The organism is Dongia mobilis, assembly GCF_004363235.1.
Taxonomy (GTDB): Bacteria; Pseudomonadota; Alphaproteobacteria; order Dongiales; family Dongiaceae; genus Dongia; species Dongia mobilis.
On the sequence record NZ_SNYW01000012.1, the window covers coordinates 7501 to 64278 of the forward strand.

At 63.8% G+C, this 56778-nt stretch carries 54 protein-coding genes and 1 tRNA gene (2 of these 55 cut by a window edge); 16 read left to right on the forward strand and 39 right to left on the reverse strand.

The features are described 5' to 3' along the window. Positions 1-372: the 3' portion of a M23 family metallopeptidase gene (locus tag A8950_RS15900; RefSeq protein ID WP_133614674.1), read on the forward strand. It extends 1275 nt beyond the left edge of the window; only the last 372 of its 1647 coding nucleotides appear in the window; its start codon lies off the left edge, out of view; the stop codon is at positions 370-372. A gap of 17 nt (positions 373-389) precedes the next feature. Here the strand turns inward: A8950_RS15900 and alkB are convergent, their stop codons facing one another. The 12 genes from alkB to A8950_RS15960 form a co-directional block, all read right to left on the reverse strand. Further along, a complete protein-coding gene (gene alkB / locus A8950_RS15905; RefSeq protein ID WP_133614675.1) occupies positions 390-1040 on the reverse strand; it encodes a DNA oxidative demethylase AlkB in 651 nt (216 codons plus the stop codon). 118 nt (positions 1041-1158) lie between these two features. Further along, positions 1159-3807, reverse strand: coding sequence for an ATP-dependent chaperone ClpB (clpB, locus tag A8950_RS15910; RefSeq protein ID WP_133614676.1), 2649 nt, complete (start codon positions 3805-3807; stop codon positions 1159-1161). Between the two features lie 260 nt (positions 3808-4067). Beyond that, positions 4068-4955: a DUF4167 domain-containing protein gene (locus A8950_RS15915; RefSeq protein ID WP_133614677.1), complete on the reverse strand. Its 888-nt coding sequence runs from the start codon at positions 4953-4955 to the stop codon at positions 4068-4070. Between the two features lie 323 nt (positions 4956-5278). Next, positions 5279-6142, reverse strand: a complete 864-nt coding sequence (prmC, locus tag A8950_RS15920) for a peptide chain release factor N(5)-glutamine methyltransferase (RefSeq protein WP_133614678.1) — start codon at positions 6140-6142, stop codon at positions 5279-5281. A 1-nt stretch (position 6143) separates the two neighbouring features. Beyond that, complete coding sequence (gene prfA / locus A8950_RS15925; RefSeq protein ID WP_133614679.1) at positions 6144-7220, reverse strand: peptide chain release factor 1; 1077 nt, start codon at positions 7218-7220, stop codon at positions 6144-6146. A 3-nt stretch (positions 7221-7223) separates the two neighbouring features. Then, positions 7224-8504, reverse strand: coding sequence for a glutamyl-tRNA reductase (gene hemA, locus A8950_RS15930; protein ID WP_166645225.1), 1281 nt, complete (start codon positions 8502-8504; stop codon positions 7224-7226). Next, entirely contained in the window at positions 8476-9720 is a 1245-nt protein-coding gene (gene hisS, locus A8950_RS15935; protein WP_133614681.1) for a histidine--tRNA ligase, read from the reverse strand. The genes hemA and hisS overlap by 29 nt, the downstream gene beginning before the upstream one ends. Positions 9721-9741: 21 nt before the next feature. Further along, on the reverse strand, positions 9742-10857 hold the full coding sequence (gene ispG, locus A8950_RS15940) for a flavodoxin-dependent (E)-4-hydroxy-3-methylbut-2-enyl-diphosphate synthase (protein WP_133614682.1): 1116 nt from the start codon (positions 10855-10857) through the stop codon (positions 9742-9744). Between the two features lie 197 nt (positions 10858-11054). Continuing rightward, entirely contained in the window at positions 11055-12218 is a 1164-nt protein-coding gene (locus A8950_RS15945; RefSeq protein WP_166645226.1) for a helix-turn-helix domain-containing protein, read from the reverse strand. 165 nt (positions 12219-12383) lie between these two features. Further along, positions 12384-14672: a phosphoenolpyruvate--protein phosphotransferase gene (gene ptsP, locus A8950_RS15950; protein WP_133614684.1), complete on the reverse strand. Its 2289-nt coding sequence runs from the start codon at positions 14670-14672 to the stop codon at positions 12384-12386. A 3-nt stretch (positions 14673-14675) separates the two neighbouring features. Continuing rightward, positions 14676-15710 carry an NAD(P)H-dependent flavin oxidoreductase gene (locus tag A8950_RS15955; protein ID WP_133614685.1) on the reverse strand — a complete coding sequence of 345 codons (1035 nt, stop codon included), beginning with the start codon at positions 15708-15710 and terminating at the stop codon, positions 14676-14678. Positions 15711-15730: 20 nt separating this feature from the next. Next, positions 15731-16936, reverse strand: a complete 1206-nt coding sequence (locus A8950_RS15960) for an aspartate kinase (protein WP_243735671.1) — start codon at positions 16934-16936, stop codon at positions 15731-15733. 343 nt (positions 16937-17279) lie between these two features. On the opposite strand from A8950_RS15960, the gene ubiG reads away from it, so the two are divergent. The 3 genes from ubiG to A8950_RS15975 all read left to right on the forward strand — a co-directional run bounded on the left by ubiG (position 17280) and on the right by A8950_RS15975 (position 20113). Further along, a complete protein-coding gene (gene ubiG, locus A8950_RS15965) occupies positions 17280-18110 on the forward strand; it encodes a bifunctional 2-polyprenyl-6-hydroxyphenol methylase/3-demethylubiquinol 3-O-methyltransferase UbiG (protein WP_133614687.1) in 831 nt (276 codons plus the stop codon). A gap of 194 nt (positions 18111-18304) precedes the next feature. Next, entirely contained in the window at positions 18305-18988 is a 684-nt protein-coding gene (locus tag A8950_RS15970; RefSeq protein WP_166645227.1) for a lipid-binding SYLF domain-containing protein, read from the forward strand. A gap of 30 nt (positions 18989-19018) precedes the next feature. After that, complete coding sequence (locus A8950_RS15975; RefSeq protein ID WP_133614689.1) at positions 19019-20113, forward strand: tetratricopeptide repeat protein; 1095 nt, start codon at positions 19019-19021, stop codon at positions 20111-20113. A gap of 76 nt (positions 20114-20189) precedes the next feature. Here A8950_RS15975 and polA read toward each other — a convergent pair whose 3' ends face one another. Both polA and A8950_RS15985 read right to left on the reverse strand, forming a co-directional pair. Next, positions 20190-23009 (reverse strand): DNA polymerase I, encoded by a 2820-nt coding sequence (gene polA / locus A8950_RS15980; RefSeq protein WP_133614690.1) that lies wholly within the window; start codon positions 23007-23009, stop codon positions 20190-20192. A 27-nt stretch (positions 23010-23036) separates the two neighbouring features. Continuing rightward, positions 23037-23213 (reverse strand): zinc-finger domain-containing protein, encoded by a 177-nt coding sequence (locus A8950_RS15985; RefSeq protein ID WP_133614691.1) that lies wholly within the window; start codon positions 23211-23213, stop codon positions 23037-23039. Between the two features lie 181 nt (positions 23214-23394). Here A8950_RS15985 and A8950_RS15990 point away from each other — a divergent pair, with 181 nt between their 5' ends. Together A8950_RS15990 and A8950_RS15995 are read left to right on the forward strand one after the other, a co-directional pair. Continuing rightward, the gene (locus tag A8950_RS15990) at positions 23395-24372 is read left to right on the forward strand and encodes an ABC transporter ATP-binding protein (protein ID WP_133614692.1); all 978 of its coding nucleotides are present in this window, start codon (positions 23395-23397) and stop codon (positions 24370-24372) included. Beyond that, positions 24372-25358, forward strand: coding sequence for an alpha/beta fold hydrolase (locus tag A8950_RS15995; RefSeq protein ID WP_133614693.1), 987 nt, complete (start codon positions 24372-24374; stop codon positions 25356-25358). The genes A8950_RS15990 and A8950_RS15995 overlap by 1 nt, the downstream gene beginning before the upstream one ends. A 1-nt stretch (position 25359) precedes the next feature. Here A8950_RS15995 and A8950_RS16000 read toward each other — a convergent pair whose 3' ends face one another. Then, entirely contained in the window at positions 25360-25656 is a 297-nt protein-coding gene (locus A8950_RS16000; protein WP_133614694.1) for a DUF3572 family protein, read from the reverse strand. Positions 25657-25738: 82 nt separating this feature from the next. Here A8950_RS16000 and A8950_RS16005 point away from each other — a divergent pair, with 82 nt between their 5' ends. The 4 genes from A8950_RS16005 (at position 25739) to A8950_RS16020 (ending at position 28254) form a co-directional block, all read left to right on the forward strand. Then, entirely contained in the window at positions 25739-26782 is a 1044-nt protein-coding gene (locus A8950_RS16005; protein WP_133614695.1) for a zinc-binding dehydrogenase, read from the forward strand. A gap of 86 nt (positions 26783-26868) precedes the next feature. Beyond that, positions 26869-27090 (forward strand): hypothetical protein, encoded by a 222-nt coding sequence (locus A8950_RS16010; RefSeq protein ID WP_133614696.1) that lies wholly within the window; start codon positions 26869-26871, stop codon positions 27088-27090. Positions 27091-27220: 130 nt separating this feature from the next. Further along, positions 27221-27297: transfer RNA gene (locus A8950_RS16015), tRNA-Arg, on the forward strand. An 84-nt stretch (positions 27298-27381) separates the two neighbouring features. Next, positions 27382-28254 carry an HNH endonuclease gene (locus A8950_RS16020; RefSeq protein WP_243735672.1) on the forward strand — a complete coding sequence of 291 codons (873 nt, stop codon included), beginning with the start codon at positions 27382-27384 and terminating at the stop codon, positions 28252-28254. 30 nt (positions 28255-28284) lie between these two features. Here the strand turns inward: A8950_RS16020 and A8950_RS16025 are convergent, their stop codons facing one another. Beyond that, positions 28285-28992 (reverse strand): SOS response-associated peptidase, encoded by a 708-nt coding sequence (locus A8950_RS16025; protein ID WP_133614698.1) that lies wholly within the window; start codon positions 28990-28992, stop codon positions 28285-28287. A gap of 71 nt (positions 28993-29063) precedes the next feature. Between A8950_RS16025 and A8950_RS16030 the strand changes: the two genes are divergently transcribed. Both A8950_RS16030 and A8950_RS16035 read left to right on the forward strand, forming a co-directional pair. Continuing rightward, the gene (locus A8950_RS16030) at positions 29064-29714 is read left to right on the forward strand and encodes a hypothetical protein (RefSeq protein WP_133614699.1); all 651 of its coding nucleotides are present in this window, start codon (positions 29064-29066) and stop codon (positions 29712-29714) included. 113 nt (positions 29715-29827) lie between these two features. Then, complete coding sequence (locus tag A8950_RS16035) at positions 29828-31849, forward strand: YgiQ family radical SAM protein (RefSeq protein WP_133614700.1); 2022 nt, start codon at positions 29828-29830, stop codon at positions 31847-31849. A gap of 6 nt (positions 31850-31855) precedes the next feature. On the opposite strand, the gene A8950_RS16040 is transcribed toward A8950_RS16035, so the two are convergent. Beyond that, entirely contained in the window at positions 31856-33844 is a 1989-nt protein-coding gene (locus A8950_RS16040) for a DEAD/DEAH box helicase (RefSeq protein ID WP_133614701.1), read from the reverse strand. A 210-nt stretch (positions 33845-34054) separates the two neighbouring features. Here A8950_RS16040 and A8950_RS16045 point away from each other — a divergent pair, with 210 nt between their 5' ends. Beyond that, positions 34055-36091, forward strand: coding sequence for an oxidoreductase (locus tag A8950_RS16045; protein ID WP_133614702.1), 2037 nt, complete (start codon positions 34055-34057; stop codon positions 36089-36091). Further along, on the forward strand, positions 36088-36537 hold the full coding sequence (locus A8950_RS16050; RefSeq protein WP_133614703.1) for a YaiI/YqxD family protein: 450 nt from the start codon (positions 36088-36090) through the stop codon (positions 36535-36537). The genes A8950_RS16045 and A8950_RS16050 overlap by 4 nt, the downstream gene beginning before the upstream one ends. Positions 36538-36555: 18 nt before the next feature. Here the strand turns inward: A8950_RS16050 and A8950_RS16055 are convergent, their stop codons facing one another. The 5 genes from A8950_RS16055 to A8950_RS16075 form a co-directional block, all read right to left on the reverse strand. Beyond that, positions 36556-36906 carry a nitrile hydratase accessory protein gene (locus A8950_RS16055; RefSeq protein WP_133614704.1) on the reverse strand — a complete coding sequence of 117 codons (351 nt, stop codon included), beginning with the start codon at positions 36904-36906 and terminating at the stop codon, positions 36556-36558. After that, on the reverse strand, positions 36893-37564 hold the full coding sequence (nthB, locus tag A8950_RS16060; RefSeq protein ID WP_133614705.1) for a nitrile hydratase subunit beta: 672 nt from the start codon (positions 37562-37564) through the stop codon (positions 36893-36895). The genes A8950_RS16055 and nthB overlap by 14 nt, the downstream gene beginning before the upstream one ends. A gap of 2 nt (positions 37565-37566) precedes the next feature. Next, positions 37567-38202, reverse strand: a complete 636-nt coding sequence (gene nthA, locus A8950_RS16065; protein ID WP_133614706.1) for a nitrile hydratase subunit alpha — start codon at positions 38200-38202, stop codon at positions 37567-37569. A 95-nt stretch (positions 38203-38297) separates the two neighbouring features. Then, complete coding sequence (locus A8950_RS16070) at positions 38298-39215, reverse strand: 3-hydroxyacyl-CoA dehydrogenase NAD-binding domain-containing protein (RefSeq protein WP_133614707.1); 918 nt, start codon at positions 39213-39215, stop codon at positions 38298-38300. An 8-nt stretch (positions 39216-39223) separates the two neighbouring features. Continuing rightward, entirely contained in the window at positions 39224-40012 is a 789-nt protein-coding gene (locus A8950_RS16075) for a substrate-binding periplasmic protein (protein WP_166645228.1), read from the reverse strand. Positions 40013-40212: 200 nt separating this feature from the next. Between A8950_RS16075 and A8950_RS16080 the strand changes: the two genes are divergently transcribed. Then, on the forward strand, positions 40213-40629 hold the full coding sequence (locus A8950_RS16080) for an META domain-containing protein (RefSeq protein WP_166645229.1): 417 nt from the start codon (positions 40213-40215) through the stop codon (positions 40627-40629). Between the two features lie 24 nt (positions 40630-40653). Here the strand turns inward: A8950_RS16080 and speB are convergent, their stop codons facing one another. The 7 genes from speB to hemP all read right to left on the reverse strand — a co-directional run bounded on the left by speB (position 40654) and on the right by hemP (position 46908). After that, entirely contained in the window at positions 40654-41616 is a 963-nt protein-coding gene (gene speB / locus A8950_RS16085) for an agmatinase (RefSeq protein ID WP_133614710.1), read from the reverse strand. 75 nt (positions 41617-41691) lie between these two features. Beyond that, positions 41692-42549: a dienelactone hydrolase family protein gene (locus A8950_RS16090; protein WP_133614711.1), complete on the reverse strand. Its 858-nt coding sequence runs from the start codon at positions 42547-42549 to the stop codon at positions 41692-41694. A 97-nt stretch (positions 42550-42646) separates the two neighbouring features. Then, positions 42647-43447: a heme ABC transporter ATP-binding protein gene (locus A8950_RS16095; protein ID WP_133614712.1), complete on the reverse strand. Its 801-nt coding sequence runs from the start codon at positions 43445-43447 to the stop codon at positions 42647-42649. Then, positions 43444-44517, reverse strand: a complete 1074-nt coding sequence (locus A8950_RS16100; RefSeq protein ID WP_133614713.1) for a FecCD family ABC transporter permease — start codon at positions 44515-44517, stop codon at positions 43444-43446. Before A8950_RS16100 ends, A8950_RS16095 begins: the two co-directional genes overlap by 4 nt. A gap of 15 nt (positions 44518-44532) precedes the next feature. After that, positions 44533-45441, reverse strand: coding sequence for a heme/hemin ABC transporter substrate-binding protein (locus A8950_RS16105; RefSeq protein WP_166645230.1), 909 nt, complete (start codon positions 45439-45441; stop codon positions 44533-44535). A 4-nt stretch (positions 45442-45445) separates the two neighbouring features. Then, on the reverse strand, positions 45446-46504 hold the full coding sequence (locus tag A8950_RS16110; RefSeq protein ID WP_133614715.1) for a hemin-degrading factor: 1059 nt from the start codon (positions 46502-46504) through the stop codon (positions 45446-45448). 119 nt (positions 46505-46623) lie between these two features. After that, positions 46624-46908 carry a hemin uptake protein HemP gene (gene hemP / locus A8950_RS19710; protein WP_208109897.1) on the reverse strand — a complete coding sequence of 95 codons (285 nt, stop codon included), beginning with the start codon at positions 46906-46908 and terminating at the stop codon, positions 46624-46626. 262 nt (positions 46909-47170) lie between these two features. On the opposite strand from hemP, the gene A8950_RS20025 reads away from it, so the two are divergent. Beyond that, entirely contained in the window at positions 47171-47383 is a 213-nt protein-coding gene (locus A8950_RS20025; protein ID WP_407644238.1) for a (2Fe-2S)-binding protein, read from the forward strand. Between the two features lie 3 nt (positions 47384-47386). Here the strand turns inward: A8950_RS20025 and A8950_RS16125 are convergent, their stop codons facing one another. The 10 genes from A8950_RS16125 to A8950_RS16170 all read right to left on the reverse strand — a co-directional run. Further along, a complete protein-coding gene (locus A8950_RS16125; RefSeq protein ID WP_166645231.1) occupies positions 47387-47818 on the reverse strand; it encodes a hypothetical protein in 432 nt (143 codons plus the stop codon). Then, a complete protein-coding gene (bfr, locus tag A8950_RS16130) occupies positions 47799-48287 on the reverse strand; it encodes a bacterioferritin (protein WP_133614718.1) in 489 nt (162 codons plus the stop codon). Before bfr ends, A8950_RS16125 begins: the two co-directional genes overlap by 20 nt. A 159-nt stretch (positions 48288-48446) precedes the next feature. Further along, a complete protein-coding gene (locus A8950_RS16135; RefSeq protein WP_133614719.1) occupies positions 48447-48740 on the reverse strand; it encodes a DUF2160 domain-containing protein in 294 nt (97 codons plus the stop codon). A gap of 18 nt (positions 48741-48758) precedes the next feature. Continuing rightward, positions 48759-49556 carry a carbohydrate ABC transporter permease gene (locus A8950_RS16140; RefSeq protein WP_133614720.1) on the reverse strand — a complete coding sequence of 266 codons (798 nt, stop codon included), beginning with the start codon at positions 49554-49556 and terminating at the stop codon, positions 48759-48761. Between the two features lies 1 nt (position 49557). After that, complete coding sequence (locus A8950_RS16145) at positions 49558-50421, reverse strand: carbohydrate ABC transporter permease (RefSeq protein ID WP_133614721.1); 864 nt, start codon at positions 50419-50421, stop codon at positions 49558-49560. Between the two features lie 11 nt (positions 50422-50432). Then, positions 50433-51506, reverse strand: coding sequence for an ABC transporter ATP-binding protein (locus A8950_RS16150; RefSeq protein WP_133614722.1), 1074 nt, complete (start codon positions 51504-51506; stop codon positions 50433-50435). Further along, positions 51506-52576 carry an ABC transporter ATP-binding protein gene (locus tag A8950_RS16155; RefSeq protein ID WP_133614723.1) on the reverse strand — a complete coding sequence of 357 codons (1071 nt, stop codon included), beginning with the start codon at positions 52574-52576 and terminating at the stop codon, positions 51506-51508. The genes A8950_RS16150 and A8950_RS16155 overlap by 1 nt, the downstream gene beginning before the upstream one ends. Before the next feature lie 81 nt (positions 52577-52657). Then, positions 52658-54427, reverse strand: coding sequence for an ABC transporter substrate-binding protein (locus A8950_RS16160; RefSeq protein ID WP_243735673.1), 1770 nt, complete (start codon positions 54425-54427; stop codon positions 52658-52660). Between the two features lie 49 nt (positions 54428-54476). Then, complete coding sequence (glpD, locus tag A8950_RS16165; protein WP_243735674.1) at positions 54477-56024, reverse strand: glycerol-3-phosphate dehydrogenase; 1548 nt, start codon at positions 56022-56024, stop codon at positions 54477-54479. Between the two features lie 294 nt (positions 56025-56318). Next, positions 56319-56778, reverse strand: the 3' portion of a protein-coding gene (locus A8950_RS16170; RefSeq protein WP_133614725.1) for a DeoR/GlpR family DNA-binding transcription regulator. Its footprint extends 338 nt past the window's final position; 460 of the gene's 798 nt are visible here — the last part of the coding sequence; its start codon lies off the right edge, out of view; the stop codon is at positions 56319-56321.

Here is a 56778-nt window from a genome sequence, read left to right on the forward strand (position 1 = left end):
GGCAATTACGTCCGCATCAAGCATAACGGCACCTATCAGACCGCCTATGCGCATGCCAGCAAGTTCGCCAAGGGGTTGAACAAGGGCGACAAGGTCAAGCAGGGCCAGGTCATCGCCTATGTCGGAACGACCGGCCGCTCCACCGGCCCGCACCTGCATTTCGAGGTTCTCGAGAACGGCAAGCAGGTGAACCCGAAGAAGATCAAGTCGACCGGCGGCGACAAGCTGAACGGGAAGGACCTGAAGGCCTTCAAGGCGCTTGTCGCCAGCGTCGATGCCGAACGGCAGAATCTGCGCAACGTGGTGGAGATCGCCGAGACACCCGGCTCCGTGCCGATCGACTGCGACAGCGACCGGGGTTGCGAGAACTGAAACGCGGCAGCCGGCCTTCAGCCGGCGCGGCGGAATGTCAGATTGATGCGCACCTGGCCGAAGACTCCTTCCTGACCCGGCTCGAGCGGAGCGACGCCATGATAATGGCGCCGCGCCACCCCACCCCATACCACGACATCGCCATGGTGGAGCGGCAGCTTTTCCACCCTGTCGCCGCGGGCCGGGCCACCGAAAAGAAAGTCCGCCGATGCGCCGAGGGAGAGCGAGACGATGGGATGCGCGAAGTCACGCTCGTCCCTGTCCTGATGCAGCGCCAATCGGTTGCCGGGCTCGTATCGGTTGATAAGGCAGACGTCCGGCGCAAAGCCGGAAAACCCGGCCGCTTGTGCCGCCCTTCTGGCAAAATCGCCAAGAACCCGCGGCATCGCCGGCCAGGGCCACCCCGTCGCCGGATCGACCGTTTCGTAGCGATAGCCGGCACGATCGGAAACCCAGCCGAGAGCGCCACAGTTGGTCATGGCAACCGACATCCGACGGCCACCGGGCGTGACCATGTGCCGGAACGGCGCCACGGCCAGAATCTCCGGCAAGGCCGCCAATAAGGTATCCGCATCGGGCAATGCAAAGCCGCCCAGCAGAACAGCGCCTGGCGCGATGGTGCGCGGGCTCCGGCTGGCCTCCGTCGGCGCGAAAAGTGACAGCGTCATCCTGGTCCGATCCGGTTGTCGGCGCGCCTAGCGTCCCAGCGCCGCCCATCAATCTACCTGCGGGCGCCGCGGCCGAACAGTTCCGCGGTCAACGGCGCCGGACCGGCGGGTGGAGTGGTCAGTGGAGGGCCGCAGAGCCGCGCCCGACTTCCGGGGTCACGCGCGGCAAAGCGCCCTCGGCCCCATCGACTCTTTCTCCGCCGACAGTCAGCGCCCCATCCGCAGCCGAAACGGCTATGATCTCGCCCGGCTTGAAGCGGCCCTCAAGGATCATGGTCGCCAGCGGATTCTGCAGCGCACGCTGGATGACGCGCTTCAGCGGCCGCGCGCCATAGACCGGGTCATAGCCGGCCTCCGCCAGCCATTCCTTCGCCTTCTCGTCGATCGCGAGAACCAATTTGCGGTCGGCCAGCAGGGCTTCAAGTCGCTGCAGCTGGATACCGACAATACCGGTCATGTGATGGCGGCTGAGGCGATGGAACAGGATCACCTCGTCGAGGCGGTTGAGGAATTCCGGCCGGAACGCCTGACGCACGACGCCCATCACCTGATCTCGTACGGCACCCGAATCCTGGCCTTCGCCGAGGCCCGCCAGGAACTCGCTGCCGAGATTCGACGTCAGGATGATGATCGTATTCTTGAAATCGACCGTGCGCCCCTGGCCATCGGTCAGGCGGCCGTCGTCCAGCACCTGCAACAGTACGTTGAACACGTCTGGATGCGCCTTCTCAACCTCGTCGAACAGCACCACCTGGTAGGGACGGCGCCGAACCGCCTCGGTCAGGACGCCACCCTCGTCATAGCCGACATAGCCCGGCGGCGCGCCGATCAGGCGGGAGACGGCGTGTTTTTCCATGAACTCGGACATGTCGATGCGGACCATGGCCTGATCGTCATCGAACAGGAAGCCAGCCAGCGCCTTGCACAGTTCGGTCTTGCCGACGCCGGTCGGGCCGAGCATCAGGAACGAGCCGATCGGCCGGTTCGGATCCTGCAATCCGGCGCGGGCGCGCCGCACGGCATTGGCGACAGCGACGACGGCTTCTTCCTGGCCGACGACGCGGGCACCAAGTGCTTCCTCCATGTGGAGGAGCTTGTCGCGCTCGCCGGTCAGCATCTTGTCGACTGGGATGCCGGTCCAGCGCGAGACGACACCGGCGATGTCCTCTTCCTTCACCACCTCGTTCAGCATGCGGTGCTCGGCCGCCTCCTCGGCCGCCTCGAGGCGACGCTGCAGATCCGGGATGATCGAATAGGTCAACTCGCCGGCCCGGGCGAAATCACCACGGCGTTGCACCTGCTCGACTTCGATCTTCGCCTGGTCGATCTGCTCCTTCAGCTTCTGCGCATCGTCAATCTTCTGCTTCTCGGCGCGCCACAGCGCGGTAAGGGAACGAGACTTGGCCTCCAGGGCCTCGATCTCCTCGATGAGATGCTGCAGCCGTTCCTTCGAGGCGGCATCGCTCTCCTTCTTGAGCGCTTCGCGCTCCACCTTGAGCTGGATCAGCTTCCGGTCGACCTCGTCGATCTCCTCCGGCTTGGACTCGACCTCCATGCGCAGGCGGGACGCCGCCTCGTCCACGAGATCGATCGCCTTGTCAGGAAGGAATCGATCGGTGATATAGCGATTGGACAGCGTCGCGGCCGCGACGATCGCCGCATCGGTAATGCGGACCCCGTGATGCATCTCGTACTTTTCCTTGAGGCCGCGCAGGATCGAGATCGTATCGGTGACGGTGGGTTCCGCCACAAAGACCGGCTGGAAGCGCCGCGCCAGCGCGGCATCCTTCTCGATATGCTTGCGATATTCGTCGAGCGTCGTGGCACCGACACAGTGCAACTCGCCGCGCGCGAGGGCTGGCTTCAGCATGTTGGAGGCGTCCATGGCGCCTTCCGCCTTGCCGGCCCCGACCAGAGTGTGGAGTTCGTCGATGAAGAGGATGATCTCGCCCGCCGCCGCGGAAATCTCCTGCAGCACCGACTTCAGGCGCTCCTCGAATTCGCCGCGATATTTGGCACCGGCAACCAGCGCGCCAAGATCGAGCGACAACAGCTTGCGGTTCTTCAGCCCCTCCGGCACGTCGCCATTGGCGATGCGGAGTGCAAGCCCTTCGATGATCGCTGTCTTGCCGACCCCGGGCTCGCCGATCAGGACGGGATTGTTCTTGGTCCGGCGCGAGAGCACCTGGATGGTGCGGCGAATTTCCTCGTCGCGGCCGATGACGGGATCGAGCTTGCCTTCGCGGGCCAGCGCCGTGAAGTCCCGCGCGTACTTCTTGAGCGCGTCATAGCCTTCTTCCGCGCTGGCGCTGTCGGCCTTGCGGCCCTTGCGCAGATCGTTGATGGCCTGGTTCAGCTTCTGCGGCACCAGACCGGCTTCCTTGAGTGCCTTGCCGGATGCCGTGTCGCTCGCCATGGCGAGCGCCAGCAGCATGCGTTCCACCGTCACGAAGCCGTCGCCGGATTTCTGAGCCAACTCCTCGGCCTGGCCGAGCACGCGGGCAAGTTCGGGGGACATGTAGACCTGACCGGCACCGCTTCCCTCGACTCGCGGCAGCCTTTCGACTTCGCGCTCGATCGCGGCCTGGGCACGCGCCGGCTCGGCACCGGCCGCCTTCATCAGATTGGCAGCCATGCCCTCCTTGTCGTCGAGGAGCGTCTTAAGCAGGTGTTCTGGCGTCAGGCGCTGGTGGCCGGAACGCAGAGCCAGCGTCTGCGCAGCCTGCAGGAAACCGCGCGACCGTTCGGTGAATTTTTCCAGATCCATATGTCAGCCCTCTCTCAATCGCGCCCTCTCGGAGGCCCGCGATCATGGATGCCATTGTCGTTTGAGGCGTCTGATCGGGCCACCAACCGAAGCCGGTCGGTCAGCCCGGAGACCCGTCCCACCTCAGACATATGGAAATCGTTAACATCAAAACAAGCCCCCGAATCGAAAGGGGCCGGCGCATTTAAGGCCGGCCCCCAATTCAGACTGTTTCTGTGCGCAATTGTCGCGGCAAAACGGCCGCATCCTGCCGCGCGTTCTCAGTCGCCGCCCTCGACACCGGGAAGGGCCGGTTCAGCCGAAGCCTCCGTCCCGGCCCCGTGGCGCGGTCGGCGCGACCGCAGGCGCCCGCGAGCGCGCGGGCTGCGACCGCCGCCTTCCTCCCGGCTGCCGTCCTCGCTGCTGCGCGCTTCCGCAGTGGCCGGCAGCAGGACTTCCGGATAGTCGGGTTGATCGTCGCCCGGGGGAGCCGATGCCGGCCTAGCAGCATTGCCATCCGGCTGCGCGTCCGGGGTCTGCCCCCCATCATCGCCGCGACTGCTGACGGCCTGGTCGCCGGCTGACTGGCCATTGGCGTATTGGCCATTGAACTGGCTGTTGCGACCGTCATGACGGTTCTGCTGGCGATTGCGCGGTCCGCGCCCTTGCGGGCGGCTGAAGCCGGCCTCGTCGTCGCCCTCGGCTCCAGAATCGCCGCCTTCCGCTGGCGCTGCATTGGCATTGCTGCCACTGCCCTGACCCGCACCGGCCGAACCGCCGCCGGCCCCGCTGCCCTCCGACATGTTGGCCTGCGGCGCCTGGCCGCCGGTGTAAAGTGCGGCGGAAAGCCCCTGGCTGACATTCTGCACGTTGAAATCAGCCACCGAGATGTCGCGACCGCCGACCCGCGGGCGCTGGCCGTCATTCATTGCCTGGATGACGCGATAATAGTGATCGGCGTGCTGCAGGTAGTTTTCCGCCGCGATGCGGTCGCCGGCGACGCCGGCGTCACGCGCCAGCTGCAGATATTTCTCGAGTATCTGGTAGACATTGCCGCGGACTCGCGTCTCGCCGCCGCCGTCGTAACTCTGGTTCTTGCTGGGTATGCCGCCGTGTTGCTTCCGCTGACCGCGATTGCGGCCGCGCCGATTATTATTGCCAGGTCTCATGCGTCGATCATTCGCTTCTGTTTGCGGCTCAGCTCCGGTCACCCGGTAGCGGGGTCGAACGGCCAACCACGACGCCCTCTTGCCAAAATGGCGGCAGGCGTTGCTGGCAGGTTCAGACTCCCCGGCTTAAACGCGATGTGCGGAGGCCCAGTGGGGGCGGTTCGGCCCAACGGCCATATCCCAATTACCTCGCCCCGATGCCGCGTGAAACGTATCCGCTTCGCGGCTGATTTCCAACAACTATTTTAGCCTTTCGCTGCTGTCCGCGGCGCAGCACCAGTCGTCTGTGGGCCCATCCAAGCCTTTGAAAGCGCTATTCTTTCCTAGGGCCGCCGAAACAGCAGGCAACGCTCGCGTCCGGCAAGGTCCCTGGCCCGCCCGGCAGGGACCAAACCAGCGGCCGTCATCAGTTCGGAAACGGATTCGGCCTGGCCGAGGCCGATCTCCAGCGCCACAAGTCCGTCGGGCGCCAGATGGCGCCACAACAGGGGAGCGAGCCCCCGGTAGGCCTCAAGCCCGTCCATGCCGCCGTCGAGGGCAAGGCGCGGCTCATGACGCGCGACCTCGGGGGCAAGGCCGGCAATATCGCCGCTCGGAATATAGGGCGGGTTGCTGACGATGAGGTCGAAGGTGGCCGGATCGGCTGCAGTCAATGCGGCGGTCCAGGCCCCTTCGCGAAACGCGACACGGTCGCCTAGGCCGAGGCGCGCGGCATTGCGCCCGGCAATCGCCAGGGCCGCCGCCGACAGGTCGATGGCCCAGCCAAGCGCGTTGGGAAGTTCGCGCAGCAGAGTGAGCAGCAGGCATCCCGAGCCGGTACCAAGATCAAGTATGCGCAGGTCGGCCCCACGGTCACCGACCTCGCCCAGCACCGCAGCGATCAGCGCTTCGCTGTCAGGCCGCGGATCGAGCACGTCGCGGCTGACGAAGAAGGGCAGCGACCAGAACTCGCGCTCGCCGGTGAGGTGCGAGACCGGCTCGCGGTCGGCACGGCGCCGCACCAGTTCGCGATAGCCGGCAACGCCGGAGTCGTCGACTGGACGTTCCGGAAAGCCGATCATCACAGCTGGCGGCACCTTTGCCGCAATTGCCAGCAGCAACCGCGCCTCGCGACCCGGGGCCTCGATGCCGGCAGCGCCCAGTACCTTCATGCCCTCGCTGAGGAGATCGGCGATCCGCGCGCTCATCTCAATCCACTTCGGCGAGGCGTTCCGCCTGGTCGTGCTGGATCAGCGCGTCGATCACCTCGTCCAGTGCCTCGCCCTCGATGATGCGGTCGACCTTGTAGAGCGTCAGGTTGATGCGATGATCGGTACAGCGACCCTGCGGGAAGTTGTATGTGCGGATGCGCTCCGAACGGTCGCCGGAACCGACCTGGCTCCGGCGATCGGCCGCACGGGCCGCATCCAGCTTGCCGCGCTCGAGATCATAGAGCCGCGCGCGCAGAACCTTCATGGCCTTCGCCTTGTTCTTGTGCTGCGACTTCTCGTCCTGCTGCTGCACGACAAGACCGGTCGGGATATGCGTGATGCGCACGGCCGAATCCGTCGTGTTGACCGACTGGCCACCGGGCCCGCTGGCCCGGAAGACGTCGATGCGCAGATCCTTGTCGTCGATCTTGACGTCGACTTCTTCAGCTTCGGGCAGAACCGCGACGGTCGCTGCCGAGGTATGAATGCGGCCGGAGGCTTCGGTCTCCGGCACACGCTGGACGCGGTGCACGCCGCTTTCGAACTTGAGGCGCTCGAACACATTTCGCCCGGTGATCGAGGCTGTCGCTTCCTTGTAGCCGCCAAGGCCGGTTTCGCTGATATCCATCGGCTCGAAGCGCCAGCCCTTCAGCGCGGCATATCGGGCGTACATGCGGAACAGGCTGGCGGCAAACAGGGCCGCCTCTTCGCCGCCGGTGCCGGCGCGCACTTCAAGGATCGCATTGCGCGCGTCCGCCTCGTCCTTCGGCAACAGCATCACCTTTACGTGCTGCTCCAGATCCGGCACCCGCGCCCTGAGGTCATGCAGTTCCGCTTCGGCCAATGCCTTCATCTCGGCATCGGCACCCGGATCGCCAGCCATCGTCGCCAGCTCGGCCAGCTCCTTGTCGGCCTTCTGTAGCTCGTTGATTGCGGCCACCAGCGGATCGAGATCGGCATATTCCTTGGATAGACGCGCAAATTCCTGCGCATCCTTGTGGCTGCCGGCCGCCAGCAGGGCGGACAATTCCTGATGCCGCTTGACGACGCGGCCGAGTTTCTCGCGGAAAGACATGACCTACTCTTTGTTGCGATCGAGGCCGAACAGACGGCGCGCGGCGCGCTCCAGTTCGGGATCGTTGGCATTGTCGCGGAGCGCATTGAGCGGCCGATGCAACAGGCGATTGACCAGGCGACGCGAGAGCTCCTCGGCATCCAGTCGCGGATTCTCCGAGAGAAGTGCCTGGCGCTCGCCCTCGAAATATTCGCGCAGGCCGGTCAGCGATGCGCTGATATCACGCACCTGCCGCGCCTTCTCGAACCGATCAAGCTCGGCATCGATGATTGCCGTAGCCGCCTGAACCGCGGCGGATCGTTCCTTGCGGCCGGCCCTGGCCAACCGCTCGAGATCATCGAAGGCATAGCGGAAGGCGTCGTCGACCGCATCTACCTTTGGATCCACATCGCCGGGGATGGCGAGGTCGACCAGCAGGATCGGCCGGTGCCGCCGCTTCCTGAGTGCCGTTGCCACAGCAGGCGCCTCCACGACGTAACGGGCGGCATCAAGGGCTGTCACCACGACATCCGCATCGACCAGCGCCTGTGGCAGCTCAGCGAACGCCCCGACATGGCCCTGGATGTGCTGTGCGATCTCCCTTGCCCTGGCGGGCTCGCCATGGATGACCGCCCAACGCTGCAAGCCGGCCTCGCGCAAATGCTCGAGGGCGAGCTGGCCGAGATCGCCGACCCCGAGCAGCAGGGCGGAAAGGGTGTCGAGGCTGCCGTGCACCTGGCGGGCGATCTTCACCACGCAGGCCGCCATCGACACCGATTGCGCGGCAATGTCGGTTTCGCTCCGCACCCGCTTGGCGGCGGCAAAGGCAGCCTGCAGCACGCGCTCCAGTTCCGTCCCCATGGTGCCGGCGCGCGCAGCGAACTGATAGGCCTCCTTGACCTGGCCCAGGACCTGCGGCTCGCCGACAACCTGGCTTTCCAGTGATGCCGCGACGGAGAAGCCGTAGCGAAGGGCGGCCCTGTCGGCGAGGTAGTGGAGCTTCGGTGCCACGTCCGCGACTTCACCCCCGGCAGCCTCGGCGATCAATGCCGTGATGTCGGATGCGGCGCGGGTCTCGTCGTCTACCACGGCCCAGATTTCGCAGCGATCGCATGTGGCCAGGACCATGGCCTGCTTCAGACCCTTCTCGCGGCAGCGCAAGAGCAGGCGCAAGGCATCGGCATCGTCACCCTGCAACTGCTCGCGCAGCAGGTCCGGCGCCCGCTTGTGTTCGGCCCCGACGATCAGGAATGTGCCCGGCGCTATCCCAAGCGGATCACCGACAGGGCGCCAGTGTTGCGGCAAGATCGCCGAGCGGCACGTTCTTCTGCTCGCCGGAATCGAGCAGTTTGACTGCCGCCTCGCCTCGCGCCAGCTCATCGTCGCCCAGGATGACGGCGGCAATTGCCGAAACCTTGTTGGCGCGCTTCATGCGCTTGCCCATGTTGCCGGTGAAGCCGAGATCAACCAGAAAGTCCTGCCGCCGCAGTTCGTCGGCAATCTGCAGGGCCCTGCGTTCGGCCGCCGCGCCCATCGGCACGATGGCGATCGGACGTGGCGCCGGGAGTTCCTGCTGCAGCACCATGGCGCAGCGCTCAACGCCACTCGCCCAGCCTACGCCCGGCGTCTCGGGGCCGCCCATCAGCGAGACGAGGCCGTCATAGCGGCCGCCGCCAAGCACGGTCTTCTGTGCACCCAGATCGGCGCAGGTGATCTCGAAGCAGGTATGGCAGTAATAGTCGAGGCCTCGCACCAGGCGCTGGTTGATCGTGTAGGAGATGCCGAGGAGATCCAGCCCCTCGCGAACAGCGGCGAAGAAATCGCGGGCTTCGTCGGTCAGATACTCGCTGGAGAGCGGCGCATTGGCGACGATCTTCTGATCGCCCTCATCCTTCGAATCCAGGACGCGCATCGGATTCTTCTCGAGGCGCTCCTGACTGTCCTTGGAAAGCCTGTCGCGAAAGCTGTTGAGATACTCGACCAGCACCTTGCGGTAGGCCTGGCGGCTTGCGGTGTCACCCAGGGTGTTGAGTTCCAACTCGCACCGATCCCAGGCGCCGAGCCGGCGCAGGAATTCGACACCGGTCGCGATCACTTCGATATCGCCGCCCGGCTCTTTCACACCGAGCAACTCGATTCCGGTCTGATGAAACTGGCGCAGGCGACCCTTCTGCGGGCGCTCGTAGCGGAACATCGGCCCGGCATAGAAGTATTTCAGCGGCAGGTGCTGGGTGAGCCCCTCGGAAATGAGGGCGCGCGCCACGCCCGCCGTGTTCTCCGGCCGCAAGGTTACCGTCTCTCCGCCCTTGTCGGTGAAGGTGTACATCTCCTTCGTCACGACGTCGGAAGTGTCGCCAAGGGTGCGCTTGAAAACCTCCGTGAATTCGAAGATCGGCGTCGCGACTTCCTGATAGCCGAAGCAGAGCGCCGCGCGCCGCGCGGTCTCCATGACGTGGCGATGGCGCCGCATGTCTTCAGGCAACAGGTCATGTGTGCCGCGAACCGGCTGCAAACCAGACATCTTCGAAATCCCCCGGAAATCCTATTCGGCAGCGGCCTTTTTCGCGGCCTCGATCTCCGCCGCCTTCTGTTCGATCAGTTCCGCCATGTGTTCGACGATGTCCTGGTCCTTGAGGCGATGGTGCTGATTGCCGGCGAGGTAGACCATATGCGTGTTGTTGCCGCCGCCAGTGAAGCCGATATCGGTCTCGCGCGCCTCGCCCGGGCCGTTGACGACGCAGCCGATGATGCTGACCGACATCGGCGTCGTAATGTGGGCAACCCTTTTCTCCAGCGCCTCGACCGTCTTGATGACGTCGAAATTCTGTCGCGCGCAGGACGGGCACGAGATGATGTTGACGCCACGATGGCGCAGATTGAGCGATTTCAGCAGATCAAAGCCGACCTTCACCTCCTCGACCGGATCAGCCGAGAGCGAAACGCGCAGTGTATCGCCGATGCCAGCCCAGAGCAGCGACCCCAGGCCGATCGCCGATTTCACCGTGCCGATGCGCAAGCCGCCGGCCTCGGTAATGCCGATATGGAGCGGATAGTCGCAGGCGTCGGCGAGGCCCTGATAGGCAGCGACGGCCAGAAAGACGTCGGACGCCTTGACGCTGATCTTGAACTCGAAGAAATCGTGATCCTCGAGGATCTTCGCGTGGTTGAGGCCACTCTCGACCATCGCTTCGGGGCAAGGTTCGCCATAGCGCTCGAGAAGCTCGCGCTCAAGCGAGCCGGCATTGACGCCGATGCGCATCGAGCAACCGTAATCCTTGGCCGCCTTCACCACCTCGCGCACGCGCTCGGCGCTGCCGATATTGCCGGGATTGATGCGCAGGCAGGCAGCCCCCGCCTTCGCTGCCTCAATGCCGCGCTTGTAGTGAAAATGGATGTCGGCGACGATCGGCACGTTCACCTGACGGACGATTTCCTTGAGGGCCGCCGTCGATTCTTCGTCCGGGCAGGAAACGCGCACGATATCGGCACCCGCTGCTTCCGCCGCCTGGATCTGCGCCACAGTCGCCTTGACGTCGGGGGTCAAGGTGTTGGTCATGGTCTGCACGCTGATCGGGGCATCGCCACCGACCAGGATATTGCCGACACGGATTTGCCGCGACTTGCGCCGCTGGATGTCTCGATAGGGCCGGACGCTCATGGTTTTTTCTTCACTCGCAATGGCTTAGGGGGCAGCCAACCAGGCATGTCCCGGGGCTCGGCCGGGCCGCCCCGAATTGGGTCGGTCCGGGCGGCGCAATTGTTGCTGAACATGCGCTGCCAGCCCCAAAAGATCAAGCCCCGCCATTGCCGCCGGAGGCACCTGTCGGCCGCGAAAAATCTATTTGATTCAGCTCGTTATTGGCTCAAAAAGGCTTCCGGCGCCAGACTGATGCCGCGTTTCACCACGCCGATCGAGCCAAGGCTCGGCTGCGCCTTGCCATCGACCTCGATCACCAATCCGCCGGCATTTCCGGTGTTCATAACCAGTCCACTCTGCTCCGGCACGGCATAGGTCTCGCCGGCGCGCAGTATCCTCTGCAACACGACCTTCTGGTTGGCATCGAAAATCTCGACCCAGGAATCCTTGGCGGCGCGCAGCACGATCCTTGGCGTGGGCAGGGCGGCCGTCTGCTCGGCAACTGCTGCTCCGGCGGTATCCGCCACAGCGCCAGGATTGCTGGCCGCCGGGACTGCTGCCATCTCGCCAGTGGAATCGGCGTTATCTTCTGTCGCAGCCGGTGCCAGGGCGCTGCCTGGTGTTGGTGCCGCAGCGGCCTCATCGGCGTCGGGCAGGAGCGAAGTCGCTAGCCCCTGGCCCGCAGCCGCATTTGCGCCGGCCAGGTCAGCGCCGGGAAGCGGCACCGCCCCGCCCTGAAGTTGGGCCAACGGGGCGGGCACGATATCAAGCTGGTCTCCAGCTTCATCTTCGGCCGGGGCTTCCGCCGGCGGCATATCCGGTGCGGCATTCGCGGCCTGCGCCGTCGTCGGTGTCGCTGGCGGCACTATCGCGTCCGACTGGTCCGCACCACCCTCTTCCGCCGTCGACTCGCCCGACTGGCGCTTCATGAAATCCGGCACCTGGTCGATAAGATCGATACCCGTTCCGCCCGGCTGCGAGGCAAAGTACCAGCCGCCGGAAATGGCGATGGCAAGAGCAAGGCATACGGCAATGACGACGCCACCGGGGAAATGCTTGTGCTCGACCTGGTCGACCGGCCAGATCAACTGATTCTGCCGGGACCGGCGCGCGAGTTCGTCGCGGTAATCGCTGACGATGGAATTGCCATCGAGGCCAAGATAATCGGCATAGGCCCGGACGAAGCCGACCGCATAGGCAGTGCCGGGCAGATCCTGCAGCCGGCCTTCCTCGATGGCCTGGATATAGACCGCACGAATGCGCAGCTGGCGTGCGACAGTGGCGGTATCGTGGCCCAACTCCTCGCGGCGGCGGCGCAGCAGGGCGGCGACACCATCCTCGTTCCGATCATCGGAAAACTCGCTGGGTTCGACCCCAAACATTCCTATTCTACGACTGGCCATCAAGCGATCCCGGTTGGCGCCAACCGCCGCGGCGAGGCGAAAGGCCGCGACGAGTCAATTACTTATATAACTTCGCCGTGATTTTGTCGCAATCGGCTTTGCAAGACACTTTCCGATAAACTCACACGATCGTACGCTTCGTGATCAGGAAAGGGCGACCCCGTGATCGCGGGCAAAGGCGCGTAGGCTGCTGCGCATATCTGGACCACGCTGCTGTCCCAGCGCCGCCATATGCGCCTGCAGGCGGCCGAGATCAAGGCTGCGAATCATCGCCCGGATCGGTCCGATCGACGGCGGCGCCATCGACAGCGACCGCAAACCAAGTGCCAGAAGCGCCATCGCCTCCAGCGCGTCGCCAGCCATCTCGCCGCACAGGCTGACCGGCTTGCTGCAGGCCTGCCCGGCGCGCACGATATCGCCGACGAGCCGGAGAAAAGCCGGCGAAAGCGGATCGTAGCGCCCCTGCAGCTGCGCATTGCCGCGATCGGCCGCGAAGACGAACTGGGCCAGGTCGTTGCTGCCGACCGAAACGAAATCGGCGCGGCGGAAGATCTCCTCCATCTGCCAGTAGAGGGCCGGCACCTCGAACATGGCACCGACGCGCACGCCGACTGGAAGCTCCTGCCCCTTGTCCCTGGCGCGCTGCAATTCCAGATCGAGAATCTGCTTTGCGTCATCGAACTCGTCGACCAGCGCAACCATGGGAAACATCACATGCAAGTCGCGACCGCCAGCCGCGCGGATCATGGCGCGCAACTGCTGGCGCAGCATGGCAGGCCGATCAAGCGAGATCCTGAGTGCCCGCCAGCCCATGGCCGGGTTTTCCTCGGCATCGCGATGCCAATAGGGCAGCACCTTGTCGGAGCCGATATCAAGTGTTCGAAAGACGACCGGCCGGCCGCCGGCACCGTCCAGCACGCGTCCGTAGACCTCGCGCTGGCGGGCAACATCGGGAAACGTATGCGCCACCATGAACGTGACTTCGGTACGGAAAAGCCCGATCCCGGCGGCGCCGGTCGCTGCCAGTTGCGGCACGTCGATCAGCAGCCCGGCATTGATCATCAGATTGATGGCGACGCCGTCCAGCGTGATCGCGGGCAGGTCGCGGTCGGCGACATAGGCTTCCTGCCGCAAGGCGCGCGCCCGCATGCTGGATGCAAAGACCTGCAGAATGTCTTCGGAGGGGCGCAGGAAAACCTGGTCGTTGTCGCCGTCAAGCACCAGTGAATCGCCGGCCTGCACCTTGTCCATCAGGCCGGCACAATGGCCGAGCAGCGGGACATCCAGGGCACGCGCGACGATCGCGACATGCGAGCTTGCCGTACCCTCTTCCAGCACGACCCCCTTGAGTCGCTGTCGGTCATAGTCCAGCAGTTCAGCCGGTCCCATGTTGCGGGCGACGATGATTGCCGCATCCGGCAGGTCGCGCGCGTGGGGCAGCTCCTGCTGGCCCAGCAGGTGGCGCTGCAGGCGATTGCCGAGGTCCTCCAGGTCGGCAAGACGCTCGCGCAGATAGGGATCCTGGATTTCGCGCATGCGCGCGCGCATGTCGTTCTGCACCTTCTGCACCGCCGCCTCGGCAGTCAGACCGGTCTCGATCGCCTCGATGATGCGATTGGCCCAGCCGCGATCCTCGGCCAGCATGCGATAGGTATCCAGCACTTCGCGGTGCTCGCCGCCGCCGGTCCCGTCCTGCTGTTCCAGCAATTCGTCGAGCGCCAGCTTCATGGCGCTCATGGCGTCGTCCAGTCGCTCGATCTCCTTCAGGGGATCTTCTGCAACCAGTTGCGTCAGGGTGATATCCGGCTGATGCAGGACGGCAATACCGAGCGCCAGCCCGGGCGCCAGTACCTGCGCCTCGAGCCGCTCGGGCAGAACACCGATGCCCGTGACCGGCGACAACTCCTCGCGACCGACCAGTTCGCCGCCGGCGACCAGCTCCGCCACCACCATAGCGACGGTCTCAAGCGTCTCGACCTCTTCCTCGGTGTAATGCCGCCGGGTCTTGTTCTGGACGACCAGCACACCCAGCACGCGGCCGCCGCGCAGGACGGGCACGCCCATGAAGGACTGGAAGAGTTCCTCGCCTGTCTCCGGCCGGTAGGCGAATTGCGGGTGATGTTGCGCGTCTGCCAGCGCCAGCGGCCTGGCATGGCTCGCAATATCGCCGACCAGGCCCTCGCCCACGCGCAGGCGGGTGAGATGCACGGCCTCCGCCTTGAGGCCCTCGGTGGCAAAGAGCTCCAGCACCTCGCCGGCGCGCAGCACATAGATCGAGCAGACTTCCGCCACCATGGCGCCGGCAATGGTGCGGGCGATCTCGTCCAGCCGACGCTGCGCCGGCAGGTTGCGGGCCATCACGGTCCGGATACGCCGCAGCAACAGCCGAGCGCCCGTCAGATCACCACCCGCGGGGCCGCCCGACTGGTTCATCCATCAGCCCCCGGCCATTGGGCGGCGATCTGCCAGGGCGGCCACGGCACCGTCGATGAGGTCGCGGATGATATCCGCCGTCGGCTCTTCCTTGGTCACCATGCCGACCGATTGGCCGGCCATGACAGAGCCGGTTTCGACGTCGCCGTCGATGACGGCTCGGCGGAGTGCCCCGGCCCAGAAATGCTCGATTTCGAGCTGCGCCGCCTTCTGGTCGAGTTCCCCGGAGTTGAAGCGGTTGATGACGTCGCGCTGCAATTCCATGAACTTGCGGGTGCCGTCATTGGCCAGCGCCCGCACCGGAATGACCGGGAAGCGCGGGTCGATCTGGGTCGAGGGAACAGCATCGCGCGCTGCCGCGCGGATGAAGGCCTGCTTGAATTTGGGATGGGCGATGGATTCGGTGGCACAGACAAAGCGGGTGCCAAGTTGCACGCCCGCAGCTCCCATCTCCAGATAACCCAGCATCGCCTGGCCTCGGCCGATGCCGCCGGCGACGAAGACCGGCACTTCGGTGATGACGGGCAGAATTTCCTGCGCAAGCACGCTGGTCGAGACCGGGCCGATATGGCCGCCCGCCTCCATCCCCTCGATCACGATCGCATCGCAGCCGGATTTGACCAGTTTCTTGGCGATAGCAACCGCAGGCGCGAAGCAGATCGCCTTGGCGTTGCCTTCCTTGATGCGCTTCAACGCATTGCCCGGCGGCAATCCCCCCGCCAGCACGATATGCGACATCCCGAGATCGAGGCAGACATCAATCAGCTGGTCGAGCTGCGGGTGTAGCGTGATGAGGTTGACGCCAAACGGCGCGCTGGTCAAAGACTTGGTTGCGTTCAGCTCGGCTTCCAGCATCTCCGGCTTCATCGAGCCAGAGGCGATGACGCCGAAACCGCCCGCGTTGGAGATAGCCGCGACCAGATTGCGCTCCGACACCCAGGTCATCGCCCCGCCCATGATGGCGTATCGCGTACCGAGGAACTCCCGGCCGCGCTGCCACAAGTCATCAAGGTGAGCGAGTGCGTGGGCCCGGTCCATGCAGCTTCCCCCTGCCCCTGCTATTCGGAATCGAGGCCATAGGCCGTATGCAGGGCGCGCACGGCGAGCTCGGTGTATTCCTCCGCGACCAGGACGCTGATCTTGATTTCGGAGGTCGAGATGACCTGGATGTTGATGCCTTTTTCGGCCAGCGCTTTGAACATGCGCTGGGCGATGCCGGCATGCGAGCGCATGCCGACGCCGATCACCGACACCTTGACGACATTGCTGTCCGAAATCAGATCCTGGAAATCAAGCACGGAGCGGCTGCCTTCCAGCACCTGTTTGGCGCGGGCGAAATCACCCTTCGATACGGTAAAGGTCATGTCGGTGGTCTTGCCGTCCTCGGAAATATTCTGGACGATCATGTCGACATTGACGTTGGCATCGGCCAGCGGGCCGAAGATGCCGGCAGCGACACCCGGTTTGTCGGCCACCCGCGTCAGCGTGATCTTCGCCTCGTCGCGGCTATAGGCGATGCCGCTCACCAATTCCTTTTCCATGATCTCTTCCTCATCCACCACCATCGTGCCGGGCTTGTCCTCGAAGCTGGAGAGGACCTGCAGCCGCACGCGGTGCTTCATGGCCATTTCAACCGAACGGATCTGCAGGACCTTGGCACCCAGCGAGGCCATCTCCAGCATTTCCTCATAGGTAATCTTGTCGAGCTTGCGCGCCTTGGCGACGATCCGGGGGTCGGTCGTATAGACGCCGTCGACATCGGTGAAAATGTCGCAGCGATCGGCGCCGATGGCTGCCGCAACCGCCACCGCAGACGTGTCGGAGCCGCCGCGTCCCAGCGTCGTGACGCGGTTGTCCGAGCCCACGCCCTGGAAACCGGCAAAGACCGCAACCTGGCCCTTGGCAAAGCGGCGGTCGAGATCCTCGCGCGGGATGTCGAGGATGCGCGCCTTGCCATGGGCGTCGTCGGTCTTGATCGGCACCTGCCAGCCCAGCCACGAGCGCGCGTCGACACCGAGTTCCTGCAATGCGATCGCCATCAGGCCGCAAGTCACCTGCTCGCCCGAGGCGACAACCACATCGTATTCGCGCGCGTCATGCAGCGGCGCCAGCTCCTTGCACCAGTCGACCAGCTGGTTGGTGACGCCGGACATGGCAGAGACCACCACGGCGACCTCGTTTCCGGCGTCGACCTCGCGCTTGACGCGCTGCGCCACCGCCTTGATCCGCTCGATATTGGCGACCGATGTGCCGCCGAATTTCATGACGATTCGGGCCTTTGCAGCCCCAATCCTTGTCGCCACTGCTTGCATCGGGATAAGCCCCAGTTACGCCCCGTTCACTTTCCGGCCGCCGGCAATGTCAGGCTGTCCGCGATTTCCGTGCCAAGTAGCCTTTCACGTTCGGCCAGCCGGGCCAACCCTGCGCCCGGGACGGCAACCAGCGGGTGGCCGGGATGCCGTGTACAGGCGCAGCCGGGCGGGCGAAATCGAGGCGGGAGCAATCTTGTCTTGCCGGGCGCGCGTATCCATACTCAAGGCCAGCTTTGGGCGCAAGGGTGCCGGCCGGATTCCCTGCCTGTTTTTCAATTGCTTGACGGATTTCACCATGAGTTCGGGCCAGCACGCAGCAGACTCACCAAAAAGCGGGCAGCGGGCTGCCCAAAATTCGCCCAAGGGCGGTCGCGGGGGCGGCTCGACCATCGATCCGGCGGAGATCGAGAAATTTGCCGCCATGGCGGAAGCCTGGTGGGATCCGGTCGGCAAGTTCCGGCCGCTGCACCGCCTCAACCCGGTCCGGGTGCAATTCATCCGCGACCGCACCGCCAGCCATTTCGGGCGGGAGGCTGCAACGCCCGAACCCCTCACGGGCCTGACCCTGCTGGATGTCGGGTGCGGCGGTGGCCTGCTGACCGAGCCGATGGCGCGCCTGGGCGCCACCGCCACAGGAATAGACGCCACGGGGCGCAATATCGAGATCGCCCGGCTACATGCCGCGCAGACCGGCACCCGGATCACCTATCTCCCCTGTGCCGCCGAGGATCTGGTCGCCAAGGGTCAGCGCTTCGATATCGTGCTGGCGATGGAGATCGTCGAGCATGTGGCCGATGTCGACGCCTTCCTCGCCGCCCTTTCCCGCCTCGTAAAACCTGGCGGCCTGCTGTTCATGGCGACCATGAGCCGGACGGCCAAAAGCTACCTGATGGCCATTGTCGGCGCCGAATACGTCCTGCGCTGGTTGCCCAGGGGCACCCATGACTGGAACCGCTTCATCCGCCCGTCGGAACTGGCGCGCGGATTGCGGCGGCACGGCCTTGATATCGCGGAATTGACCGGCGTTTCCTATAACCCCCTCAAGGACAACTTCCACCTCAGCCGCGATCTTGATGTCAATTATATGGCCTTGATCAAGGCGACGGAGCCGATCAAACCCGCGTGAATCACCCGTCAGGGCGCATTGCGCTTGGACTCCCCTGGGGTTATCTGTGAATGAGCGGTGCGCCCCGAGTCGCACATCGATTCGTCGCGACCGGGAATTGTCGCAACCCGGAATCGTTGCGGCCGATGTCAGTCGCGGCTGGGCACCAACGGCCCCGCCAGGCGTTGCGACGCCAGACAAGTGGGAGAATGAGCATGAAGATTCTGCGCAAGCTGGCCCTATTCGCGACCCTCGCAGCGGCCCTTGCCGTGGGACAGGCGGGCAGCGCCGCGGCCCTGACACCGCAGCAGGAATTGGTCGACAAGTCCCGGATCACCTTCGAGAAATTGATCACCAATTATGAGTTCGGCGAGTTGCCGGGCTATCTGAAGCGGGCCAAGGCCGTGATGATCTTCCCCGAGATATTCAAGGCCGGGTTCGTCATCGGCGGCGAAGGGGGCAACGGCGTACTCATGGTGCGCGACGCCAATCAGGGCTGGAGCCAGCCGGCGTTCTATACCCTGGCGGCCGGCTCCCTCGGCCTGCAGATCGGCGGCCAGATGTCTGAGACGGTATTCACCATCATGAGCGACAAGGCGCTGCAGGCCGTGCTCAACGACCAGATGAAGTTCGGCGGCGACATGTCGATCGCGGCCGGCCCCATCGGCAAGGGATTGGGCGCCAACACCACCACCAATCTCGAGGCCGATGTCTATACCTTCGCCAAGACCTCCGGCCTCTTCGGCGGGGTCAGCTTCAACGGTGCCGGCATCCTGCGCAAGGACGACTGGAACGGTGCCTATTACGGCCCCGGCACCCTGCCGCAATGGATTGTCATCGACCGCAAGGTCTCCAACCCCAATGCGCAAGGACTGGTGAACGCGCTGGCGCCGTACTGATCCGCCCTAGCATATAGGGGAAGGGGAAGTATGCGGCGCATAGTTGCTTCTCTGCTTCTAGTAGCGCTTTCTATCGCCGGCTCTCTCCAGCCGGCTATCGCCGACGAAGCCGCTGCCAAGCAGGCTTTTCTCGCCTGCGCTCAAGCTCGCGATCTGACGGCATGCGACGAATTTATCGACATGCCCGATCTCAGTGATACGGTCCGTTCAAACGGCTATGCCGTTCGGGGCATGGTCAAAATGCAGTTGGGAGACATTGCGGGCGCTGAAGCTGACCTCAGTTGGGCGTTGGCTGTGAATCCGAACAACGACCTGGCCCAACGTGCGCTAGATATGATGGCAAATTCGGCTGTCGATCCCAGCACCGCTGCTTTCCAGGCATGTGCAAAAGAGCGAAATATTGCGGAACGCATTGCTGCTTGCGATGATCTGGTCAAGCAGGGTCAATCTGACCCACTTAGACATGCAACCATCTTGGATCTAAGAGCGGCTGCGTTTCTCGAAAACAATGAGTCCGACAAAGCAATCATCGACCTAAATGAGGCGATACGACTTGCCCCCACTTATGACCCGGCAGCGGAGCATCTTATCGTTGCGCAGTTTTGGGCCGGGAAGTATGTCGAAGCGCTCCAGACAACCAATAACAAGCTCAAGTCCCCCGGCGGGCTGTCGGTCGCTAATCTTCTCCATCATCAGGGGAATCTTCTCTATCTAACGGGCAAGAAAGCCGAGGCCATAGCTGCGTATGACAACGCCCACGAGAACAACCCGATGTCTGCTGTTGCCTATTTCTGGTCGGCGATCGTTCGACTGGAGCAAGGCGACGATGCCGAGTCGATTCTACGGGCACTTAGCCTCCAACCGATGCTGGGTCAGTTTGGGATGACGATGGCCAAATTCCGATTGGGCGAAGCGTCGGAGGCTGATGTCCTTGCCCAGGTAAATGCGATAGTCGGCGAAGCAAAATACGACGCTCTTTGCATGGCGCATTTCAATATCGGTCATAAAGCGTGGCTGGAAGGAAGCACGGCAGAAGCGGAGTTGAACTTTAAGGCTGCAGTCGCGACTGGTCGGAAGCGCACGCAAGAGTACCACGCTGCAGAATTAATTCTTCAGCAACTCTGACATGTCTGGGAATGCCCGCTACAGTCGAGAAGTGCCGTCCGGGGCCTGAGCAGCCGTCCGCCCGGTTAATCTGGGCTCAATGCGCCTCGGCCCAGTTGGGGCCGGTGCCGATTTCGGCGATGAGGGGCACGGAAATCTTGCGTGCCGGCAACGGCGCTTCTTCCATCACCTTCTTGACGAGCTTGCCGGTTGCCTCGGCCTCGGCCTCGGGCACCTCGAACAGCAATTCGTCGTGGACCTGCAGCAGCATGCGGCCATTCAGGCCGGCATCCTGCAGCGCGCCCGGCATGCGGATCATGGCGCGCTTGATGATGTCGGCGGCGGTTCCCTGCAGGGGCGCATTGATGGCGGCCCGTTCCATGAAGCTGCGCCGCGCCGGGTTCTTGTCGTTGATCCCCGGCATGTGGCAGCGGCGGCCGAACAGCGTCTCGACATAGCCCTTCTCGCGGGCGAACTTCTTCATCCGCTCCATGTAGTCGCGGATACCCGGATACCGCTCGAAATAGGCCTCGATATAGGCCTTCGCCTCGCCCTGGGGGATGCCCAGCTGCTGGGCGAGGCCGAAGGCGGAGATGCCGTAGATGATGCCGAAATTGATCGCCTTGGCCTGGCGGCGCACCATCGGGTCCATGCCCTCGACCGGCACGCCGAATACCTGGCTTGCGGTCATGGCATGGATGTCGGCGCCGTCGCGGAAGGCATCCTTGAGGCCCTGAATGTCGGCCATCTCGGCAGCGAGGCGCAACTCGATCTGACTGTAATCGACCGAGAGCAGCACATGGCCGGGCTCAGCCACGAAGGCGCGGCGGATCTTGCGTCCCTCCTCGGTGCGGATCGGGATGTTCTGCAGATTGGGATCGGTAGAGGCGATGCGTCCGGTCGAGGTATGCGCCAGCGCGAAGGAGGTATGGACGCGTCCCGTCTCCGGGCGGATCGCCAGCGGCAGCGCATCGGTATAGGTACTCTTCAATTTTGCGAGCTGGCGCCAGTCCAGGACCTTCTGCGGCAGCGGATGGCCGGAGGTCTCGGCCAGTTCCTCGAGCACGTCGGCGCCGGTCGAATAGGCGCCGGTCTTGCCCTTCTTGCCACCCGGCAGCTTCAGCCGGTCGAACAGGATCTCGCCCAATTGCTTCGGCGAGCCGACATTGAACTCAGCGCCGGCGAGATCATGGATCTCGCCCTCCATGTCCGCCATGCGCGACGCGAAATCCTGCGACATGCGGCCGAGCTCGGCGGCATCGATCTTGACGCCCGCCAGTTCCATCCCGGCGATTACCGGTACCAGTGGCCGCTCGATGGTTTCATAGACCGTGGTCAGCCGTTCGGCGATGAGGCGCGGCTTCAGCAGATTGTGGAGGCGCCAGGTGACGTCCGCATCCTCGCCGGCATAGGCCAGCGCCTTGTCGAGCGGCACCTGGTCGAAGGTCACCTGCGACTTTCCACTGCCGGCCACGTCTCCGAACTTGATGGTGTCGTGGTCGAAATGAAGCTTGGCCAGTTCGTCCATGCCATGGCCATGGGCGCCGCCTTCCAGCACATAGGAAATCAGCATAGAATCGTCGATCGGCGCGGTCTCTATGCCATAGCGGCGCATGACGGCGAGGTCGTATTTGATGTTGTGACCAATCTTGAGAACCGACGGGTCCTCCAGCAGCGGCTTCATCAGCGCCAATGCCCGATCGAGCGGGATCTGTTGCGGTCTCTCGGTGGCGCCGCCCAAGAGGTCGCCGCTCTTGCCCTCATGCCCGACCGGAACATAGCAGGCGGCATTGGCGGCAACCGCCAGCGACATGCCGACCAGCTTCGCCTCGATGATGTTGAGCGAGGTCGTTTCGATGTCGAAGGCGATTGCGCCGGCAGCCCGCGCCCGGGTGATCCAGGCGACAAGCCGTTCCTCGTCCTGCACCAGTTCATGCGTGCCGGAGAAGGCGGCGGGATCGGCGGCAATCTGGACAGTGGCATCCCCGGACTTCGCGTTCTCGGTCCGGGCACCGCCACGCGACGCCTTGATCCCGGCCTCACCGAGGCGCGCCTGCAATTTGGTGATCAGCTGGCGAAACTCGTTCTGCTGCAGGAAGGCGAGCGCGGTGGCGCCGTCGATACCCTGCTTTGCCAGGCCGTCGAGCGGCACATCGAGCGGCACGTCGCGCTTCAACGTCACCAGATCGCGGCTGATACGGGCGAGATCGGCATTGGCGAGGAGATTCTCGCGGCGCTTGGGCTGCTTGATCTCGCCGGCACGCGCCAGCAGCGTGTCGAGATCGCCATAGGTATTGATGAGTTCGGCCGCCGTCTTCACGCCGATGCCAGGCACGCCCGGTACGTTGTCAGAGGAATCGCCCGCCAGCGACTGGACGTCGACCACCTTGTCCGGCGCCACGCCGAACTTTTCCAGCACCTCGGTTTCGCCGATCTTGCGGTTCTTCATCGGGTCGAAAAGGCTGATGCGATCGCCCACCAGCTGCATCAGATCCTTGTCCGAGGAGACGATGGTAACGTCATGCCCCTGGGCTGCCGCCTGGGTGGCATAGGTGGCGATGAGATCGTCCGCCTCGTAACCCTGGATCTCGATCGCCGGAACGTTGAAGGCCCGCGTCGCCTCGCGGATGAGGGCGAATTGCGGTACCAGTTCGGGCGGCGCCTCCGGCCGGTGCGCCTTGTATTCTGCATAGATCTCGTTGCGAAAGGTCTTGCGCCCGGCATCGAAGATGACGGCGATGTATTCCGCCTCGGCATCCTCGATCAGCTTCAGCAGCATGTTGCAGAAGCCGAGTACCGCATTCACCGGCGTACCGTCGCTGCGGGTCAGCGGCGGCAGGGCGTGGAAGGCACGGAATATATAGCCGGAGCCGTCGACCAGATAAACATGGTCCGGCTTTCTTGCTGCTGCGTTCATCTGGGGGTGTTCATCCAGGCCGCCCCATCAATGGGCATGCGCGGTCGCACCCTCTTTGAGGACGAAGCGCTTGCCGCAATAGGGGCAGTCGACATGCCCCTCCGCCCCCAGATTGAGATAGACCTTGGGGTGCCCGCTCGCCCCCCCGCCGCCGTCACAGGCGACACGGGTCTGGGTCACGATTTCAGTCTCGATCGGTTCCATCGGATCGGATTCCATCCTGGCTGTAACGCCTGCGTCGATTGGGGTTATCGACGGCGGCATGATTGACGCTGGTTGGGGGCGATGATAGGCAGGCGGCCAGCACGAAATCAACCACCAGCCGGCCCCGGTGGGGCCGGTATCCGGTCCCTGTTCACCAAGCCCGAAGGGTGCCGCCCGAGTCATGGCCGCCAAATCTGCCGCTTCTTTGCCGGACCTTGCCGTCTCGATCAAGGGATTGGTCAAGCGCTACGCCCCCAGCAGTGACCGCAAGGGGGCCAAGGAAGGCAAGCTGGCCCTCGACCATGTCGACCTGGCCATCCCGCGGGGTGGCATTTTCGGCCTTTTGGGACCCAACGGGGCCGGCAAATCGACCCTCATCAACATCCTGGCGCAGCTGGTCCGCAAGACCGAGGGCGAGGTCAGGATCTGGGACATCGACCTCGATCGCGACCCGCGCCACGCCGCGGCGGCGATCGGGGTGGTGCCGCAGGAGCTCAACATCGACCCCTTCTTCACGCCCCGGGATCTGCTCGACCTGCAGGCCGGCATGTATGGCGTGCCGAAGGCCGAGCGGCGCACCATGCAGTTGCTGGAGGCGCTCTCCCTCGCCGACAAGGCGACAGCCTATGCCCGCACCCTCTCCGGCGGCATGCGCCGGCGCCTGATGGTGGCCAAGGCCATGGTGCACAACCCGCCGGTCCTCGTCCTCGACGAGCCGACCGCGGGCGTCGACGTGGAACTCCGCCAGCAGCTCTGGGCCTATGTCCGCGAACTGCATGCGCAGGGCGTTACCATCCTCCTCACGACGCACTACCTTGAGGAGGCGGAGGAACTCTGCGACCAGATCGCGATCATCAACCACGGCAAGGTGATTGCCTGCGAGCCGACGGCGAAACTGGTGAAGCGCCTCGATACCAAGGAGGTGTTGCTCACTTTGGGTGCGGACCTCACCACAGTTCCGGCGGCGCTCGCCTCCTTCGCACCGGAACTGAAGGACCCGCGGCATCTAAAGCTGCACTACCGGACGACGGAGACGAAGTTCGGCGCCCTGCTGGATGCGATCCGCGCGACCGGCCTGGAGATCGCCGATCTCAGCACGGTGGAGGCGGATCTCGAGGATATTTTCCTCGAACTCACCCGCCGCCGACCGGCAGCCTGATGCAGCGAACACCCTTGCGACCGGTCGCCATCCTGCTGCTGCTGGCACTCTCGGCCTGTTCGTCGCGCCTGCAGGAGATCGGCCCGCCGGTCGACGAACCTGCCTTTACCGACAAGGCGTTTCACACCGCGGATGGCATCGACCTGCCGCTGAAAACCTGGCTGCCCTGGGACCGCCCGGTCGAGGGCGTCGTCGTGGCACTGCACGGATTCAACGATTACAGCCGCGCCTTCGACGCGCCGGGCAAGGGCCTCGCCCGCCGCGGTTTCGCGCTTTATGCCTATGACCAGCGCGGCTTCGGCCGTACGCCGGAGCGCGGCATCTGGGCCGGGACCGGGCAGATGGTCGCGGATGTCATCTCGGCGGCACGGCTCGCCAAGGCGGCACACCCGGACAAGCCGCTCTTTCTCCTTGGCGAGAGCATGGGCGGGGCGGTCATCATGGCGGCCTATCCCCACCTCAAGGCGATTGGCGTAGACGGCGTCATCCTGTCCGCCCCGGCGATCTGGGGCTGGCAGGTGCAGCCCGCCATCAACCGCTTCATGATGGACCTTGCCATCTCGATCATGCCGGGTGTCGCAGTGCAGCCGCGCGGGGTCGAGCGGCAGGCCTCCAGCAACATGAACGCCTTGCGGCAACTGGCGCGGGATCCCAATTTCATCAAGGCGACGCGGGTCGACGCCGCCTATGGCCTGGTCGAGTTGATGACGCAGGCCTTCGATGCCGGACCGGCGCTTGACGGCGATCCGCGCTGGCTCATCCTCTATGGCGCGCGCGAGGACATCCTGCCGGGCGGGGCCGTCTCCCGTTTCCTCGGCAGCCTGCCGGACCTAGCGCCAGAACGCGGCCGCGTGGCCTATTACCGGCGCGGCCACCATCTGCTGCTGCGCGATCTCGATGCACGCTTCGTCTACGACGACATCGCGGCCTGGATGCGCGATCCCGCGACACCGCTGCCCAGCGGCGCTGACCAGGCGCCCGACTGATCTAACCCGGCAGCATGTCGCCGCCTGGTAATTCCCGGCGCGCGCGGGCGACCGATTCCGGCGGCAGATCGACCGACGCACAGAAATCGAGCAGCAGCGGCTCCCAGCCCAGCAGGTGATCGAGCACCGCCCCGAGGCCAGCCGGATCGGCCGGCAGGCGCCGCAAGGCAGCCGCATCCAGCCCGGTCAGGCCGAGAAAACGGTCGCGGTGATCATCCTCGGCGAGGAGAAAGGCGAGTGCCTGCAGGGCGAGTGTTTCGGCATCCGGCACGGGCAGGCGGGGCGGCTTGATGGGCATGGCGACAGATCCGCAATTGCGATAGCGTCGCCACCTTACCATTCCGCTACGCCCGCACCCAGCATTCGCCGAGCGACATCCGATGAAAGCCGCGATCTTCGACACCTTCCGCCAGCCCCTAGAGGTCCGCGACATCGCCATGCCGGCCTGCCCGCCGGACGGCGTCCTTGTCGAGGTCAGGGCCTGTGGCGTCTGCCGTTCCGACCATCACAGCTGGAGCGGCGCCGATCCGGTTGCCCTGCCCCATATCCCGGGCCATGAATTCGCCGGCGTGGTGGTGGAAACCGGGCCACTCTGCCGCCGCTATCGCAAGGGCGACCGGGTGACGGCGCCCTTCATTCTCGGCTGCGGCATCTGCCCCGATTGCCAGGCGGGCCACGCCACCATTTGCAATGACCAGATCACCCTGGGCTTTGCCTGCTGGGGCGCCTTTGCCGAGTTCATCGCCGTGCCGCGCGCTGATTTCAACCTAGTGCCGCTGCCGGCCAGCATCGGCTTCGAGCAGGCTGCCGCAATGGGCTGCCGGGTCACCACAGCCTTCCAGGCCCTGCTGGTGCGCGGGCGCCTGCAGCCCGGCGAATGGCTCGCCGTCCATGGCTGCGGCGGGGTCGGCCTCGCCGCCATCATGATCGCGCGGGCCATCGGCGCGCGCATCGTGGCGACCGACATCCGCGCCACAGCGCTGGCGCTGGCCAGGGCCGCCGGCGCCGACCTCACCCTCGATGCCACGCAGGCGGATCTGGGTGAAGCCGTGCGGGAGGCAACCGGCGGCGGCGCGCATCTCGCGGTGGACGCGCTCGGCATCGCCGCCACCTTCGACAATTCCATCCGCAGCTTGCGCAAATTCGGCCGGCACGTGCAGATCGGCATGCCGGTCGGCTCCCATGTCGAGGTGAAGCTGCCGCTCCTCGACATCGTCTATGCACGCCAGGTCAGCATCATCGGCTCGCGCGGCATGCCGGCTGCCGGTTTCGCCTCCCTCCTTGCCATGGTGGAAAGCGGCCGGCTTGATCTCGGCCCCCTCATCCGACGGCGCATTGCCCTTTCCGAAGCCGGCGCGGCCCTTTCCGCCCTCGATTCCTTTTCCGGCGCGGGCATCACGGTGATCGACCGTTTTGCGGCCTGAGCGGGAACCACAGGCCCCGATCCCCGTTTAGGCGCCGCATGGTCGGCACGCGTCGGCCGTCCTGCCGCGTCAAACGGGGGAATCCCATGAAGCCGCTGTCGGTTACCGGTCTGCTGCTGGTCATTGCCGGCGTGGTGGCGCTCGCCATCGGCCGCATCAGCTACACGACCGAGGAAACGCTCCTGGACGTGGGGCCGATCGTCGCCACCGCCGACCGGGAACATACGGTCCAGATACCGGACATTGCCGGAATCGCCGGAATCGTGGCCGGAATTGCCCTCCTCGCCATCGGCCGCCGCCGCGCCTGAGGCAGCTCCCCTATCGCCTTGTTTTCCCTCGCTTTGCGCCCGGTTTCCACGCGGCTTGAGCTGGCCGCGGCAGCACCCTTGCGGTCGCCACCCGCCCCGGTTATGTTCCGCCCGCAGGCCATGCTGCCCCGCACCCGTAGCTCAGCTGGATAGAGCGTTGCCCTCCGAAGGCAAAGGTCGTGAGTTCGAATCTCGCCGGGTGCGCCAGTTTTTCTCCCCAAGACTTACTTGCCGCGCCGAATATCTTCGGCTTTGTTGGTTTGTATGGGGTACGGAGTCTTCATTCACAGATTGGATTCTCGTTACGACGACAGTCCGGCGGAGCGGTACCAGTTTCCTAAGCAGTACCTTGGGCGGGTTCAGTCTTGTCTCGGCGATTGGATCATCTACTACGAACCCAGGAAGATCGCTAACTCACGAGGCTACTTCGCCATCGCGAAGGTGGAGATGGTTATCCCGGACCCCAGTGAAAGCGGGATGTATCTTGCCCTGATCGAACCCGGAAGTTACCTCGACTTCGCCAATCCAGTTCCATTCAGAGATTCTTCTGGTGTAGTCGAGCAGGGCGTTTTGAACGAGCAGGGCGAGATATCTGGACGTGCTCAATCTGCAGTTCGACCCATATCTGCGTCGGACTTTCAACGAATTGTTGGCCTAGGCCTCGATGACAGCGAATTTCTATTGCCGCGCATCGACAAGGACCCATTCCCAACCGGCCTTAGCGAGGTGCCTGAGCCTTATTACGACGAACTTAACCGAACTCGCGAAAGTTTCACGGTTTCAAGGATCGTACGCGATCGAATTTTTCGTCGGAACGTGTTGCAGGCCTATTCTGAGCGTTGCGCAATCAGTGGCCTCAAACTAATCAATGGCTTGGGTCGAGCGGAAGTTGAAGCAGCTCATATCCGCCCAGTGGAAGCAGATGGCCCTGACATCGTCAGCAATGGCCTGGCGCTGTCCGGCACCGTGCACTGGTTGTTTGATCGCGGATTGCTGAGCCTTTCGGATGACCTGAAGGTTCTGGTTTCGCGTCAAGTGAATGACCCCGAGAGCATTCAGGCTTTGATCAACAAGAGTGGCATTGCCTTTTCGCCCAAGCGCTCATTCGAACGCCCGCACCCACGTTTCCTTCAATGGCATCGTGAAAATCGCTTTAAACAGTAGTGGGCGGCGTCGCTTAGACTGAAGCAGCTTCTAGTCGCCGAACAGCCCGACCGACCGAGGCACGTTTTCCTGCGTTGTCGTTACGCCCCCATCCTCCTTCCGCCCCCGTGCCACGATCCGGAGGGACCCGTCCGGCAGGGGCCGCTGCAGTTTCGCGGCCTCGGTCCAGGGAGCGCTCAGCCAGAGATCGACTTCTTCCGTTGTGGTAAGGATCGCCGGCATCGCCTTCGGGTGGATGGCGCCCACCTCCTTGTTGGGTTCGCAGGTAAGAAAGGCGAAGAGATCGGCTGTCACCTCGCCCTCCTTCACCTTGCGCACGGATCTGTGCTGCGGCGTCCAGATACCGGCGAAGAAGGCGAGCGGGCGGCTGTCGTCAAGGGCGAACCAGGCGGGCGGGCGCTTGCCGTCGGGCTGCGGCTCGGGCTCGGAAAAGCTGGTCCAGGGCACGACACAGCGGTATTCCACGCCGAGCCAGCGGCGCCAATGGGCCGAGCGGGTATTCCGCACATTGGTGATACCGGGATCCGTCTTCCTGCCCTCCAGCGCGAAGGCCGGCGAGGGCATGCCCCAGCGCGCCATGGCCAGCTCGCGCCCCGCTTCCGTGTTGCGCACGATGGGGGCCGCATGATCGGGAAAGATGCCCGGCAAGGGGGCGAGGTTGCCGACCGAACTGAACATGGCCTTGGCGAAATCGCGGATCGCCTGGGGGCCCTTGGTCATCGAATAGAGGTTGCACATGCCGGTTTTGTGTCGTTGCCTCGCTGCCGCCCGTTAGCCTACTACGAAATGACGTCGACCGGGGAAACGGGATGAAGATGCCAGACAGCAAATCCCATACCTATTGCTTTCTCGACATCGAGGTTGACGGCCCCGATCCCGGCCGCCATTCCATGCTGGGTTTCGGCTGCGCCGCCTACGATGAAGACGGGCGCGAGATCGGCAGCTTCGCGCGCAATCTGCTGCCGCTGCCCGGGGCCGGCCGCAGCGAGAAGACGATGCACTTCTGGGCGACGCAGCCCGAGGCCTGGGCCTTCATCAACGCGAACCAGGTCGAGCCGGCTTCGGCCATGGCGGACTTCGTTGCCTGGACGGAGAGCCTGCCGGCGCCAAGGGTGCTCTGCTGCCATCCCATCATCTTCGATGCCTTCTGGCTGGACTGGTATCTGCGCCGATTCGTCGACCAGCGTGTACTGCAGGGGCCTTTTGACGTCGCCTCGCCCTTCGCCGGGGCCGGGATCGATGTGGGGAGCTATGCCAGGGCGGCGGCAGGTCTGCCTCCCGGCAGCGGCTATGCCCACTATCCGACAGGCTTCACGGCCGGCATCAACCACAGCCACGACCCGCTGGACGACGCGCGTGGCCATGCCGTGCTGTTTTTCAACGCGCGGCGCGCCCTATCGGGCCTGAGGCGATCCGGTCTTGCCGCATTGTTTCAAGGCGGGTTTCGTAATATATCCTAGCGCTAAGCTGGGTTTTGGAACCCGGCACCATAGCTGACAGAATGCGCAATGACGGCGACAACCGATTGATCGGTTGTCGTTTTTTGCCGTGATTGTGCGCCGGATGAAGATCGATGGAACCCGCACGCAACCTTTTTTCGCACCGCAAATACTGGGCGCACCGCTTTGGCACCGCACCCTTTCTGCCCATGACCCGGGCGGAAATGAATGAACTTGGCTGGGATTCCTGCGACATCATCCTGGTGACGGGCGACGCATATATCGATCATCCCAGTTTCGGAATGGCGGTGATCGGACGCCTGCTGGAATCCCAGGGCTTCCGCGTCGGCATCCTGGCGCAACCGGACTGGCACAGCGCCGACCCCTTCAAGGCTTTGGGCAAGCCCAACATCTTCTTCGGCGTCACCGGCGGCAACATGGATTCCATGGTGAACCGCTATACCGCTGACCGGCGCCTGCGGCACAATGACAGCTACACGCCGAACAATGAGGGCGGCAAGCGGCCGGACCGCGCCGTCATCGTCTATGCCCAGCGCTGCCGCGAGGCCTACAAGGACGTGCCGATCGTCCTCGGCGGCATCGAAAGCTCGCTGCGCCGCATCGCCCATTACGATTACTGGTCGGACAAGGTACGACGCTCGATCCTGGTTGATGCCAAGGGAGACATTCTGCTTTACGGCAATGCCGAACGCGCCGTGGTCGAGGTGGCTCATCGCCTCGCCAGGAAAGTGCCGGTCGGCGAAATGGACGACATCCGCGGCATCGCGATCATGAAGGATCGCGTGCCCGAAGGCTGGGTCGAGGCGCCCGCCAACGACATCGACGATGCCGACGAAGGTGCCCGGATGACCATGGGGAATACGGTCATCCGCCTGCCCGCCTTCGAGCAGGTCGAGAAGGATCCGGAAGCCTATGCCCGCGCCTCGCGCGTGCTCCACCGCGAGAGCAATCCCGGCAATGCCCGCGCCCTGGTGCAGCGTCATGGCGACCGCGAACTCTGGGTGACGCCGCCGCCCATTCCGCTGGAAACGCCGGAAATGGACGGCGTCTATGAACTGCACTATGCGCGCGCGCCGCATCCCTCATATGGCGATGCGAAGATCCCCGCCTGGGACATGATCCGCTTCTCGGTGACCATCATGCGCGGTTGCTTCGGCGGCTGTTCCTTCTGCTCGATCACCGAGCATGAGGGGCGCATCATCCAGAACCGCTCGGAAGGCTCGATCCTGAAAGAGATCGAGACCATCCGCGACAAGACAGCAGGCTTCACCGGCATCATCTCGGATATCGGCGGCCCGACCGCCAACATGTACCGCATCGCCTGCAAGGACAAGCGAACCGAGGAACTCTGCCGCAAGCCCTCCTGCGTGTTCCCCGACATCTGCCCCAATCTTAACACCAGCCATGAGAGCCTGATCCAGCTCTATCGCAAATCGCGCGCCATTCCCGGCATCAAGAAGGTGATGGTGGCGTCCGGCGTCCGTTACGATCTCGCCGTCAAGAGCCCGACCTATATCAAGGAACTGGTCGCCCACCATGTCGGCGGCTATCTGAAGATCGCGCCAGAACACACCGAGGAAGGCCCGCTCTCCAAGATGATGAAGCCGGGCATCGGCACCTATGACAAGTTCAAGGAGCTGTTCGACAAGGCGGCGCGCGAGGCAAAGAAGGAATACTTCCTGATTCCCTATTTCATCGCCGCGCATCCCGGCACCACGGACGAGGACATGATGAACCTCGCCCTTTGGCTGAAGCGCAACAAGTACCGCGCCGACCAGGTGCAGACCTTCCTGCCCTCACCCATGGCGCTCGCAACCGCGATGTATCATTCGGGCTTCAGTCCGCTGCGGCCCATCCGGCGCGGCGCATCGGAGCAGGTGGAGACGGTCAAGGGCCTGAAGCAGCGGCGGCTGCACAAGGCATTCCTGCGCTACCACGACCCGGAGAACTGGCCGCTGCTGCGCGAGGCGCTGAAGCGCATGGGTCGCGCCGACCTGATCGGCAACGGCAAGCATCACCTTGTGCCGACCTGGCAGCCCGCCGGCACCGGCCAGACCGGCGGCGAAGGCAAGCGCCTCGGCCGCAAGCACGGCCACCAGGTCTTTACGACAAAGGGTGTGGCGAAGAAATTCTGAGGGACGCTAGGCGTGCGCCGCGTTGGTCGGCTTGCGCCTTTTGCCCTTGTCCTTGTTGGGCTTCTTGTCCTTCGTTTTCTTCCGTTCCCGCTTTTCGGTGGAATTGAAATGTGCCTTGGCGGCCTTGCTGCCAAAAGGACGATCACCAGCTTCGCGGTCGCGTCGGGGCGCAAACTCGGCGCGCTCCGGCGTCTTCCTTGAACTGGCGTCACCTGCGCTGCGCTCGCCGAACTTGCGCTCATTGTACTTGCGTTCGCCAAACGCACGCTCGCTGGGGCCGCGCTCGCGGTGCGGGCTTTCCTTCGTCTTGAAGGAGGCCCGCTTCGGCCGGTCGTCGCGGGGCGCATGCGGGCGGCGCGGCATTGCGCCGCCCGCCGGCGCGATGGCGATCTCGTCATTGGGCGCCTTGGCGATCGCCGCGGCAAATTTCTCGGCTGCCCCGGCCGCGATCTCGAAACGCGTCGTATCCGGATCGATTTTGATATAGCCGATCTCGTTCTTGGTGATGTGGCCGCGCCGGCAGATGAGCGGAATGAGCCATTTCGGATCGGCCTGATTGCTGCGGCCGATATTCATGTCGAACCAGACGCTCTCGCCGAAGGCCGGACGCGGCGCCCTGTCGGCATCGCGCTTCTCGAAGGCGCGCGGTTCCCGCGCCTCGCCCCGCGCATCGCGCGACGGCTGCGGACGGTCGATGATCTCTTCGGGCGCCGGCAGGCGGGCGCGGTGGAAGCGGATGAAGGCCGCCGCCACATCCTCGGCCGAGCGTTCGGCGAGGAGTGCCTTCGCCAGTTCCAGGTCCTCGGGCGCCGCTGCCTCAGTCAGCAGCGGGTCCGACAGCAGTCGTTCCTGATCGCGCTGGCGCACCGCCTCGGCCTTGGGCGGGTCCTGCCAGATCGCCTTGATATTGGCGTTGCCAAGCAATTCCTCGACCTTGCGGCGCCGGTTATAGGGCACCATCAGGGCCGAGATTCCCTTGCGCCCTGCGCGCCCCGTGCGGCCGCTGCGATGCAGCAGGGTCGCCTTGTCGCGCGGCAGATCGGCATGGATGACGAGGCCGAGCTCCGGCAGATCAAGGCCGCGCGCCGCGACATCGGTCGCGACACAGACCCGCGCGCGGCCGTCGCGCAGCGCCTGCAGCGCGTGGCTGCGCTCGGCCTGGCTGAGTTCGCCGGAGAGCGCCACCGCCGAGAAGCCGCGCTCGGAGAGGTTGGCGTGCAGATGCCGCACCGCCTCGCGGGTATGACAGAAGACCAGCGCCGCCTTCGCCTCGTGATAGCGCAGCAGGTTGACGATGGCATGGGTGACATCGATCGGCGCCACGCGCAGCGCATGATACTCGATATCGCCATGGGCCTGGTTCTTCACCAGCGTGTCGATCCTGAGCGCATCCTTCTGATAGGTGCGCGCCAGTTCCGCGATATCGCGGGCGATGGTGGCCGAGAACAGCAGGGTGCGGCGGCTTTCCGGCGTCGCGTCCAGGATGAATTCCAGATCCTCGCGGAAGCCGAGATCCAGCATCTCGTCCGCCTCATCGAGCACGATCACGCGAAGATCAGCGGTTTCCAGATTGCCGCGTTCCAGATGGTCGCGCAGGCGGCCCGGCGTGCCGACGACGATATGCGCGCCATCGCCGAGCGCGCGCGCCTCGCGCCTGGCATCCATGCCGCCGACACAGGCGACGACCCGCGCCCCCGCCTCGGCGTAGAGCCAGGAAAGCTCGGCGTGTACCTGCATGGCCAGCTCGCGGGTCGGCGCCACGATGAGAGCCAGCGGCTGCGCACGCCGCTCGAAGCGCTCGGCATCACCCAGCAGGGTGGACGCCATGGCAAGGCCGAAGGCGACCGTCTTGCCGGAACCGGTTTGCGCTGAAACCAGGAGGTCGCGTTCTGCCGCGTCGGCGGCCAGGACAGCCGCCTGGACCGGGGTCGGCTCGAGATAGGCGCGCGCCGACAGAGCACGCTCCAGCGCGGGATGAGAAGTGGGGAAAGGCATAACGATCCAGTCTGAAATGTGGCGCGAGGCCGAGGCTTCGGTCTTGAAGCAGGGGGCCAGCTCGCGGCGATTTGTCGGGTAGATAGCCCAAAATCCGGGAAAGTGCGACCCCTATTCCCTGAAATCATGGGGGATCAGGCTCTATTTCCCGTTTCCGACGGCTCGAATCGGGGCAAAGTGCCGCAGTTATCCTGCCAGCAGAGGTCAACCATGCCCCGCGAGCCGCGTTTCGATCCCCTGTTCCAGCCGCTGAAGATCGGCCCCGTCACAGCCCCCAACCGCTTCTACCAGGTGCCGCATTGCACCGGCATGGGCTTTGCGATGCCGGAGACGCTGGCCGCCATGCGCAAGGTAAAGGCCGAGGGTGGCTGGGGCGTCGTCTGCACCGAATATTGTTCGATGGATCCCGGCTCGGACGATCACCCCGCTCCCTATGCGACGATCTGGGACCAGGGTGACGTTCGCAACATGGCGAAGGTCGCTTCCGGCGTGCATGCGCATGGCGCCCTGGCGGGGATCGAGTTGTGGCACGGCGGCTTCCGCTCGGCCAACCTGCTGAGCCGCGTGACGCCACTGGGACCGATCAGCCAGTTAACGGCAACGACACCGGTGCAATCCGCCCGCATGGATCTCAGCGATATTCGGGAGTACCGCCGAGCCCACAAGGCGGCGGCCCTGCGGGCAAGGGAAGCCGGGTTCGACATAATCTATGTCTATGCCGCCCATACCTATCTGCTGGCGCAGTTCCTCAACCGCAATATCAACCAGCGCGACGACGGCTATGGCGGCAGCCTGGAGGGTCGCATCCGCCTGGTGCGCGAGTTGCTGGACGAAACCAAGGAAGCCGTCGGCGACACCTGCGCCGTTGCCATCCGCATGGAAGTCGACGACGAAGTAACACCCGGCAGCGATCCACGGGGCGAGAAGCGCTTCCTGCTGGAATCCATCCGCGATGTGGTCGACCTTTTCGACCTGACCATCAGCGACTATTACCAAGAGATGGGCGTCTCCCGCTTCCACCGACAGGGCTCGCTCGAGGCCCATATCGCCGAGATGAAGAAGCTGGTGGGCAAGCCGGTGGTCAGTGTCGGCCGCTATACCTCGCCGGAAGCCATGCTGAACCTGATCAAGAGCGGCATCACCGACCTGGTCGGTGCGGCGCGACCCTCGATCGCCGACCCCTTCATCCCCAACAAGATCCGTGACGGGCGGCTGGATGACATCCGCGAATGCATCGGCTGCAACATCTGCTATGCCAGCGACGGCCAGGGGGTTCCGCTGCGCTGCACGCAGAACCCCAGCATGGGCGAGGAGTGGCGCCGCGGCTGGCATCCCGAGATCGTGCCGGCGGCGCCGAAGCGGGAACGCGCCCTGGTGGTTGGGGCCGGCCCGGCCGGGCTCGAGGCGGCGCTAACCCTCGGCCGCCAGGGGCATGAGGTGATCCTCGCCGAGGCATCGCGGGAACTGGGTGGCCGCCTGCTGGCCGAGACGAAGCTGCCCGGCTTGCAGGAATGGATCCGCGTGCGCGACTATCGCGCCCATCAGCTTTCCAAGCTCGACAATGTCACCATCTACCGGGAAAGCCGGATGAGTGCTGCCGATGTGCTGGAGATCGGCGCCGACCACGTTCTCATCGCCACCGGCAGCCATTGGCGAAAATCAGGCTCCGGCCGACATCATCTGGCCGGCGAGCCCAGCTTTGCCGATCCCAGGACCCTCAGCCCGGACGAGATCATGGCGGGCAAGCGCCCGGCCCCTGGACCCATAGTCATCTTCGACGATGAGGAATATTATATGGCGAGCGCCCTTGCCGAGATGCTGGCCAAGGAAGGACTACAGGTCGTCTATGTCACCGGCGCCGGCATCGTCTCCGCCTGGTCGGTGAAGACGGCCGAACAATCCCTGGTGCAGGCACGGCTGATCGAGTGCGGTGTCGAGATCATCGTCAGCCATTCGGTCGAGGCCCTGGCGCCGCAGGAAGCCGAACTGGCCTGCGTCTATACCGGCCGAACCCGCCGCCTGCCCTGTGCCGGCTTCATTCCAGTGACGTCGCGCGAACCGGATGATGCACTATGGCGGGAGCTGTCGGCCGAACCTGACCGCTTCCACTCACTCCAGCGCGTCGGCGACTGCAAGGCGCCGGGGCACATCGCCATTGCCGTGCATGACGGCCACCGCGCCGCCCGCGAACTTGGCCAGCCGGTCGTTGTCAAACGTGACCGGCCTCTGGTAGATGCCGCCGAATGACTGAAATCTTTGTCGATGCCGATGCCTGTCCGGTAAAGGCCGAAATCACCCGCGTCGCCGAGCGGCACGGCATCGTCACCCATATCGTCAGCAACAGCGGCTTCCGTCCGCATCCCAACCCGTTCATCCGCAACGTCGTGGTCAGCGACAAGTTCGACGCCGCCGATGACTGGATCGTCGAACGGATAAAACCCGGTGACATCGTCATCACCGCCGATATCCAGTTGGCCGATCGCTGCCTGAAATCCGGCTGCGTCGTCATCGGCAATACGGGGAAGCCATTTACCGAGAACAGCATCGGCACGGCACTCGCCATGCGCGAGCTATCGAGCCAGCTGCGCGACATGGGCGAGATCAAGGGCGGCGGCCCCTCCTTCTCCCAGGCCGACCGCTCCCGCTTCTTGAACGCCCTCGAGGTGGCCGTGCAGAAGATGAAGCGGGGGTGAGGGGCGTCCGGGACCTGATCAATCCGGCGGCAGCTCCACCGGCTTGCCATGCGGCGTATGCTCGTAGGCCTCGATCCAGGCAGCCTTGCGTACGCCGAGTGCCGTCGAATCGGTCAGGTCATTTGCCTTCGCCAGATGTTCCAGTGCCTCGAGCGCGCACTGATAGTAAGTCTCGGCATTGTCCGGCCGTCCTGCTGCTTCGGCGCGGGCGATCTCGGCGCCCAGCGCATTCGACCAGTCCGCGGCGCTGAAGCGGCCGGCGGCAACCAGCGCCGCCGCCACCGCCATCACTTGGGCCTGCCAGGGTTCGGCAAAAGCCGGCTCGCCGTCGCGGGCTTTCAGCGGTGCGACTGCTTCAACGCGGTTCAAGGTAGCGCTCCCACAGATCGACGAAGATGCGGTCGCGGCTGCCGGCCGCTTCCGGCCAGAGATCGGCGCGGCTGAAGGCGATGGTGTAAAGCGGCTCCGCCATTTCACGCCCTCTGGCCATCTCATCCGGCACGATATGATTGCCGCGATAGGCATGAACGACGCCAGCGCGTTCCATCGCATAGGCCGGCAGACGCGTATGCGCGATACCACCAATGCGGATCGTCTTGACATAGGCGCCGACTTTGAACGCGGGCTGCCGGTCCGTATCCCGGCGGAAATCCGTGGTACGGCGCGAGGCCGCCAGCACATCTGATGCAGGCATCGGCGGCGACACCTGCGGTGCCGGGCGCACCGCCTTGCCGCGCGCGATTTCACCGATGCTGGCCCAACCGTCATCCACCATCATCGCCGCATAGACCTGCATCCACTGATCGAAATAGGGGCGCGTCAGGTAATCCTCGGCCGGAATGAGCTCGCGCACATGGCGCCACCAATCCAGCGTCCAACCGGGCGCGCCCGTCATAGCCTCGTTGATGCCCCACATGCGGGCTTCCCAATCGGCGTGAAAGGGCGCCTCATCGGCATCCATCACCACCGGCCCAAGGCCGTTGCGGCCGCCCATGTCGTGTACCCTCAGGCTCTTCTCTTGGGTCATGGTCACATCCGTGCCTTCAGGATATCCGTGCCGATCATGCTGTTGCGGGTGACGAGGGCGGCCAGCGCCGCCTCGTCCAGCCCCTCGGTGCCGGCGGGCCTTTGCGGCAGAACGAGATAGCGCAGCTCCGATGTGCTGTCCCAGACGCGGATCTCGGTATTTTCCGGGAGATCGACCCCGAACTCCCGCAGCACGGCACGCGGCTCGCGCACGATACGGGCGCGATACTCGGCTGATTTGTACCAGCCGGGCGACATGCCGAGCAGTGCAAAGGGATAGCAGGAGCAGAGGGTGCAGACGACCACGTTATGCACCCTGTCGCTGTTCTCGACGGCCAAGACATGGCCGGTCGCGTGGCCCTGATAGCCGAACTCGGTGATGGCTGCCGTGCCGTCGGCCAGCAATCTTTCCTTGTAGGCGGGATCCGTCCAGGCACGCGCCACCACCCGGGCGCCGCGTTTCGGGCCGATTTCCTCGGCGTAGAGATCGATCCAGGCATCGATCGCCTTCGGGTCGACCAAACCCTGCTCCACCAGAAGGCTTTCCAGCGCCTTCACGCGGAGGGCTGGGTCACTCGGCAGGTCGCTGTGCAGATGCTGGTGGATGTCGATGATCTTTTTGGCGTCGTAGCTGGTCATGATGGGATCCGGCATGGTTGGGCCAACGCCTATCATCCGGGAAAGCAGGACCGGGTCAAGACGGCAGGGAATCTAACAGGGGACGTGACCGCTTCTTACAGCCGGCCGGCGCGAAGCTTCAAGAGGTCGATCAGGAACCGATCGCGCTCCGCCTCGAGATCGGCGATCGACCGCCCTGCCGCCTCGGCCTCGATGCCCTCGATCAGCCTGGCCTTGATCTCGTCGGTGAGCTGCATACGGCCGAGGGTCCGCCAGCGACTTTCCTGGCTGGGGCCGAGATGGTCGAGGTAGTGGCGGATGCCGCCCTGCCCGCCGCCCAGGTGATAGGTAAGATGGGTGCCCTGCACGGCCCAGCGCATGGCGGGGCCGTGAACGAGGGCCGCATCGATATCGGCAGCTTCGGCCACACCTTCGGCCAGCAGATGCACGGCCTCCTGCCACAGCGCCGCGCCAAGGCGGTTGGCGATATGACCCGGCATTTCGCGCTTGAGGCGGATCGTCACCTTGCCCAGTGCGCAGAGGAAGGCTTCTGCCCGATCGATTACGGCCGCATCCGTACCGAAAAGTTCGACCAGGGGCATCAGGTGCGGTGGGTTGAACGGGTGGGCGATGATGATTCGCGCCTTGTTGCGGCAGCCTGCCACCATGTCGCTCAACAGAAGCGAGGACGTATTGCTGGCGATTATCGCCTCTTGCCTGGCCGCGGCATCGATCTCCCCCAGCAGGCTGATCTTGAGCTCCAGCCGCTCCGGCACGCATTCAAGAACCAGATCCGCATCCGCGACCGCAGCGGCAATATCGGCGGCAAAATCATAGGAAACGCCGGCATCGGGACGCAATTCGGCCAACTGGCGCCGCTGCCGGTCCACCACCGTCGGCATCGACTCCCGCCGTTCGATATCCGGTTCAACGACCGCTACGCGAAGGCCGCGACTGGTGCAGAGCGACACCCAGCTGGCGCCGATAAGGCCCCCACCGATGACCGCAATTCGGGTGATGCTGGTGGCTGTCATGCAACCGGTCAGTTCATCGGCGCCAACCCGTAACGCCGCTGGATGGCGTTGAAGGTTCCGTCCCGCTCCATCTCGGCTATGGCAGCATCGATCTGCGGCAACATCGCCGCGGTATCGGGGACCGCCTTGCTGAGACAGAGATAATAGGGCGAGGTTCGAAACTCGCGATAGACAATCTTGTCGGGCAATGCATCACGCAACAGAAAATCGATCGGCGCGCGGAAGGAATAGAGAAAGTCGAACCGCGCATTGATCAGCATCTCATAGGCCAGGCGGTCGTTGCCGACGGTCTCATGCGGCATGCCGGCCTCGGTCAGTTCGTCTTCCAGATTGTAGCCCTTTACCGCACCGACGCGGGTACCACGCAGATCGCCAAGGCCGACAATCGGCGCCGTCATCATCCCGGCGCGCGTGAACACCCCGACCGAGGTATGGCCGATCGGCCGGGAAAAATGAAACAGGGCGGCGCGGTCTTCGCGGTAGGAACAGGAGCAGAGCCCGTCGATCTTGCCGGCCGACGCCTCGGCGTAACCGCGGTTCCAGGGCATGAATTGTGGCACGAGTTCGAGCCCGCTGCGCTTGGCGATTTCCGCGATCACGTCAACATCGCTGCCCCGCAGGCCATCCGCGCCCGGTTTTTCGATCTTGAGCGGCGGAAAATCGTTGCAGGCCAGAACGACACTGCGTGCCTTCGCCATTGCCCAGCCGGGCGCGACCAGGGCCAGAAACGCAGCCAGCGCCAAGCCGGCAAGCAAGGTGGCCAGCAACCGGACCTTGTCGCCACGCGCCTGGACCACAGCAATGGAACACTTGGTAGTCCCTCGAGGCATACGCAACCGCTGTCAGAAGAGAGGCAATCGCGATATGCTCCCAGCTATTGGTTAAGGAAAAGCGAAGATGGGCTGGAAACCATCGGGCATGATAGCAAACCGGCCCGGCGATGCCACACAACCGTTCCAGTCGTAATCATCGGGAATTAACACAGCGGGAGATCCCCATGTCGCGGCAATCGGCTTGCCTCATCACTGCTCTTGCCGGATGTCTCTTGTCCGCCTGCACAAATGCCGCAGACGATGCAGCCGCCGACGCTCTCACGGGGGCGGAATGGAGGATCACCGAAATAGCTGGTCAGAGCGTATTGGAGAGTTCCACGGCGACCCTGCGATTCGACAGCGACGGCCGCGCCGGCGGAAGAGGTCCGTGCAACACCTACGGCGCGGGCTACCAGATATCGGGCGCCAGGATCACTTTTGAGGCGCCCTTCTCCACCACGATGGCCTGCGATCCAGCGCTGATGGAACAGGAGCGCGCGCTCTTCGATCTGCTGTCGCAAATCCGCAGCTTCGGCATCGGCGATGACGGCGTGCTGGTCCTTACCGCCGAGGACGGCCGCACCATTATAGGCCACCGCTGAACCCTTTTTGCGGCGACGCCCTATTTATTTGCGGTGATGAAAGATCCGGCCCAGCGTGTTCAGCAGCACCTGGGCGGCAAGGATGGCGGTCATGCCGGTATGATCGTATTCCGGCGCCACCTCGACCAGATCGATGCCGACGACATTGCCCCGACGGGCAAGGCCATCGAGAAACTCCAGCATGTCGTAGTAGAGGAAGCCACCATGACTCGGCGTGCCGGTGCCGGGGGCGATCGAGGGGTCGAAACCGTCGATATCGATGGTGAGATAGTAGTTCCTTCCGGAAGGAACGCGCTCCAGCACCGCGTCGACACCGAGCTTGCGGAAATCACGCACCGACAGGATGTCTGAGCCCATGCGGCGCGCATCCTCGTAGCCTTCGCGCGCGGTGGACGAGACATTGCGGATGCCGAGTTGAGTCAGGCCGGTGACATAGTCCTTCTCGGCGGCGCGGCGCATCGGATTGCCGTGACCGAAGCGGACACCGTGGCGCTCATCGACGAAATCGAGATGCGCATCGATCTGCACGACGTGGATCGGCTCCTGGTCATCGAAGGCGTTGATGCAGGGAATATTGATCGAATGATCGCCACCGAGAACCACCGGCAGGGCGCCGGCCTTCAGGATCTTGCGGACGGCATACTCGATATTGTCATGGCTCTTGATCGTGTCGGTATGGACGATGTCGGCGTCGCCGATATCGACCATGCTGACCTTGCTCTTGGGCATGTAGACGACATCGTCCTCGAAATCATAGGCGCCGTCATGGCCAAAGGAGAAAAGCGTCGAGGCCTCGCGGATCGAGCGCGGGCCGAAGCGCGCACCGGCGCGCCATTGCGTACCGAAGTCAAAGGGAGCACCCAGCACGGCGACATCCGCCTTGATGGCGTCCCAGTCGAGGCATAGCGGGCTTTTCGCAAAGGTGGAAATGCCGACGAAGGGCAGATCCAGCCTGCCCCGCTCGTAACCATGCCCCTGACCGTCCATAGCCCGTCCTCCCCGGCTGGCGTGTTCCGGAGAACCTAACGATCCGCCGCCCGCCGGGGAAGAGGCTTCTTGGGATCAGGCGAGTTCCGTCTTCAGGAACTCGATGGTGCGTCCCCAGGCCAGAGCCGCCGCACTGGCGTCATAGCGGGCGGCATTGGTGTCGTTGTTGAAGGCGTGGTTCGCGCCCTCATACATGTAGAGTTGAAACCGCTTGCCACTGGTCTCCAGCGCCGCCTTGTAGGCGTCGATACCGGCGTTCACCCGCTCGTCGATGCCGGCGTAATGAAGCAGCAACGGCGCTTCGATCTTCGGCACATCTGCAACATCCGGCTGCATGCCGTAATAGGCGACGCCGGCATTGAGCGTGGGATCGGCAACGGCCAGGCTGTTGACCAAGGCACCACCCCAGCAGAAGCCGACGGCTCCTACCTTGCCAGAGCTGCTGGCATGGCCGCGCAGGCCGGCGATCACCTCTACCCCGCCCTTTATTGTGGCGGCTCGGTCGAGCGTACCGATCATCTCGCGCGCCTTGTCTTCGTCGGCCGGGGTACCGCCCAAGGGCGACAGGAAATCAACCCCACCGGCCAGGAAGCCTTCGGTCGCCATGCGCCGGGTGACATCCTTGATATGCGGGTTGAGGCCGCGATTCTCGTGGATGACTTCGACCGCCGGGAATTTGTCGCCCTCGGCAGGCCGGGCGAGATAGACATTAAAACCGCCGATCACAACGGTTTCCGTGACGATCCTCGGATCGTTTTCCAGAACAATTTCCGCGCGGGCGTAATTGTTCTGCAGCAGCGGCAGCATGGCATAGGCCGCCGCCGAGGATCCGGCAAGAATTGTCAGTTTTTCCAGGAAGTTGCGGCGATCCATCTCGCCATGGGTGAAGCGGTCATAGAGATCAATGGCTGTTTGATCGGGCTTTTGAGTCATGTCCGTCCGGCCTCCCTTTATCGGCATGGGAATCAGCTTACACGGCGGATATAGGCCAATCCTGCGCGATATCCAGGAGTAGTCGGAAAATGGGCGCTTATCCGGCCCGACGCTGATCGACGACCGCGACATGCCGCAAGCCTTGCTGGTCGGTCAGGATGCCGACCTCGACCTCGAAGGCGCTGGCAATATGCGCTGGGCTGAGCACATCGGTGATGACACCCTGCGCCACGACCTTGCCGCAATGCAGCAACAGGCCGCTATCGGCGAAACGCAGTGCTTCGCTAAGGTCATGCAGCACCACCACCACGGCAATGCCCTGGTCGGCAAGTTGCCTGACGAGGCGCATGATGCCCAGCCTTTGGGCCGGATCGAGATTGTTGGTCGGCTCGTCAAGCAGCAATACTCGGTCGTTCCCGGCCCCGTCTGGCGACCAGATCTGGGCCAGGACGCGGGCGAACTGTACCCGCTGCCGCTCACCGCCGGAGAGGCGATGATAGGATCGGTGTGAGAAACTCCCGAGCCCGACCGCCTCCAGCGCCCAGGCGACCGCTGCGCGTTCACTGCCAGGGCGACCATGGCGATAGGGCAAGCGTCCGATGGCCACCAAATCACCGACGGTGATCGGGAAAGCGACATGCGAATTCTGCGGCAGCACGGCCCGTCGCATGGCAAGATCCGACGCATCCCAGGCGGCAAGCGGTCGACCGGCGATCTCGACTGATCCCGAATGCGGCCACAGATCGCCTGAAAGAACGTTGAGGAGCGTCGATTTGCCGGAGCCGTTTGGCCCCATCAGGGCCAGGACCTCGCCCGCTGCAACTGCCAGGGAAACATCTCTCAGTGCGCCGCGAGCGGTGGCAATTCCCTTTGCCCGAATAGGAGCTGCGGCCATCATGCAGCCCCCCGCATCTGACGCACCAGCAGATAGAGGAAAATCGGCCCGCCGAGCGCCCCCGTGACGAGGCCAATCGGCAACTCCGCCGGCGCCACGGCAATGCGCGTCACGAGATCGCCGAAGGTGATGATGACGACGCTGATGAGCGCCGAAACCGGCAGCAGCCAGCGATGGTCGTGGCCGATGACGAGGCGGGCAAGATGCGGCGCCACCAGTCCGAGGAAGCCAATCAGGCCGCAGAACGCCACCACGGTACCGACCGCCGCCGCGACCGCAATGACGATCAGTCGCTGCAGACGCTGGACCGGCACGCCGAGATGCCGCGCCACATCCTCGCCGAGGCTGAGCGCATTGAGGGCCGGCGCGATACTCCAGGCAAAGGCAAAGATGGCGATGACCGGCACGGCGATGATTCCGGACTGAAGCCAGCCATTCCCGGCAAGGCTGCCCATGCGCCAGAAGGTGATGTCGCGCAACTGCTGTTCGTTGCTTATGAAGATCAGAAAGCCGATCGCCACCTCGGCGATGACACTGATGCCAATTCCGGCAAGAAGCAGCACCACGGTCGCAGTGCCACCCGAAAAATGCGCGATGCGCAGGATGAGGAGTGTCGCAACGAGGCCGCCCACGAATGCGGCCACCGGCAGGACGAAGGCGGCAAATCCGCCGAGCCAAACCGGCAGGGCCGGCATCAACACGATGGCAAGCGCCGCCGCCAGAGCCGATCCCGAGCTGACGCCGATCAGGCCAGGATCGGCCAGCGGATTGCGGAACAGGCTCTGCATCAGGCAACCGCTGATGGCCAGCCCGGCACCAGCCAGGATCGCGACGATCACGCGCGGCAGGCGCACATGGCCGATCAGATGCTGTTCTATTTCAGAAAGGGCCGAGCCATCCAGGCCGGCGGCCCAGGCGATAACACCGCGCAGCGACATGGCGAGCGGGCCGGTCGCCACGGCGGCGAGAGCGGCGACAAAGGCAAGGACGAGCAGGATTGCAGTCACCCGCCAACGACGGCGGTCCCGCGCCGCGCCGGAATGCGCCGGCGCGTCGATGTCGATGAAGGTCATGGCGTGCCGACGGCCCTAAGCGACCCAGGGACGGGCCGGCAGCGATGGCCAGTCAAGGTCCGGATGCAACTGCGCCGCCAGCGCATAGGCGGCATGGGCCGTCCGCGGACCCATCGCCAGCAGCGCAGCACCATCAATCGGAATGACCCGCGGTCGTGCAGCGTCAGGCAGCTCGGCAAGACCCAGGTCCTCCGCCGCACGGGCAGCCAGATCGACGCCGGCAACCGGCATCTCGTTGCTTTGGAACATGGTCAGAACCACATCCGGTTTCAGGCTGACGATGCCCTCGGCGGAGAGGGGCCGGTAGCCATCGAAATCGTCCCCCAGATTCTCGGCGCCCGCAATCGCCATGACCATGTCGGCAGCCGTGTGGCGCCCCGCCATGCGCCCCCTGATGGTGCCCAGCATGAAAATGGTGCGTGGCTTGACCTCGACCCGCGCCACGGCATCGGCCAGGGTCCGCATGTCGGCGGCAATATCGCCCGCAACTTCCTCGCCCTTGCCCGCCTCGCCAAGAGCGGCTGCAACGAACCTCATCTTGTCCGGCACCGAAGCGGGGCTGAGCGGTCCGTCGAATTGGCGCAGGATGTTGGTGGCCCCACCCAGTTGCTGCAGCACGCTGGCCGGGCCGGCATCACGGTCGGCCAGCACGAGATCCGGCGAGAGCGAGAGCAGACCCTCGACCGAAAGCTGACGGAAATAGCCGATTTTGGGCAGTGCGTGGACGGCAGCCGGGTAGAGGCTGGTCGTGTCGACCGCGACCACCTCGGGCCCGTGACCGAGCGCAAAGACGCACTCTGTCATGGCTCCGCCAGCGCAGACGATGCGGCGCGAAGCCGCCCGGCCGGCGCGCGGCAGGGCGAATGCGGCTGGCAGCAGCGCCGCCGCGGCAAGCCAGCGGCGGCGCGACAGGTTGGCGCTCATGCTCCTAGGCCTTCTGGCGCGGCAATTCGGCAACGATGCCACGCCAGCTTTCCAGTTCCGGCTCACCCGGCTTGCGCTTGCCAAAAAAGGTGGCGATGCGCCCGCCATCCCGGTCGAAGAGTTCGACCGAATGCAGCGGCCCGTCGCTGGTCGGCTTTGTCACGGCGAAAGCGTGCGCGATGTGATCTTCACGCAGATGAAGATTAAAATCGGGGTCGAGCACATTGACCCAATGATCCATGCGCACGACGCGGTGAACATGACCGGTATGGATCTGGATGAGGCCGGCATTGCCGACGAAGACCATGATCGGCACCTGGCGCTCGGCAGCCAACATCAGCATTTCATTGGTCGCGGCGGCGGTCAGCGGCTGCGTGTAGACGCCGTCAACCAGCTGCATCGCCTGCAGCGCATCGACCTCGTTCCTCTTCAGCATGCCATGGAATTCATGAACATCCTTGATCGCGGCCCAGTCGGCGAGCAGCGCGTCCCGGTTCGGGTTCCCGTTGACGGCACGCTCGACGGTTTGCGGTCGATCGACGGCAAGTGCCGTCGGAACCGATGGCAGCAGGCTCTCAACCAGATTCGACCAGGCCGCCATGTCGGTCGCATCGAGCGCAAAGATCTTGTGAACCGCCGTGCCTGTGGCATCGAATACCTGCAGCGATTGCCGTGCCGGATCGACGTTGACGTCCGTCACCGCATAGAGGTGCTTCCAGTGCTTTGGGAAGATGCGCAGATCGATATCCGGTCCCAGCACGATGCCGGCCATCGGGCCGAACCGCGCCGGCTCATAGGCGCCCTTGCGTTCATGCACGCAGCTGTCGTTGCGGGTCAGCGCCATGACCCGGCCCACGGCGGGCAGGCCCTCAAACAGTCTCTCGATATCCATCACGAGCGGCCGCGCGATAAGGCCGCATTGTGCCGCAACAAGCTCCGCCTCGCTGATTCTCAGTGCATCGGCAGCATCGCGGGCCCGCAAGCGGGGCTGTTCCGCCTTCGGGGCCCGCCAGCGCGTGCGCAGATCGTCGGCGGATTCGGGCAGGGGAAGGTCAAGCGGCATAATGGTCTCCATGATGATCAGTTGCTGGCGAGCGCTGGCAGGTACGGCGCCGGCACCGGCGCCGGGACGTGCCCTCCCGGGCGACGACACCGACATGGCCCGGGACCGGATTCCAGTCCTTACTTGGTCAGGATCAGGCGATGGTTGCGGGTAATGCGCAGGCGGTAGGCGGCGCCGTCGAAATCGATGATTGCCTCGCGCGCGCCCTGCAGGATGGTCTGCAGATTGACGGTCTGGATGCCCCGATTTGCGTTGCTACTGCTGGCGGATTTGCCCATCCCTTCGGGACGGCGGTGCTGCATGGCCGGTCGGTCCCGATATTCGCCGCCGGCCACTGCCGGGCGACGGTAGTCTTCGTTGGAGTTGCCAAGCGGTGATGTCGTCGCGGCGTCGCGATAACCCATGGCCGTTCTGTCCATATCCATCCACTCCCGCTGATCGAGATGTCGCGCCGCCTCGGTGGAGGCAGTCGCAGTTGCGAGTCATTCGCAACAACCAAGAAGTAGCAAAACCCATTCCTTAATCGCAAGTGATAATTATTCGCATAGATAGAATGTACCGTCGTCCAAAATCATGAAATTGACAATTATTCTCATCATGCTCATATTTCACCTCGCTGGGAGACATTCCCGGCGGGTCAAGGACGCAGTCAGGGCACCACGCGCCATGTATGTCTGTTTGTGCAACGGGTATCGTTCGAGCGAGATAGAGCAGACCGCCAGGGCTGGCGGTTTGACCTGCCCGGTCAAGGTTTATGAAGCGCTCGGCAGCGGCCCGTGCTGCGGTACCTGCCTGCCCACGGCGCAGGAAATCATCGACGATGCCCACGCGGGTCGGAGCGCCAAAATCAGCGCTGCCCTGCCCCTCGCGGCCGAATAGCGCTCAGCGTTCGGTCCGGGCGACATAAAGAATTGTCGCCCAGACGACCAGCAGGAACGAGAGAATCCAGGCACGGGCTGAGAATCCGGCCATCAGCAGGACGTTCGGCAACCATTGGCCAATGCCATGCCCACCGACGAACTGGCCGTGTCGGGCGAGGAAGAGCAACGAGATGGTCATATAACCGAGCGAGGCGCCGGCCATGGGCGCAAGGCCGGCCCAGAGAAACAACGCGCGATTGCCACGGCCGGCCGCAGCGACATGCCAGACCAGCACAGTTAGCGCCATGGCGGCGACGAGGACAGACGCGCCATCCCCGAACCGGCGAACGATAACCGGCCAGTAAAGGGTGAAGTACAAGACCGCGGCGCCGAGATAGCCGAGCGCACCCGGCTTCAGGGCCGCTTCGACCTGTTTACGAACCGCCGTGCTCACCCGGCTCATATTGAGACTGGATATAGTTCTGCAGCCCCATCTTCTCGAGGATCTCGAGTTGAGTCTCAAGGAAGTCGATATGTTCTTCCTCTGATTCCAGGATGTCGGTCAGCAGTTCGCGGCTGACGAAGTCGCCCACTTCCTCGCACAGGCGGATACCGGCCTTGAGTTCCGGATGACCGATCATCTCAAGCTTCAGGTCGAGGGTGAGAATTTCCTTCACGTTCTCGCCGATCAGCAGCTTTCCGATATCCTGCAGGTTTGGCATGCCCTCGAGGAACAGGATGCGCTCGGTGAGCCGGTCGGCATGTTTCATCTCGTCGATCGATTCGTGATATTCCACATCGGCGAGCTTCTTCATGCCCCAGTTCTTCAGCATGCGCGAATGCAGGAAATACTGATTGATGGCAGTGAGTTCGTTCTTCAGCACCTTGTTGAGCAGCTGGATAACCTTCTTGTCGCCCTTCATGGCCGCCTCGCATCTAGACTGGGTCTCGGACCTGCGCTGATCGACGCGCTTGACCGGAATCAAGATATCGCAGCCTAAGTCTTTAAAAAAGCACGATTTTTATGAGATTGCGAGGCATAGTCAGATGCAGACCCGTCGCGTTGTCCGCGGGTCCGTCCGCTAGGCCCATCTGAAAATAACGAAAGCATAGGCGAATGAGAGGCCAAGTGGGGCCCAAAGCGGCGTACCCACGAAACCGAGCCAGGCCAGGAAGATATAGGCCGCGCCCAACAGCGAGATGAACAGGCGGTCGCCCCGCGTCGTATCGAGGCCGAGAATACCGCGGCGCGGGCCGCCGCCAGGCCGACGCAATTCCCACACCGTCATGGCAATCAGACAGGCGATGATGAAGGCGAAGAAGGCGGCGGTCTGCCAAGTCCAGGCCATCCAGGCGATGAGCGACGTGCCCTGCATGTGAGATACCTTTCCGGATCAGACGCGACCGAGGGCAAAGCCCTTGGCGATGTAATTGCGCACGAAATAGATGACGAATGCGCCGGGTATGATGGTGAGCGTGCCAGCCGCGGCAAGCAGGCCGAGTTCATAACCAGAGGTACTGGCCGTGCGGGTCATGGTGGCAACGATCGGCTTGGCATCGACCGAGGTCAGCGTCTTGGCCAGCAGCATCTCCACCCACGAGAACATGAAACAGAAGAAGCAGGCCACGCCGATGCCGGCGGCGATGGTCGGGATGAAGATGCGGACGAAGAAGCGCGGGAAGGAATAGCCGTCGACATAGGCCGTCTCGTCCAGTTCCTTCGGCACGCCCGACATGAAGCCTTCCAGGATCCACACCGCCAGCGGCACGTTGAACAGCGTATGAGCCAAGGCGACGGCAATATGCGTGTCAAACAACCCGACCGCCGAATAGAGCTGCAGGAAGGGCAGCGCGAAGACGGCCGCCGGCGCCATGCGGTTGGTCAGCAGCCAGAAGAACAGATGCTTGTCGCCCAGGAACCGGTAGCGCGAGAAGGCATAGGCCGCCGGCAGGGCCACCGCCACCGAGAGGATGGTGTTGGTGACAACATAGATCAGCGAGTTGATATAGCCCGAATACCAGGTCGAATCGGTGAAGATCTTGGCATAGTTCTCCAGCGTGAAGTCCTGCGGGAAAAGCGAGAACCCGCCCAGGATCTCGTTCGTCGTCTTGAACGACATCGCCACCAGCCAATAGATCGGCAGCATCAGGAACACGATGTAGATGATCGGGATGAGGGAGCGTTTGCGCATGTTACTGGGCCTCGTTCCGCATCATGAGGGTATAGAACAACCAGCTCAAAAGCAGGATGATCAGGAAATAGATCAGCGACATGGCGGCCGCCGGGCCGAGATCGAACTGACCCAGCGCCATCTTGTCGAGATCGATCGAGAGGAAGGTGGTGGCATTGCCGGGGCCGCCGCCGGTCAAGACCTTGACCTCGGTATAGATCATGAAGCTGTCCATGAAGCGCAGCAGCACGGCGATGGTCAGCACCCGCTTCAGCTTGGGCAACTGGATGTAGCGGAACACCGCCCAGGCCGATGCCCCGTCGATCTTGGCCGCGCGATAATAGTCGTCCGGAATCGAGACGAGGCCTGCATAGCACAGCAGCACCACCAGCGACGTCCAGTGCCACACATCCATCAGCACGGTGGTAAACCAGGCCGTCACCGGCTGGCGGGTGTAATTGTAGTCGAAGCCCAGATTGTTCAGGCCCTTGCCCAGCAGGCCGATCTCCGGCAGTGCGAAGATGTTCCACATCGCGCCGACGACGTTCCACGGAATGAGAAGCGGCAATGCCATCAGAATGAGGCAGATGGAAACGCCGATCCCCTTGCGCGGCATGGCAAGGGCAATGATGAGGCCGAGCGGCACCTCGATCGCCAGGATGATGGCGCTGAAGAGCAATTGGCGCAGCAGCGCGTCATGAAAGCGCGGCGAATTGAGTATCTGCTGGAACCAGTCGACCCCGGCCCAGAAGAAGACGTTGTCGCCGAAAGTCTCCTGCACCGAATAGTTCACCACTGTCATCAGCGGGATGATCGCGTTGAATGCCACCAGCACCACGACGGGCAGGACCAGGAGCCAGGCTTTCTGATTGACTTGCTTGTACATCCGTCAGTTCCTCACGCCACCAGCCAGCCGTCGCGGTAAAGATGGGTATGTGTCGGCTCGAAGCCGAGGGCGGCACTGCCCGTTGGCACTTCCTGCCCTTCCGGCACCAATACGCGGATCAGGTGATCCTGATGCCTGGCTTCGACGATGCGGAAGCGGCCGGCATCGGTTACCTTGCCGATCTCAACAGGCAGGCCGCCGGTTCCGGCGAAACTGACGAATTCCGGCCGCACGCCCAGTTCCAGCCGGCCGCCACCCGCCGCATCGACCCGTGCCGCCTCGATCGCGTCGATACGGCTGCCCATGAAGCTGATGCCGCCATTCTCGAGCGCCACCGGCAGAACGTTCATGCCCGGCGAGCCGATGAAATGGCCGACAAAGGTATGGGCCGGCCGCTCGAACAGTTCGATCGGCGTGCCCACCTGAACGACCTCGCCGTTGTTCATGACGACCACCTTGTCGGCGAAGGTCAGCGCCTCGGTCTGGTCGTGGGTCACGTAGATCATGGTGCGGCGCACCCGGTGATGCAGTTCCTTCAACTTCGAGCGCAGCACCCATTTGAGGTGCGGGTCGATCACTGTCAGCGGTTCGTCGAACATGATGACGTTGACATCCGAGCGCACCAGGCCGCGTCCCAGCGAGATTTTCTGCTTGCCGTCGGCCGTGAGACCCGAGGCGCGGTTCGTCAGTGACCCGCCCAGATCCAGCATTTCACCGATCTCGCGCACGCGCCTGTCGATCTCACTCGGCGCAACACCACGATTGCGGAGCGGGAACGCCAGATTGTCATAGACGGTCATCGTGTCGTAGATGACCGGAAACTGAAAAACCTGGGCAATATTGCGTTCCTCGGGCGAGACACTGGACACGTCGCGCTCGTCGAACAGGATGCGACCCTCGGTCGGTCGCAGCAGGCCGGAAATCAGGTTGAGGAGGGTCGTCTTGCCACAGCCTGACGGCCCAAGCAGCGCATAGGCACCGCCATCTTCCCATTCCAGGCTCATCTCCTTGAGCGCCCAGTCCTCTGGCTTGCCTGGCTGGGACACATAGCTGTGCCGCAGGCGATCGATGGTGATACGCGCCATTACTCCGATCCTCCCATCAGCCTGCCATCCGCCCCGAAAAGAAATGAGCGAGCGACGTCGACATAAAGACGCGCCTCGGCACCGACATCGAACGGGTGCACGCCGTGTGACTGCGAGATCCAGGTGCCGCCATCCAGATGGAAATGAATGACACTGTCCGAGCCGGTGAGTTCCGCCAGCAGGACCCGGCCATCAAGCGTCGGCTGACCAGGATGCGACTCCGGCGTGATGTGATGGGCTCGGATGGCCCAGGTGTAGGGTCCATCGGGCAGCGTGACCGCGGCAGTTCCGAGATCGAAACCGATGCCGCCCGCCAGATGAATTCTGCTCCCCTGTTTCGTGACCTGCGCCACATTAAGCGGCGGATCGGAAAAGACCTGCGCGGAGATGAGGTCCTTCGGCTGTCGGTAGATTGTCCCGGTCGGGCCGAACTGGGTTATGCGCCCTTCGTGCAGGGTGGCGGTATTGCCGCCGAAGAGCAGAGCCTCGGTCGGCTCGGTTGTGGCATAGACAACGATACAGCTGCGCCCGGCGAAGAGGCGTGGCAGTTCGTCGCGCAATTCCTCGCGCAGCTTGTAGTCAAGATTGGCCAGCGGTTCATCCAGCAGGACGAGGTCGCTATCCTTTACCAGGGCGCGGGCAATTGCGGTTCGCTGCTGCTGGCCGCCGGACAACTCGGCCGGCTTGCGGCCCAGCATGGGCTTCAATCGCAGGAGTTCCGCAACCGCGCCGACGCGGCGCTCGATCTCCGCTCTGTCCATGCCCGCTACTTTAAGCGGCGAGGCGATGTTCTCGTAGACCGTCAGATGCGGATAATTGATGAATTGCTGGTAGACCATGGAGACATTGCGCTTCTGCACTGCCATCCCGGTGACATTCTGGCCCCGGAACCAGATCTCGCCGCGGCTGGGCCGATCCAGCCCCGCCATCAATTGCAGCAGCGTGGTTTTGCCGGACAAAGTCGTGCCGAGCAACACGTTGAAGCTGCCCTCTTCGAGCACAAGATCTGTCTCGAAGATGTGGGTTTCTCCGGCAACGCTCTTGGTCACATGTCTCAGTTCAAGGGTCATTCAGCATCATTCTCGATAGTGACGACTGCCACCGGGGACAAGCATGTCCCCGGTGGCTCCGTCGTCCGTGAGAACGGAAAGTTACTGGTTTTCCGTCCAACGCTTGATCAGCTCATCATAGGCGATGGTTTCGCCCTGCGGCTTCTCGTTCTCCAGCTTGGCATGCGGACCGTTCTCCTTGCCGAGCCACTCCGAGGGATCCTTTTCCTCGTTGAGGCGCGGGCCACAGCCACCATAGGTGTTATTGGCTTCATCGGCCTGCTGCATGCGCGCCATGACCTGGTCCATCTCGCCAGCGAGACGGTCCATGGCTTCCTGCGGCGTGAAGGCACCCGAATTCACGTCGCCGATGTTCTGCCACCAAAGCTGGGCCAGCTTCGGATAGTCAGGCACGTTGACGCCGGTCGGGGTCCAGTTGACGCGGTCCGGCGAGCGATAGAACTCGACCAAGCCACCCAGCTTCGGCGCCCGCTCGGTGAAGCTCTCATGCCGCACCGTGGAATCGCGGATGAAAGTGAGGCCGACATGGCTCTTCTTCACATCGACGGTCTTCGAGGTGACGAACTGGGCATAGAGCCAGGCCGCCTTCTGGTTCTCGAGCGGGGTCGACCTGAACAGCGTCCAGGAACCGGTGTCCTGGTAGCCGAGCTTCTGGCCTTCTTTCCAATACGGGCCATGCGGCGAGGGCGCCATCCGCCAGAGCGGCGTGCCTTCATCGTCGACCGTATTGTTGCCTTCCGATTTCGGCGCCACCATCGAGGCGGTAAACGCCGTGTACCAGAAGATCTGCTGGGCGACGTTGCCCTGGGAGAGCGCCGGCAGCGACTGGTAGAAATCGTAGTCAGCCGCACCCGGAGGGGCGTATTTCCGCAGCCATTCGTCCCATTTGGCGATGGCATAGACCGAGGCAGGGCCGTTTGTCTCGCCGCCGCGGCTGACCGAAGCGCCAGCCGGGTTGCAGGAGCCCTCCTCCATGCGGATGCCCCATTCATCGATGGGACGGCCGTTGGGCAGGCCCTTCGAACCCGCCCCGGCCATGGAAAGCCAGGCATCGGTCATGCGCCAGCCAAGGTCCGGGGCCCGCTTGCCGTAATCCATGTGGCCATAGATCTGGACACCGTCGATTTCCTTCACGTCGTTGCTGAAGAACTCGGCGATGTCCTCATAGGCCGACCAGTTGACCGGCACACCAAGCTCGTAGCCATACTTGGCCTTGAACTTTTCCTTCAGGTCCTCGCGATCGAACCAGTCCTTGCGGAACCAGTAGAGATTGGCGAATTGCTGGTCGGGCAGCTGCCACAGCTTGCCATCCGGCCCGGTGGTGAACGACTTGCCCATGAAGTCGTCGAGATCGAGACCCGGATTGGTGACGTCCTTGCCGTCGCCCGCCATGAAGTCGGTCAGGTTCACCGCCGATTGCAGGCGGGAATGGGTGCCGATCAGGTCGGAATCGTTGACATAGCCGTCATAGAGATTGCGGTTGGTCTGCATCTGGGTCTGTACCGCCTGCACGACCTCGCCTTCGCCGAGGAGCTGGTGGTTGACCTTGATGCCGGTGATTTCCTCGAACGCCTTGGTCAGGACCTTCGATTCATATTCATGCGTCGGGATGGTTTCCGACAGGACGTTGATCTCCATGCCCTTGAACGGTTCAGCCGCCTTGATGAACCATTCCATCTCGGCCAGCTGCGCATCCTTCGACAGGGTCGAAGGCTGGAACTCCTGATCAATCCATTTCTTGGCCGCCTCGACATCTGCAAACGCCGGGATAGATCCCATTGCCAGCATGAGAGCGGCCAACGACACGGTACGACGGATCGCCATGATCGTTTCCTCCTCTTTGTGCGCCATTTTTCAATATTCCCCCGGCCAGTGCGCACATTTCCAGCCGATTGGCTCGCTATCCGCGTCGCGGCGCGATCTCGTGATCGCCGCCGGCGAAGGCGGGTGTTCTTTCAAGTTGAACCATGTAGTCCTGCAAGGCCGCCTGCTCCGCCGGAGTCATGTGGAGGCCAAGCTTGGAGCGGCGCCAGATGATGTCATCCGCCTGCGTAGCCCATTCCTCCCGCATCAGGTAGTCCACCTCCGCCGCTGTGAGGCTGGGGCCGAATCGTCGTCCTAACTCGGCGGCGTTTCTTGCGTCGCCCAGCACCTGCGCCGCCCTGGTACCATAGGCTCGCACGAGGCGGCGCGCTTCCTTCAACTCCAGGAACGGGTAGCGCTTCGAAAGGCTGCCCACTTCCGCGGCAAAGGCGTTTACCGCAAAATCGCCGCCCGGCAGCTTGGCCTGCGCCGTCCACGGCGCGGCCATTGCCGGAAAAGTGGGCTTCAGCCTGTCGAGCGCGGCTTCCGCCAGGCGGCGATAGGTCGTAATCTTGCCGCCGAAGATCGACAGCAGCGGCGCCTCGCCGGTGCCGCCTTCCAGTTTCAGCACATAATCGCGCGTCGCATCCTGCGCCTTGCTGGCGCCGTCGTCATAGAGGGGACGGATGCCGGCATAAGTCCAGCGGATATTGGCGCGGGTCACCGATGCCTGGAAATACTCGTTGGCTGCAGCAAGAAGATAGTCGACCTCGGCCTCCGAGATCGCGACCTTGCCGGGTTCGCCATCGAAATCGGCATCGGTCGTGCCGATCAGGGTGAAATCGTGTTCGTAGGGAATGGCAAAGCAGATGCGACCATCGGCATTCTGGAAGATATAGGCGCGATCGTGGTCGAACAGCTTTTCGACCACGATGTGGCTGCCCTTGACGGTGCGGATCCGGTCCGGCGCATTCATCCCAACGGCACCACCAAGGAAACTCGAAACCCAGGGACCCGTGGCATTGACGAGGGCGCGCGCCGCCACTTCCCGCCGCACGCCACCGGCACCTTCCAGTTGGATGCGCCACAGGTGGCCGGCGCGCCGCGCCTCGGAACAGCGCGTGCGGACCAGGATCTCGGCGCCACGCTCGGCAGCGTCGCGCGCGTTGAGGGCGACCAGGCGCGCATCCTCGACCCAGCAATCGGAATACTCGAAGGCATGGGTAAAACCGGGCTTCAGCGGCGCCCCGGCGGCGTCGTGACGCAAATCGACACTGCGCGTGCCGGGCAACAGCTTGCGACCGCCCAGGTGGTCGTAGAAAAACAAGCCGAGGCGGATGAGCCAGCGCGGCCGCAGCCCCTTGTGGTGCGGCAGGACGAAACGCAGCGGCCAGATGATGTGAGGTGCGGCGCGCAACAGGACTTCGCGCTCGATCAGCGCTTCGCGCACCAGGCGAAACTCCTTGTGCTCGAGATAGCGCAGGCCGCCATGAATCAGCTTGGTCGAGGCCGAGGATGTGCCGCTGGCGAGGTCACTCTGCTCGGCCAGCAGGACCTTCAAGCCACGCCCGACCGCATCGCGCGCTATGCCGCAACCGTTGACCCCGCCGCCGATGACGACGATGTCGAAGATTTCCGCGCCCATGGACATCGGGATCCGACCATTCCTCCGCCGCCATCTCCGTTGACATCGTCCAGTGCGCTCGGCGCCCTGGCGATCCTTGGCTGGGCCCCTGGACGACATGAATCTGTCCGGGCGGCGTCATGCCGATTGATGGCTTTCGTAATTTTCGCCGTGAACATTGAAATGAAAATAAACGAAATTCAATAGAAAATTTCCCCGCCGAAATGGTTCTTTTTTGGCGTTAACACTTCCGGATTTGTACTATAAAAACCTGGAGATTTGCGATTTTCGCAATTGCGAAAGAAAGCTAAGCCGTTAGCTATGCTCTGATTCTTCGGCCTGATCCGCGCCGGGTGCGATGGCAACCTGCGTCCCGGAATGGCGGCAGATCTCGGCAATATTCTCCGGTGGCGGCTGGTCGGTCACAAAGACACTGATCTCGGAAAGATGCCCGATTCGCACCGGCGCGCTGCGCGTGAACTTCATTGAATCGGCCACCAGGATGACATTACGCGCATTCTTGATGATCGCCTGGGCGACCCGAACCTCGCGATAGTCGAAATCGAGCAGCGCGCCGTCTTCGTCAATGGCCGAGACACCGATCACGGCGTGGTCGACCTTGAACTGCGACATGAAGTCGACTGCCTGCTCGCCGACGATGCCGCCATCCGACCGGCGCAACATGCCGCCCGCGACGATCACGTCGATGCGCGGCGAAGGCAGCAGAATGCTGGCGACATGGATATTGTTGGTGATGACCAGCAGGCCTTCGTGG

Coding starts and splice junctions, on each gene's coding strand:
- alkB (WP_133614675.1), bottom strand. CDS start 1,040: ATGACGCTGTCACTTTTCGCGCCGACGGAGGCCAGCCGGAGCCCGCGC.
- clpB (WP_133614676.1), bottom strand. CDS start 3,807: ATGGATCTGGAAAAATTCACCGAACGGTCGCGCGGTTTCCTGCAGGCT.
- A8950_RS15915 (WP_133614677.1), bottom strand. CDS start 4,955: ATGAGACCTGGCAATAATAATCGGCGCGGCCGCAATCGCGGTCAGCGG.
- prmC (WP_133614678.1), bottom strand. CDS start 6,142: ATGAGCGCGCGGATCGCCGATCTCCTCAGCGAGGGCATGAAGGTACTG.
- prfA (WP_133614679.1), bottom strand. CDS start 7,220: ATGTCTTTCCGCGAGAAACTCGGCCGCGTCGTCAAGCGGCATCAGGAA.
- hisS (WP_133614681.1), bottom strand. CDS start 9,720: ATGTCTGGTTTGCAGCCGGTTCGCGGCACACATGACCTGTTGCCTGAA.
- ispG (WP_133614682.1), bottom strand. CDS start 10,857: ATGAGCGTCCGGCCCTATCGAGACATCCAGCGGCGCAAGTCGCGGCAA.
- A8950_RS15945 (WP_166645226.1), bottom strand. CDS start 12,218: ATGTTTGGGGTCGAACCCAGCGAGTTTTCCGATGATCGGAACGAGGAT.
- ptsP (WP_133614684.1), bottom strand. CDS start 14,672: ATGAACCAGTCGGGCGGCCCCGCGGGTGGTGATCTGACGGGCGCTCGG.
- A8950_RS15955 (WP_133614685.1), bottom strand. CDS start 15,710: ATGGACCGGGCCCACGCACTCGCTCACCTTGATGACTTGTGGCAGCGC.
- A8950_RS15960 (WP_243735671.1), bottom strand. CDS start 16,936: ATGAAATTCGGCGGCACATCGGTCGCCAATATCGAGCGGATCAAGGCG.
- ubiG (WP_133614687.1), top strand. CDS start 17,280: ATGAGTTCGGGCCAGCACGCAGCAGACTCACCAAAAAGCGGGCAGCGG.
- A8950_RS15970 (WP_166645227.1), top strand. CDS start 18,305: ATGAAGATTCTGCGCAAGCTGGCCCTATTCGCGACCCTCGCAGCGGCC.
- A8950_RS15975 (WP_133614689.1), top strand. CDS start 19,019: ATGCGGCGCATAGTTGCTTCTCTGCTTCTAGTAGCGCTTTCTATCGCC.
- polA (WP_133614690.1), bottom strand. CDS start 23,009: ATGAACGCAGCAGCAAGAAAGCCGGACCATGTTTATCTGGTCGACGGC.
- A8950_RS15985 (WP_133614691.1), bottom strand. CDS start 23,213: ATGGAACCGATCGAGACTGAAATCGTGACCCAGACCCGTGTCGCCTGT.
- A8950_RS15990 (WP_133614692.1), top strand. CDS start 23,395: ATGGCCGCCAAATCTGCCGCTTCTTTGCCGGACCTTGCCGTCTCGATC.
- A8950_RS15995 (WP_133614693.1), top strand. CDS start 24,372: ATGCAGCGAACACCCTTGCGACCGGTCGCCATCCTGCTGCTGCTGGCA.
- A8950_RS16000 (WP_133614694.1), bottom strand. CDS start 25,656: ATGCCCATCAAGCCGCCCCGCCTGCCCGTGCCGGATGCCGAAACACTC.
- A8950_RS16005 (WP_133614695.1), top strand. CDS start 25,739: ATGAAAGCCGCGATCTTCGACACCTTCCGCCAGCCCCTAGAGGTCCGC.
- A8950_RS16010 (WP_133614696.1), top strand. CDS start 26,869: ATGAAGCCGCTGTCGGTTACCGGTCTGCTGCTGGTCATTGCCGGCGTG.
- A8950_RS16025 (WP_133614698.1), bottom strand. CDS start 28,992: ATGTGCAACCTCTATTCGATGACCAAGGGCCCCCAGGCGATCCGCGAT.
- A8950_RS16030 (WP_133614699.1), top strand. CDS start 29,064: ATGAAGATGCCAGACAGCAAATCCCATACCTATTGCTTTCTCGACATC.
- A8950_RS16035 (WP_133614700.1), top strand. CDS start 29,828: ATGGAACCCGCACGCAACCTTTTTTCGCACCGCAAATACTGGGCGCAC.
- A8950_RS16040 (WP_133614701.1), bottom strand. CDS start 33,844: ATGCCTTTCCCCACTTCTCATCCCGCGCTGGAGCGTGCTCTGTCGGCG.
- A8950_RS16045 (WP_133614702.1), top strand. CDS start 34,055: ATGCCCCGCGAGCCGCGTTTCGATCCCCTGTTCCAGCCGCTGAAGATC.
- A8950_RS16050 (WP_133614703.1), top strand. CDS start 36,088: ATGACTGAAATCTTTGTCGATGCCGATGCCTGTCCGGTAAAGGCCGAA.
- nthB (WP_133614705.1), bottom strand. CDS start 37,564: ATGACCCAAGAGAAGAGCCTGAGGGTACACGACATGGGCGGCCGCAAC.
- nthA (WP_133614706.1), bottom strand. CDS start 38,202: ATGACCAGCTACGACGCCAAAAAGATCATCGACATCCACCAGCATCTG.
- A8950_RS16070 (WP_133614707.1), bottom strand. CDS start 39,215: ATGACAGCCACCAGCATCACCCGAATTGCGGTCATCGGTGGGGGCCTT.
- A8950_RS16080 (WP_166645229.1), top strand. CDS start 40,213: ATGTCGCGGCAATCGGCTTGCCTCATCACTGCTCTTGCCGGATGTCTC.
- speB (WP_133614710.1), bottom strand. CDS start 41,616: ATGGACGGTCAGGGGCATGGTTACGAGCGGGGCAGGCTGGATCTGCCC.
- A8950_RS16090 (WP_133614711.1), bottom strand. CDS start 42,549: ATGACTCAAAAGCCCGATCAAACAGCCATTGATCTCTATGACCGCTTC.
- A8950_RS16095 (WP_133614712.1), bottom strand. CDS start 43,447: ATGATGGCCGCAGCTCCTATTCGGGCAAAGGGAATTGCCACCGCTCGC.
- A8950_RS16100 (WP_133614713.1), bottom strand. CDS start 44,517: ATGACCTTCATCGACATCGACGCGCCGGCGCATTCCGGCGCGGCGCGG.
- A8950_RS16105 (WP_166645230.1), bottom strand. CDS start 45,441: ATGAGCGCCAACCTGTCGCGCCGCCGCTGGCTTGCCGCGGCGGCGCTG.
- A8950_RS16110 (WP_133614715.1), bottom strand. CDS start 46,504: ATGCCGCTTGACCTTCCCCTGCCCGAATCCGCCGACGATCTGCGCACG.
- hemP (WP_208109897.1), bottom strand. CDS start 46,908: ATGGGTTATCGCGACGCCGCGACGACATCACCGCTTGGCAACTCCAAC.
- A8950_RS20025 (WP_407644238.1), top strand. CDS start 47,171: ATGTATGTCTGTTTGTGCAACGGGTATCGTTCGAGCGAGATAGAGCAG.
- bfr (WP_133614718.1), bottom strand. CDS start 48,287: ATGAAGGGCGACAAGAAGGTTATCCAGCTGCTCAACAAGGTGCTGAAG.
- A8950_RS16135 (WP_133614719.1), bottom strand. CDS start 48,740: ATGCAGGGCACGTCGCTCATCGCCTGGATGGCCTGGACTTGGCAGACC.
- A8950_RS16140 (WP_133614720.1), bottom strand. CDS start 49,556: ATGCGCAAACGCTCCCTCATCCCGATCATCTACATCGTGTTCCTGATG.
- A8950_RS16145 (WP_133614721.1), bottom strand. CDS start 50,421: ATGTACAAGCAAGTCAATCAGAAAGCCTGGCTCCTGGTCCTGCCCGTC.
- A8950_RS16150 (WP_133614722.1), bottom strand. CDS start 51,506: ATGGCGCGTATCACCATCGATCGCCTGCGGCACAGCTATGTGTCCCAG.
- A8950_RS16155 (WP_133614723.1), bottom strand. CDS start 52,576: ATGACCCTTGAACTGAGACATGTGACCAAGAGCGTTGCCGGAGAAACC.
- A8950_RS16160 (WP_243735673.1), bottom strand. CDS start 54,427: ATGGCGCACAAAGAGGAGGAAACGATCATGGCGATCCGTCGTACCGTG.
- glpD (WP_243735674.1), bottom strand. CDS start 56,024: ATGGGCGCGGAAATCTTCGACATCGTCGTCATCGGCGGCGGGGTCAAC.